This window comes from Chitinivibrionales bacterium, from assembly GCA_035516255.1.
In the GTDB taxonomy this organism is placed as follows: Bacteria; Fibrobacterota; Chitinivibrionia; order Chitinivibrionales; family FEN-1185; genus FEN-1185.
On the sequence record DATJAL010000025.1, the window covers coordinates 1 to 57671 of the forward strand.

At 55.0% G+C, this 57671-nt stretch carries 48 protein-coding genes (1 of these 48 running past the window's edge); 16 read left to right on the forward strand and 32 right to left on the reverse strand.

Translation table 11 applies throughout. The features are described 5' to 3' along the window. Positions 1-212: 212 nt before the first annotated feature. Complete coding sequence (locus VLX68_07220) at positions 213-1550, reverse strand: hypothetical protein (GenBank protein HUI92019.1); 1338 nt, start codon at positions 1548-1550, stop codon at positions 213-215. Between the two features lie 267 nt (positions 1551-1817). Here VLX68_07220 and VLX68_07225 point away from each other — a divergent pair, with 267 nt between their 5' ends. The 3 genes from VLX68_07225 to VLX68_07235 all read left to right on the forward strand — a co-directional run bounded on the left by VLX68_07225 (position 1818) and on the right by VLX68_07235 (position 6101). Beyond that, positions 1818-2888, forward strand: a complete 1071-nt coding sequence (locus tag VLX68_07225) for an ATP-binding protein (protein ID HUI92020.1) — start codon at positions 1818-1820, stop codon at positions 2886-2888. Positions 2889-3227: 339 nt separating this feature from the next. After that, on the forward strand, positions 3228-5453 hold the full coding sequence (locus VLX68_07230) for an AAA family ATPase (GenBank protein ID HUI92021.1): 2226 nt from the start codon (positions 3228-3230) through the stop codon (positions 5451-5453). 81 nt (positions 5454-5534) lie between these two features. Next, the gene (locus VLX68_07235) at positions 5535-6101 is read left to right on the forward strand and encodes a hypothetical protein (GenBank protein HUI92022.1); all 567 of its coding nucleotides are present in this window, start codon (positions 5535-5537) and stop codon (positions 6099-6101) included. Between the two features lie 250 nt (positions 6102-6351). Here VLX68_07235 and VLX68_07240 read toward each other — a convergent pair whose 3' ends face one another. From VLX68_07240 to groES, 7 genes are all read right to left on the reverse strand, one after another. Further along, positions 6352-6879 (reverse strand): DUF3795 domain-containing protein, encoded by a 528-nt coding sequence (locus VLX68_07240; GenBank protein ID HUI92023.1) that lies wholly within the window; start codon positions 6877-6879, stop codon positions 6352-6354. Between the two features lie 717 nt (positions 6880-7596). Beyond that, entirely contained in the window at positions 7597-8766 is a 1170-nt protein-coding gene (gene dnaJ, locus VLX68_07245) for a molecular chaperone DnaJ (protein HUI92024.1), read from the reverse strand. A 413-nt stretch (positions 8767-9179) separates the two neighbouring features. After that, the gene (dnaK, locus tag VLX68_07250; GenBank protein ID HUI92025.1) at positions 9180-11129 is read right to left on the reverse strand and encodes a molecular chaperone DnaK; all 1950 of its coding nucleotides are present in this window, start codon (positions 11127-11129) and stop codon (positions 9180-9182) included. A 63-nt stretch (positions 11130-11192) separates the two neighbouring features. Continuing rightward, positions 11193-11975 carry a nucleotide exchange factor GrpE gene (locus VLX68_07255; protein HUI92026.1) on the reverse strand — a complete coding sequence of 261 codons (783 nt, stop codon included), beginning with the start codon at positions 11973-11975 and terminating at the stop codon, positions 11193-11195. Positions 11976-12015: 40 nt separating this feature from the next. Continuing rightward, positions 12016-13053: a heat-inducible transcriptional repressor HrcA gene (gene hrcA / locus VLX68_07260; protein ID HUI92027.1), complete on the reverse strand. Its 1038-nt coding sequence runs from the start codon at positions 13051-13053 to the stop codon at positions 12016-12018. A 60-nt stretch (positions 13054-13113) separates the two neighbouring features. Next, entirely contained in the window at positions 13114-14766 is a 1653-nt protein-coding gene (groL, locus tag VLX68_07265; GenBank protein ID HUI92028.1) for a chaperonin GroEL, read from the reverse strand. Between the two features lie 72 nt (positions 14767-14838). Then, a complete protein-coding gene (gene groES / locus VLX68_07270) occupies positions 14839-15123 on the reverse strand; it encodes a co-chaperone GroES (protein HUI92029.1) in 285 nt (94 codons plus the stop codon). A 615-nt stretch (positions 15124-15738) separates the two neighbouring features. On the opposite strand from groES, the gene VLX68_07275 reads away from it, so the two are divergent. Next, positions 15739-16074 carry an HU family DNA-binding protein gene (locus VLX68_07275; protein ID HUI92030.1) on the forward strand — a complete coding sequence of 112 codons (336 nt, stop codon included), beginning with the start codon at positions 15739-15741 and terminating at the stop codon, positions 16072-16074. A 121-nt stretch (positions 16075-16195) separates the two neighbouring features. Here VLX68_07275 and VLX68_07280 read toward each other — a convergent pair whose 3' ends face one another. The 13 genes from VLX68_07280 to VLX68_07340 all read right to left on the reverse strand — a co-directional run bounded on the left by VLX68_07280 (position 16196) and on the right by VLX68_07340 (position 29370). Further along, positions 16196-17023 (reverse strand): FHA domain-containing protein, encoded by an 828-nt coding sequence (locus VLX68_07280; GenBank protein HUI92031.1) that lies wholly within the window; start codon positions 17021-17023, stop codon positions 16196-16198. Between the two features lie 39 nt (positions 17024-17062). Next, on the reverse strand, positions 17063-17899 hold the full coding sequence (locus tag VLX68_07285) for a TlpA disulfide reductase family protein (GenBank protein ID HUI92032.1): 837 nt from the start codon (positions 17897-17899) through the stop codon (positions 17063-17065). 24 nt (positions 17900-17923) lie between these two features. After that, positions 17924-18730, reverse strand: a complete 807-nt coding sequence (gene proC, locus VLX68_07290) for a pyrroline-5-carboxylate reductase (protein HUI92033.1) — start codon at positions 18728-18730, stop codon at positions 17924-17926. Positions 18731-18819: 89 nt separating this feature from the next. After that, complete coding sequence (gene rho, locus VLX68_07295; GenBank protein ID HUI92034.1) at positions 18820-20067, reverse strand: transcription termination factor Rho; 1248 nt, start codon at positions 20065-20067, stop codon at positions 18820-18822. A 470-nt stretch (positions 20068-20537) separates the two neighbouring features. Beyond that, positions 20538-21608, reverse strand: coding sequence for a polysaccharide lyase (locus VLX68_07300; protein HUI92035.1), 1071 nt, complete (start codon positions 21606-21608; stop codon positions 20538-20540). Positions 21609-22127: 519 nt separating this feature from the next. Continuing rightward, on the reverse strand, positions 22128-23297 hold the full coding sequence (locus VLX68_07305) for a class I SAM-dependent rRNA methyltransferase (GenBank protein ID HUI92036.1): 1170 nt from the start codon (positions 23295-23297) through the stop codon (positions 22128-22130). 197 nt (positions 23298-23494) lie between these two features. Next, entirely contained in the window at positions 23495-24889 is a 1395-nt protein-coding gene (locus tag VLX68_07310; protein ID HUI92037.1) for a radical SAM protein, read from the reverse strand. A 139-nt stretch (positions 24890-25028) separates the two neighbouring features. Then, complete coding sequence (gene lpdA / locus VLX68_07315) at positions 25029-26381, reverse strand: dihydrolipoyl dehydrogenase (GenBank protein HUI92038.1); 1353 nt, start codon at positions 26379-26381, stop codon at positions 25029-25031. A 168-nt stretch (positions 26382-26549) separates the two neighbouring features. After that, positions 26550-27281 (reverse strand): hypothetical protein, encoded by a 732-nt coding sequence (locus VLX68_07320; GenBank protein ID HUI92039.1) that lies wholly within the window; start codon positions 27279-27281, stop codon positions 26550-26552. A gap of 202 nt (positions 27282-27483) precedes the next feature. Further along, positions 27484-27987: a GNAT family N-acetyltransferase gene (locus tag VLX68_07325; GenBank protein ID HUI92040.1), complete on the reverse strand. Its 504-nt coding sequence runs from the start codon at positions 27985-27987 to the stop codon at positions 27484-27486. 18 nt (positions 27988-28005) lie between these two features. Beyond that, positions 28006-28485: a hypothetical protein gene (locus VLX68_07330; protein ID HUI92041.1), complete on the reverse strand. Its 480-nt coding sequence runs from the start codon at positions 28483-28485 to the stop codon at positions 28006-28008. Positions 28486-28494: 9 nt separating this feature from the next. Beyond that, a complete protein-coding gene (locus VLX68_07335) occupies positions 28495-28983 on the reverse strand; it encodes a DUF3592 domain-containing protein (GenBank protein HUI92042.1) in 489 nt (162 codons plus the stop codon). Between the two features lie 78 nt (positions 28984-29061). Continuing rightward, the gene (locus VLX68_07340) at positions 29062-29370 is read right to left on the reverse strand and encodes a nitrous oxide-stimulated promoter family protein (GenBank protein HUI92043.1); all 309 of its coding nucleotides are present in this window, start codon (positions 29368-29370) and stop codon (positions 29062-29064) included. A 177-nt stretch (positions 29371-29547) separates the two neighbouring features. Here VLX68_07340 and VLX68_07345 point away from each other — a divergent pair, with 177 nt between their 5' ends. Further along, a complete protein-coding gene (locus tag VLX68_07345) occupies positions 29548-29904 on the forward strand; it encodes a GlpM family protein (GenBank protein ID HUI92044.1) in 357 nt (118 codons plus the stop codon). A gap of 69 nt (positions 29905-29973) precedes the next feature. Here the strand turns inward: VLX68_07345 and VLX68_07350 are convergent, their stop codons facing one another. Beyond that, positions 29974-32388, reverse strand: a complete 2415-nt coding sequence (locus VLX68_07350) for a glycoside hydrolase family 3 N-terminal domain-containing protein (protein HUI92045.1) — start codon at positions 32386-32388, stop codon at positions 29974-29976. A gap of 306 nt (positions 32389-32694) precedes the next feature. Here VLX68_07350 and VLX68_07355 point away from each other — a divergent pair, with 306 nt between their 5' ends. Both VLX68_07355 and VLX68_07360 read left to right on the forward strand, forming a co-directional pair. Continuing rightward, positions 32695-33438, forward strand: a complete 744-nt coding sequence (locus tag VLX68_07355) for a polysaccharide deacetylase family protein (GenBank protein ID HUI92046.1) — start codon at positions 32695-32697, stop codon at positions 33436-33438. Positions 33439-33540: 102 nt separating this feature from the next. Beyond that, positions 33541-34362 (forward strand): hypothetical protein, encoded by an 822-nt coding sequence (locus VLX68_07360; protein ID HUI92047.1) that lies wholly within the window; start codon positions 33541-33543, stop codon positions 34360-34362. A 79-nt stretch (positions 34363-34441) separates the two neighbouring features. Here the strand turns inward: VLX68_07360 and VLX68_07365 are convergent, their stop codons facing one another. Both VLX68_07365 and VLX68_07370 read right to left on the reverse strand, forming a co-directional pair. Then, complete coding sequence (locus VLX68_07365; GenBank protein ID HUI92048.1) at positions 34442-34786, reverse strand: hypothetical protein; 345 nt, start codon at positions 34784-34786, stop codon at positions 34442-34444. 267 nt (positions 34787-35053) lie between these two features. After that, positions 35054-35788 (reverse strand): class I SAM-dependent methyltransferase, encoded by a 735-nt coding sequence (locus tag VLX68_07370; GenBank protein ID HUI92049.1) that lies wholly within the window; start codon positions 35786-35788, stop codon positions 35054-35056. Between the two features lie 195 nt (positions 35789-35983). Here VLX68_07370 and VLX68_07375 point away from each other — a divergent pair, with 195 nt between their 5' ends. Further along, entirely contained in the window at positions 35984-36754 is a 771-nt protein-coding gene (locus VLX68_07375) for an exodeoxyribonuclease III (protein HUI92050.1), read from the forward strand. 70 nt (positions 36755-36824) lie between these two features. Here VLX68_07375 and VLX68_07380 read toward each other — a convergent pair whose 3' ends face one another. The 6 genes from VLX68_07380 to VLX68_07405 all read right to left on the reverse strand — a co-directional run bounded on the left by VLX68_07380 (position 36825) and on the right by VLX68_07405 (position 45871). Beyond that, positions 36825-38234, reverse strand: coding sequence for a hypothetical protein (locus VLX68_07380; protein ID HUI92051.1), 1410 nt, complete (start codon positions 38232-38234; stop codon positions 36825-36827). Positions 38235-38442: 208 nt separating this feature from the next. Next, positions 38443-40830 carry a glycoside hydrolase family 3 C-terminal domain-containing protein gene (locus VLX68_07385; GenBank protein HUI92052.1) on the reverse strand — a complete coding sequence of 796 codons (2388 nt, stop codon included), beginning with the start codon at positions 40828-40830 and terminating at the stop codon, positions 38443-38445. A 12-nt stretch (positions 40831-40842) separates the two neighbouring features. Next, positions 40843-41202 carry a T9SS type A sorting domain-containing protein gene (locus tag VLX68_07390; protein ID HUI92053.1) on the reverse strand — a complete coding sequence of 120 codons (360 nt, stop codon included), beginning with the start codon at positions 41200-41202 and terminating at the stop codon, positions 40843-40845. A gap of 372 nt (positions 41203-41574) precedes the next feature. Next, positions 41575-42690 carry a 23S rRNA (cytidine(2498)-2'-O)-methyltransferase RlmM gene (gene rlmM / locus VLX68_07395; protein HUI92054.1) on the reverse strand — a complete coding sequence of 372 codons (1116 nt, stop codon included), beginning with the start codon at positions 42688-42690 and terminating at the stop codon, positions 41575-41577. Between the two features lie 146 nt (positions 42691-42836). After that, positions 42837-44822 (reverse strand): NAD-dependent DNA ligase LigA, encoded by a 1986-nt coding sequence (gene ligA, locus VLX68_07400; GenBank protein ID HUI92055.1) that lies wholly within the window; start codon positions 44820-44822, stop codon positions 42837-42839. Between the two features lie 44 nt (positions 44823-44866). Further along, positions 44867-45871, reverse strand: a complete 1005-nt coding sequence (locus tag VLX68_07405) for an ROK family protein (GenBank protein HUI92056.1) — start codon at positions 45869-45871, stop codon at positions 44867-44869. 275 nt (positions 45872-46146) lie between these two features. On the opposite strand from VLX68_07405, the gene VLX68_07410 reads away from it, so the two are divergent. From VLX68_07410 to VLX68_07430, 5 genes are all read left to right on the forward strand, one after another. Beyond that, positions 46147-47790, forward strand: coding sequence for a nucleotide sugar dehydrogenase (locus tag VLX68_07410; GenBank protein ID HUI92057.1), 1644 nt, complete (start codon positions 46147-46149; stop codon positions 47788-47790). 389 nt (positions 47791-48179) lie between these two features. Continuing rightward, on the forward strand, positions 48180-48593 hold the full coding sequence (locus tag VLX68_07415; GenBank protein ID HUI92058.1) for a transcriptional repressor: 414 nt from the start codon (positions 48180-48182) through the stop codon (positions 48591-48593). Continuing rightward, on the forward strand, positions 48594-49169 hold the full coding sequence (locus tag VLX68_07420) for a rubrerythrin family protein (GenBank protein ID HUI92059.1): 576 nt from the start codon (positions 48594-48596) through the stop codon (positions 49167-49169). It begins immediately after the preceding gene. 34 nt (positions 49170-49203) lie between these two features. Next, the gene (gene katG / locus VLX68_07425) at positions 49204-51399 is read left to right on the forward strand and encodes a catalase/peroxidase HPI (protein HUI92060.1); all 2196 of its coding nucleotides are present in this window, start codon (positions 49204-49206) and stop codon (positions 51397-51399) included. Between the two features lie 373 nt (positions 51400-51772). Beyond that, positions 51773-52168, forward strand: coding sequence for an MAPEG family protein (locus VLX68_07430; GenBank protein ID HUI92061.1), 396 nt, complete (start codon positions 51773-51775; stop codon positions 52166-52168). A gap of 184 nt (positions 52169-52352) precedes the next feature. Here VLX68_07430 and VLX68_07435 read toward each other — a convergent pair whose 3' ends face one another. Further along, a complete protein-coding gene (locus tag VLX68_07435; GenBank protein HUI92062.1) occupies positions 52353-54353 on the reverse strand; it encodes a carboxypeptidase regulatory-like domain-containing protein in 2001 nt (666 codons plus the stop codon). A 103-nt stretch (positions 54354-54456) separates the two neighbouring features. Beyond that, a complete protein-coding gene (locus tag VLX68_07440; protein ID HUI92063.1) occupies positions 54457-56124 on the reverse strand; it encodes a carboxypeptidase regulatory-like domain-containing protein in 1668 nt (555 codons plus the stop codon). 215 nt (positions 56125-56339) lie between these two features. Between VLX68_07440 and VLX68_07445 the strand changes: the two genes are divergently transcribed. The 3 genes from VLX68_07445 to VLX68_07455 form a co-directional block, all read left to right on the forward strand. Then, complete coding sequence (locus VLX68_07445) at positions 56340-56534, forward strand: hypothetical protein (protein HUI92064.1); 195 nt, start codon at positions 56340-56342, stop codon at positions 56532-56534. A 144-nt stretch (positions 56535-56678) separates the two neighbouring features. Continuing rightward, on the forward strand, positions 56679-57434 hold the full coding sequence (locus VLX68_07450; GenBank protein ID HUI92065.1) for a hypothetical protein: 756 nt from the start codon (positions 56679-56681) through the stop codon (positions 57432-57434). Positions 57435-57546: 112 nt separating this feature from the next. Continuing rightward, positions 57547-57671 carry the 5' end (the start) of an ABC transporter substrate-binding protein gene (locus VLX68_07455; GenBank protein ID HUI92066.1) on the forward strand. It continues 1669 nt past the right edge of the window, so the window shows 125 of its 1794 coding nt (coding positions 1-125); its start codon is at positions 57547-57549; its stop codon lies beyond the right edge, outside the window.

Here is a 57671-nt window from a genome sequence, read left to right on the forward strand (position 1 = left end):
TTCTTTCCTGAGGTTGCCAACAACTGGACTGCTTCCCGTTTGAACGCATCGTCATACTTCTTACGTGACGTAGACATACACACCTCCAAGAACAAAGATAAATTTGGTTCTCGGAGTGTCCAAATTCAGGAGTACACCTCAGAGATAGAAATGTGCGTTCCCCTCGCCCGCGGTTTACCGAGGGCGAGGGGAACGCACAGATTTTTATATTCTTATTCTTCTTTTAATTCCACCCTGCACGGGGCATGCAGTTTGAAAAGACCGCGTCCGGCGCGGACGAGGCGGACTTCGGGCACTTTTTCGGCGAGCACGTTTGAAAGCCTTTGCAGGCGAAGCGAAAAATTTTCCGCAATCTCAACGTGGCGGCCGCGGGAATCCGTGGTGAAATCGCTGTTGGCAAACTCGGTCTTGCCGCCTATGACATGTTCGCGCAGGATCCGCCTGAGGATGCCCGCGGGCGCCGATTTCACGAGCCGCCTGCCGTTGACGGAAACCGTCTCGCTGGCGGACTGGTAGACAAACACGATTTTCCGCTCCAGGTCGGCCACGAGCCTGGCGTGCCGGTCGTGCACCTGCTGCCACGCCTCGCTTTTTTCCGAAAGGCCCTCGTGGATGAGCGGCGACATGAATTGCTCCGACGGCCTGACATTGGAACGGTATTTAATCCGGTACAGGTGCACCGGTGCACCGTAGACAGTTCCCCTGTGGAGCACCACCCTTTTCCGGATCGGGCATTTATAGTCGCAGGTTACCTCGACGACTGGCCTGTTTGGAATGTGATGACCGTTTAACGATATCCTATTTCTCGTGCAGAACCCTGAAAATGTTGTTGCCGTCCCGCACAAGTTTCCCTTTATGTAGACCTTGTCGCTTCTCCTGACAATATGATGGGGATCCACCACCGCTTCCAGCGGCCGAGGGTCGCTTATCATGGCAACGCTCTCAAACGCAGGCAGGCCCAGCCGCGTGGGAGAGTATTGCAACGGCCTGGCGATGAAAAGGTCGGCGTCGTGATAAGGAATTTTTTTCTGAAACGTACGGTCCAGGCAGAGCATGAATACTGTTGTGTTCTGGTTGGATTTTTTTTCGTGCTTCACCACGGCGGCGAGCATCGACGGCATCATTTTTTGGCAGACATAGGGGATGACGTTTTTAAGGCCGAAATAACGCAAATCGTCCGAATTGAACAAAAATTTCAAAAACGGCGCCAAAATACCAAGCAATGCGGAAACGCTGACGACGGCGCCCTTGTTGAGACCATTGATGAATGAATTGACAAATGCATCTGTGCTCTCGCCGCTTTCAATGAGAAACGGCTCCACCGCATTGAACACGCCGAGCACGTAGGAAATATCCGAAGATTTGTTTTCCTGCCAGACATGCTTGAGCAGATCGGCGTCCTTCAGCACGACACCGCCGTCGCTGATGGGATGGCCGCACCAGAATTTCTTTACCGATTCGAGGGGCAGTTCCCGCAGCATGGTGGCATACAAAAGCCGGAGCGCGTCGTTGCGGATTTTTGTATCGCTATTTGTCGGTGAGGTTTTCATGGAGGATTGCGCGCCTGCCACGGGACAAGGGCTGCCGGAAGCGCCAAGAAAATATAAATAATTGCAGACGCAAGAACAGAAATGTGAAATTTATTGCACGGAGGCGTTTTAAAATATGCATGCCTTATCTTGGAAACGAGTTTTTTTACTTCGACTAATTTGCATGAAAATGCAAAAAAGTCTTGACTTTTTTGCAGAGGAATGATAAATTGTCATTATATGGAAAGAGCACAGACTTCTTATATACTCAATGATCTAAAGAAAAAAATGGTTTTTCTCATTGGCCCGCGCCAGGTGGGAAAAACATGGCTGGCAAAAAGGGTCTCGGAACAGTATAAAAACCCGATGTACCTTAATTATGACAGGTTCGAAGACAGAGACCTGATAAAGAAAGAAGCCTGGCCTGAAACCACGGACCTTCTTATTTTTGACGAAATACATAAAATGCCAGAATGGAAGAATTTTGTAAAAGGCATTTTCGATACAAAGCCGCAATCGCTTCATTTGCTGGTGACCGGAAGCGCACGGCTTGAAACGTTCAGGCAGAGCGGCGATTCCATGGCAGGAAGGTTTTTCAGACACCGTCTTTTCCCGCTCTCTTACAAGGAATTACCGGATAAAAAACCGGACGCCATAGACCGTCTTATTATCCGCGGTGGCTTTCCCGAACCCTTTATTGCAAAAAACGACGTCGACGCCGACCGCTGGAGACAGCAGTACGTTGATGGCCTTATACGGACAGACGTGCTCGATTTTGAGCGTGTTCACGATCTGCGCACCATGCAGACCATTATGGAACTGCTGCGAAGACGCATCGGATCGCCGGTGTCATTCAATTCCATTGCGGAAGACATCCAGGTATCGCCGAACACAATCGGACGGTATATCGAAATACTGGAAGCGCTTTTTATTGTTTTCAGGATAACACCCTACTCGCGGAATATAGCGCGGTCATTGCTCAAAGAACCTAAAATTTATTTCTACGACACGGGCATGGTGATCGGCGACGAAGGCGCCCGTTTTGAAAATATGGTCGCCTTAAGCCTGCACAAACACGTATGCGGCGTTTCTGATTATCTCGGTAAACAGGCGGATCTCAAATATATTCGCACAAAAGACGGCGAAGAGGTTGATTTCTGCATTATCGAAAAAGACAAGCCTCTTCAAATCGTTGAAGTAAAAGCAGGCGGGAGGGATTTCGGGAGCTCCCTAAAAAAAATCCACACAAAATACGGGCTGCCCGCAATTGCCGTGATAAAAAACTTAAAAAGGGAATATAAAGAAGAAGGCATTCCCGTTATGCCAGCGGCGCAGTATTTGAAGGGGTTGTTTTTGTAAACTGATAGGGAATTTGATTTTTCATGAGCGTCCGGGCTGTCCCCCTGAAAAATTTTAACACCCCACATGCACTCCGGCCCCAGGCCTCGCTCACGAGTTCTTTTTACGGTCCACCCCCAATTGAGAATATAAGGGTATTCCGACCTTTTGTCAACTATGACAATGGGGTTTCCGGGGCTTCTAATCAAGCGGGGTGAAATAAGGGAGTTTTCCAGGCGCAGGTCCGTTTTTTAATATTGTTTTATCCCAATCCCCCAAAGAATCCTTCAAGCCATTTCCCATCCAAATGTATTTTAAAAACAAGAATCCAGACAATACAATCAACGATTACTAATAATCATGGATCTTTTCGAACAGCGCAGCCAGGACATCCTCAGCACAACCGCGCCGCTCGCCGACCGCATGCGGCCGCGCACGCTCGACGAGTTTTTCGGCCAAAGCCACATCGTGGGGCCGGGAAGGCTGCTGCGGCGCGCCATCCAGATCGACCAGCTGTCGAGCCTCATCTTCTACGGCCCGCCCGGCACGGGCAAGACCACGCTGGCGCGCATCATCGCCCACACCACCAAGGCGCAGTTCCTGTCTATCAACGCCGTGCTCGCGGGGGTGCAGGACATCCGCGACGCCATCGACAGCGCGAAGAAGACCCTGTCGCTGTACGGCAAGCGCACCATCCTGTTCATCGACGAGGTGCACCGGTTCAACAAGGCGCAGCAGGACGCGCTGCTCCCCCACGTCGAAAACGGCGTGCTCATCCTCATCGGCGCGACCACCGAAAACCCCTACTTCGAGGTGAACAAGGCCCTTGTGTCGCGCTCGAGAATTTTCCAACTTAAAACCCTCACCGCGAGCGACCTGGCCGCCATCGCGCACGCCGCCCTCGGCGACAAGGAGCGCGGTTACGGCGGCCGCAAAGTCTCCATTGACAAGGACGCACTCGACCACATCGTCGCGGTGGCCAACGGCGACGCGCGCGGCGTGCTCAACGCGCTGGAGCTCGCCGTGGAGACCACCAAACCGGACAAAAGCGGCGCGATCCGCATCATTCGCGAAGTCGCCGAGGACTCCATCCAGCAGAAGGCCGTGCTCTACGACAAGGACGGCGACGCGCATTACGACACGATCTCGGCGTTCATCAAGTCGCTGCGCGGCTCCGATCCCGACGCCGCGCTCTACTGGATGGCGAAAATGGTGTACGCCGGGGAAGACCCGCGCTTCATCTTCCGCCGCATGCTGATTCTCGCATGTGAAGACATCGGCCTCGCGGATCCCCGCGCTCTTTCGGTGGTGGTGGACGCGGCGCGCGCGTTCGACTACGTGGGCCTCCCCGAGGGCAGGTTCCATCTCGCGCACGCGTGCCTGTACCTGGCCACGGCGCCCAAAAGCAATTCGTCCATGGCGTTCTTCGACGCGCTCTCCACGGTTTCGCACGAGACCAAGGACGACGTGCCCGCGCACCTGCAGGATTCCTCCCGCGACAAGGAGGGGTTCGGCCACGGCGAGGGGTACCTGTACCCGCACGCGTTCCGCGACCACTGGGTGGCGCAGCAGTATCTCCCGTCGTCGCTGCAGGGAAAATTCTTCTACCAGCCTTCGGACATCGGGTATGAAAAGGAGATCGGCCTTCGCGTGACGAGGCTGCGCGAGGCGATGGTGGAGGCCATGGCGATTGACGATGAGGATATTTTCGAGGGCGATGCGCAGGACACGCCCGGCCCGCGCCGTTTGTGGGTTAAGCGCACGCGCGGCGGCGATACGCTCTCGGCGGCACGCGAAAAGATTTTCGAGGCCGCCGCGCCCGGCCGCGACAGCCTGGTGCTCGACCTGCACGCCCGCACCGGACTCCTCACCTTCGAGGCACTGCGCCTTTCGCCTGAAGGCAGCGTGTGGGCGCTCGCGCATGACGAAAAGGAATTCGACACCGTGGTGAAGATGGCGGCCCAGTACGAGCTGTTAAAACGCCCGACGGTACTGCTTACCTCCATGGATAAGTTCGACGCGGACATAAAAAAATCTGCCGGGCAGAACGTGGCGTTCGACGCGATCATCGGCAGGAACATCATCGCGGCCGAGCGGGACAAGCCGGCGCTTGTCAAAAGAATGCTTGCGCTTCTGGCAAAAGACGGGTGTATCGCGCTTGCAGAGACCGTACATTCGCAGGGCCAGCGCCTGAGCAGCCTCCTGACGTTCAGAAACTTGCCGCAGAACGCCATATCCCGATTTGCGAAAGCTGAGGAACGGCTCTTTGCTGACAAAGGCGACGCGCTTGTCAACTGGGACCCGGCGTCGCTCGAAAAGCAGTGCGCGGCGCAGTTCCCCTGCGTGTTTACCGTCCAGACCATCGCACCGGCGGGCCGCAGGCGGATTACACCCGGCATGGTGGACCACTGGTTCAGGCCGCGCACCGAAGGCGGCCGCACGCCGCTCGGCGCCCGCCTTGAGGAGGAATTCGGTAAAAAGGCCGCCGCCGAGATCAAAAAGCAAATCCACGGCCAGCTTGACAATACAGACATACCCTGGAAGACCTCCATCGCCATCATGCGAATATTTGCCGCCCGCGCCTGATTTTGCGCATCGCGCAACATGAGTTATATTGTTAGCCGAGCATTTCAATAAAATTCGTTGGGGGGATTAAAGGAGACGTTCATGACACAGGCCAACGCTCGTCAGCCGTTCCGGAATTTCTTCATCAAACGGTCGATGCAGCTGAACCTCATTTTCAAGATTCTTCTCGTCGTGCTTATCGGCGCGGTGCTCGCCACCGCGGCCCTCACCGTGCTCTACAACTTCAAGGCGCACGGCGGCAGCTTTTACTACATGAGCAACGACATGCGCCAGGACCTCGAGCTCAAGAGCGTTCTCGAGTTCGTGCTGCCCAGCGTGATCGGCGCGCAGGTGTTCAGCATCCTCATCGGCCTCGGCATCGGGCTTTTCTCCTCGCGCAAGATGGCGGTGCCCATTTACAAATTCGAAAAATGGGTGTCGCAGCTTCGCACCGGGAACCTGAACACGAAAATCTCGTTCCGGGAGACCGAAGCCGAAATGGAAGACCTCACGTCGGAGTGCAACGCCATGGCCGGATTCTACCAGAAACTGTTCAAGGAAATGAGCGCCTCGGCCGAGGCGATTGAAAAGAACGTGGGGGGAAACGCCGCGGCAATGGAGCAGGTGAACCAGATGAAGAAGACGCTGGGGAAGGTGAATTTCGGATAATATTGATTTTAAAATGATATTTGATTCTATTTCCCCTCTTCATCTGTGGAGAGGGTTGGCCGCTCCGGCGGCCGGGGTGAGGCGTAAATAAAAAGAGCATTTACTTCGCCGGCATGCAGTCCAGTTCCTTCTCGATCCGCACAAGCACAGCATTCATATCATTCATAACTTCACCATTCGTAAACCTCCGCCTCGTCCCCTGCTTCTTCTCCACAGTGTGGAGAAGGGAGCAAGAAAATCAAGCTTTCCATTACCCCTTCCTTTTCGCCACAAACTCCTCCACTACTTTCCCATGCCTCTTCGCGTACCCGCTGCCCGGCGCCTTCCCGCACTTCCTGCAGCTTATGTTATATGCCGAATTCATTGCTCCACATTCGGGACAGCTGAAAAGTTCCCTCGTCTCCTCGAACCAGGTTTCCCAGCCCGCGTCGCGGATCCTGTCCTGCCATTCCCATAGTTCGAGGCGGTGCGGCGCTTCTGCCTGGAACCGTTTGAGTTCCTCACACGGATATTCTGCGCATTGCCCGCAAAAGTCAATTCCCTTTTTGGCAACGCAGGCAATCATCTTGCAGCTGTTGCAATAAACATAGCGGTTAGCGGACCTGCACCCGTCACACACGAGCGTCTCCGCCGGCACCCCGAGCCCCGCCGCGATCCTTGCGCGGTGTTCCGGCGTTTCGCGCGCCCCGATGTAAATGAGGCACGACGGGCAGAACAGTCCGCACGCCCCGGCAAGGGATTTATCCGCCTTTGGGGATTTTTGCTGTGATGGTTTCATGATGATTTCCTTTCGATGTTATTCCGGATTTGCAAAGGTGATGTCTGATGGAATTCTCATGAAAGAAAATAAGGTTTCGTGATGTTCTTGTCAATCCAATCAAAACCTTTCCAAAACAATCCGGGCGTTCCCCTGCTTCGCAGGGTCGGCCGTCCTTCCGGTCTCGGGCAAGCCCTCGGGCTGCCACGGCCCCGATATGCCTGACGGCGAGGGCCGGGCAGCACCGCGCTCCAGCGCGGCCTCCAGTCCTGCCTAACGCTTAGCATAAGTCAACTATAATTTTTGTTTTTCCATCAGTGACGCAACAGCGCTCATCTCAGCCAAGAAATTTCTCCAGATGTAAGAACTGATAACAGTCTGGCCATACTTTTTGACTGAGGTGAAGTCTTTGGGAGCTTTCACGAAATGTAGTTGCTTGAGGAGAAAAGTCAAACTAGAGGATATAGTGCGGCACTGAAAAATCGTAGATCAACTTCCGCCGATATAATAATTTCTTCTTCCGCCGTGTAAACTACTTGCTGCAACTGGGGGATCGCCAGCCACCCGGGGTTTCCGTGTACCACAGAAGTATCGGCGCCAAAGAGGGGGTGTGGGTGCGGATCGCCGGCGCGCCTTCGGCTTTTTTTATTCTTGGGGCGCGCCGGAAGCCGCACCCCAGGGGGAGACTTCCCCCTCAATAATTTCTTGCTTTATGGGAAAATATGGAAACAAAAGGATTTAGGAGAAAAATTCCTTAAACTTCTCAAAGCTCCCCTTCTCCTGCGTCTCGGTCTGCGCGAGCTTTTCAAAAAGCTCCTTTGCTTCCTTCGACAGCCTTTCGGGCGTGTGCACGTGCACGCGCACGAGCTGGTCGCCGTGTTCCGGGCTGTGGAGCTCGGGCAGGCCCTTGCCGCGAAGGCGGAAGATTTTCTCAGACTGCGTTCCGGGCGGAATTTTGAGGCTTACCTTTCCGTCAAGCGTGGGCACGGTCTTGGACGCACCGAGCGCGGCTTCGGAAAAGGTGATGTCAATGGAGCACACCACGTCGATGCCGTGGCGCTCGAAGAAATTGTCCGGCTCCTCCTGGATCACCACGATGAGATCGCCCGAAGGCCCTCCGTTCTGGCCCGCGTCTCCCTTGCCGTCCACCGTGATGTAGTTGCCTTCGGAAACGCCGGCCGGGATGTCGACCGACACGGTCGTCTCGGCCGCCTGTCTGCCGCTGCCCGAACACTTCGGGCACGGATCGGTCACGATCTGTCCTTCGCCGCGGCACACCGGACACACCGATTCCTGCACGAGCTGGCCGAAAAAAGAATTCGACACATGCTGCACGCGGCCCGACCCGCCGCAATGTTGGCAGGTTGCGCGCTTGCCGCTCCTCGAGCCACTTCCGCGGCACTCGGTGCACAAATCCTTGCGCTTCACTTTGAGCGTCTTGGTGACGCCGGTTGCTATTTCGGAAAGCTTGAGGTGCAGATGCACCTGGAGATCGTTGCCGCGCGAACCGCCGCCGCGCCGGCCGCCGCCGCGCCTTCTTCCGCCGCCCATGCCGAACAAATCGGAAAAGAACGACGAGTCGCCGCCGAAATCGTTCATGAACGCGCGCAGCGCGTCGGAAAGGTCGAAGCCACCGGGACCGAAACCGCCGAACCCGCCGCCCGCCCCGCCCGCGCCCGGCCCCTCGAACGCGGCAGTGCCGAACTGGTCAAACTGCGAGCGCTTCTTGGGGTCCTTGAGCACCTCGTACGCCTGCGTGGCCTCCTTGAATTTCTCCTCGGCCTCCTTGTCGCCCGGGTTCTTGTCCGGGTGGTATTTCATGGCGAGCTTGCGGTAGGCGCGCTTGATGTCGTCTTCGGAGGCGGATTTGGGGACGCCGAGGACTTCGTAGAAGTCGCGCAAGGCCATAGATGATTTCTCTATTTGGAAAATTTTTTATCGAGTGTACTGATTATCGGAAAAATCCAAATATCGTGACTGGGCATTTTTACGCGGGCAAATGTCCGGAGGTAAATATGAAACCAGTTTATAAATGAATCAATCAAGAAAACTTTTTATAATGGATAAAACTCATCTTTGCCTATCTTTATGGCCTTTAACAACCCTCCGATGAAAGCCTCCCTTTGGCGGATACAATAAGCATTTTGTCATTTCATTCCGCAAGGGCAAGGTAATGGTGCTTCGCACCTTTTATTATAACATTTGCCCTTTCCTTGCCGGTTCTAAGCTCAATCCGAGCTGCGCCAGCTCGCTCTTCGGGCGAGGCCCTTCCATATCTTGAATTTTATTTTTCAAAATATCCCGTGCGTCAAGAATGCCTTTTACTTGTCATCCACCACCGTAAAATCCGCATCCACCGGCCCTTCACCGTCCTTCTTGCCGTCCTTCTTCTGCCCATCCGACGGCCCCTGCTGCGGCCCGGGTCCCGCCTGACCCTGCGGCCCTGCTCCCGGCTGGCCCTGCGGGCCCGCGTGTTTGTACAACTCCTCGGCCATCTTCTGCGATACCTTGACAAGCGCGTCCATGCTCGACTTGATCGCGGCGATGTCGTCGCCCTTGGCCTTCTTGCGCAAATCGTCGCACGCCGCCTGAATTTTGTTCTTCTCGTCGAGCGGGATCTTGTCGGCGATGTCCGCGAGCGTCTTTTCGGTGGTGTACACGAGCTGGTCGGCCTGGTTCTTCACGTCGATCCTCTCGCGCTCCTGCTTGTCGCGCTCCACGTTGGCCTCGGCCTCGCGCACCATCTTCTTGATTTCCGATTCCGAAAGCCCGCTCGACGATTCGATGCGGATCTGCTGTTCCTTGCCGGTGCCCAGGTCCTTGGCGTTTACTTTGAGGATGCCGTTGGCGTCGATGTCGAAGCTGACCTCGATCTGCGGCACGCCGCGCGGCGCCAGCGGGATGCCCACGAGGTCGAACTTGCCCAGCAGCCGGTTGTGTCCCGCGAGCTCGCGCTCGCCTTGGTACACCATGATCGAGACCGCGGGCTGGTTGTCGGACGCGGTCGAGAAGATCTGGCTTTTCTTCGTGGGAATCGTGGTGTTGCGCTCGATGAGCTTGGTCATCACGCCGCCCAGCGTCTCGATGCCCAAGGATAGCGGCGTCACGTCGAGCAGCAGGATGTCTTTCACGGTCTCGTCGCCGCCCAGGATCGCGCCCTGGATGGCGGCGCCCACGGCGACCACCTCGTCCGGGTTCACGCTCTTGTTCGGCACCTTGCTGAAAATTTCCTCAACTTTTTTCTGCACCGCGGGCGTGCGCGTCTGGCCGCCTACGAGGATGACCTCGTCGATGTCCTCGAGCTTTACCTTCGCGTCGGCGATGGCCTTGCGGCACGGCTCCACCGTGCGCTCCACGAGGAACGCGGTGAGCTGGTCGAACTTGGCGCGGGTGAGGTTCATGTCGAGGTGCTTGGGGCCGGATGCGTCCGCCGTGATGAACGGCAGGTTGATGTTCACCTGCATCTGGCTCGACAGCTCGCGCTTGGCCTTCTCGGCCGCCTCCTTGAGCCGCTGCAGCGCCATGCGGTCCTTGCGCAGGTCGATGCCCTGCGTCTTCTGGAACTCGTCGGCGATCCAGTCGATGAGCACCTGATCGAAGTCATCGCCGCCCAGGTGGGTGTCGCCGTTAGTCGAGCGAACCTCGAACACGCCTTCGCCGATGTCAAGAATTGAGATGTCGAAGGTGCCGCCGCCCAGGTCGTACACCGCGATGGTCTCGTTTTTCTTTTTGTCAAGACCGTAGGCAAGCGACGCGGCCGTCGGCTCGTTGATGATGCGCTTCACGTCGAGTCCCGCGATGCGGCCCGCGTCCTTGGTGGCCTGGCGCTGCGAGTCGTTGAAATACGCCGGAACGGTGATCACCGCTTCCTTCACTTCCTGGCCCAGATAGTCTTCGGCGGCCTTCTTGAGGTACTGCAGGATCATGGCCGATACTTCCGGCGGGGTGTATTCCTTGCCGCCCGCTTCCACCTTGACAAGCTCGCTGGCGCCGCCGGTCACTTTATACGGCACGCGTTTCTCCTCGTTTTCAACTTCGCTGTGGCGCCGCCCCATGAAACGCTTGATGGAAAACACCGTGTTTTCTGGATTGGTGATCGCCTGCCTGCGTGCGATGGACCCCACGAGCCGCTCGCCCGCCTTGGTGAACCCCACCATCGAGGGCGTGGTGCGCTCGCCTTCGGCGTTCGGGATCACCACCGGTTTTCCCGCCTCCATGATCGCCACGCACGAAAACGTGGTGCCCAAGTCGATTCCAATGATTTTAGCCATAAAAGCTCCTTCTTTTCTCTATCTTTTATTTTTCGTTTTTTTCGGCTCACTATTGCACGGCAATCAGGCCCCTTCAGTGCCTTCTTTCTTTTCCTTATCATTCGGTTCCGATTCGACTTCAAACACAGCCTCGTTTTCCGCCGGAGCGCATGATGCCTTTTCTTTTTTCTCCTGCGCGGGCGCGGGTTTCCCGCTCGAAACGATCACCTTTGAATGTTTGATCACCTTTCCCTTGAGCCGATATCCCTTCTCGCACACCTCGGCGATGTGGTGCTCGGGAATCGTCTCGTGCGGCGTTTTCATCATGGCGTCGTGCAGCTGCGGGTCGAATTCCTGACCCGCCTCGGTGTACACCTCGAGCCCGTGCCGGTGCAGCACGTTGTCGAGTTTCGTAAACACCATTTTCATGCCGTCGATGAAAGGCTTGGCGTCGGCGCCTTCCTTGTGGGCCTTGAACGCGCGCTCGAAATTCTCGCGCACGTCAATGATGTCCTTTATCAGTTTCTCGTTGGCCTGTTCCACGATCTGCTGGTTTTCCTTGAGCGTCCGACGCTTGTAATTGTCGAATTCCGCCATGAGCCTCAGGTATTTGTCGTTGACCGCGCCGACCTGCGATTGCAGCTCGTCGATTTTTTCAAGGTCTTTTTCATGTTCGGTCTTCGGTTTTTCCTCCTGCTTCGGCTTTTGTTCGGCAGACATTTGGGCGGCTGCGGCAGCAGCCTCCGGCGCATTGACCTGGGCGCTTTCATCAGCCTTTTTCTCAGGATGCCCGTGGGGATGACCGAAACCGTGATGATCATGGTCTTTCACCCCGTTTTTATGATTTTGTTTTTGATCTTGTTCCATGATTGTTTCTTTCCGTGCTAACCTCAGTGGTGGGGTGAGGTTACGTGGAATACATCTCCCCCAGCAATCTCGCCGTGTAATCCACCGCGCTCACCAAAAACGGGTACGGCATGCGCTTGGGGCCGATCACGCCGAGGCTGCCCTCCAAATGGCCCACCTGGTACTTGGTCTTGACAACGGAGAACGACTGGAGCTGGCCCTCGGCGTTCTCGCCGCCGATGGAGATCATGACGCCCGATTTGTTCACCTGCTCCTTTTCGAACAGATGGAGCAGGAGTTTTTTCTCCTCAAGAATCTCGATGATCGCGCTCACCTGGCCCTTGGAGAAAAATTCCGGCTGCACCACGATGTTGGTTTCGCCCTCGGTGTATACCTCGTCGGTCTGTTCCGCCTCTATCATCTTCTTGATGGACGGGACAAACAGGCGGATGAGCCCCAGCTCGTACTGCTCCACATTATTGAAAATCTTGTCCTCGTTCTTGAGCATGTCGTCGAGCGTGAGCCCGAAAAACCGCTCGTTGATGACCTGGCACGCGCGCTCGAGACGCTCGGCCGACAGGCCGGTCTTGAGCTCAAGCACCATGGTCTTTACAAATCCGGAATCGATGGTGAGGTGGAGGAGCACGCGCTGCGATTCGATGGGAAAGATGTGCACGTGCCTGAACACGCCCCGGTTGAGCTTCGGCGCGAGGATGATGCCGAGCTGGTGCGTGGCCCGCGACAGAGCCCGCGATGTGGCCTCCATGAGCAGGTGCAGGTCGGAGGGTTCCACTTTGACAAGATAGTCCTTGATCTGCTTCTTCACGTCCTGCGGAAGCTCCATGTATTTCATCATCCGGTCGACATAATAGCGGTATCCCTTGTCGGTGGGGACCCGTCCGGCCGACGTGTGCGGCTGCGAGATGAAGCCGCGTTCCTCGAGGTCGCCCATGATGTTGCGTATCGTCGCGGCCGAGGTGTCGAAATCGGGCTGCTTGGAAAGAAAGCGCGAGCCGGTCGGCGATGCGCTCAGGATGTAATTGCGCACCACGGCCTCAAGCACCTGCTGCTCGCGTTCTGTCAATAATTCTTCATTCATAATTTCCGTGATGACGCCATGGGGAGAATCGCCTCCCCATGGCGAAAACAGGTCGACGGTTTAATACATGTCGCCCATACCGCCCATGCCGCCACCCATGCCGCCGCCGCCCATGCCGGGGGCCGGTTCTTTTTCCTCTTTGGGCTTTTCGGTGACGATGCATTCGGTGGTCAGGATAAGTCCCGCGATGGACGAAGCGTTCTCGAGCGCGGACCGCACCACCTTGGTCGGATCGATGACGCCGGCCGCAAGCAGGTCTTCGTACTTGCAGGTGTAGGCGTTGAACCCGTATCCGCCCTTGTGGCTCCTCACATCGTTGGCGACAACCGAAGGCTCCATGCCGGCGTTCTGGACGATCCAGCGGAGCGGCTCCTCGATCGCCCTGCGGATGATGTCAACGCCGATCTTCTCGTCGCCCTCGGCCTTGAGCGCGTCAAGCGAGGCCGCGGCGCGGATGAGCGCGACGCCGCCGCCCGCCACGATGCCTTCCTCGACCGCGGCGCGGGTCGCGTGCAGCGCGTCTTCCACGCGCGCCTTTTTTTCCTTCATCTCGGTCTCGGTGGCAGCGCCGATGTTGATCACGGCGACGCCGCCGGCCAGCTTGGCCAGCCGCTCCTGCAGCTTCTCCTTGTCGTAGTCCGACGTGGTTTCGTCGATCTGCTTGCGGAGTTGGTTCACCCGGCCCTTGATGTCGTCCTTCTTGCCCGCGCCCTCGATGATGGTGCAGTTCTCTTTGTCAATCGTCACGCGCTTGGCCTTGCCGAGCGAATCCACGGTGGTGTTCTCGAGCTTGAAGCCGGCCTCCTCGGAGATCACGATGCCGCCGGTGAGCACGGCGATGTCCTCGAGCATGGCCTTGCGGCGGTCGCCGAATCCCGGGGCCTTCACGCCGGCCACCTTGAGGGTGCCGCGGAGCTTGTTCACCACGAGCGTGGCGAGCGCCTCGCCTTCGATCTCCTCGGCGATGAGCAGCAGGCTTTTTCCCATCTGCGCGGTTTTTTCGAGCAGAGGAAGCAGGTCCTTCATGGCGCTGATTTTTTTGTCATGGATCAGGATGAAGGGTTCCTCGAGGATGCATTCCATGGTGTCGGAGTTCGTCACGAAATACGGGGAGATGTACCCGCGGTCGAACTGCATTCCCTCCACCACCTCGAGGTTGGTGTCGATGCTCTTGGCCTCTTCGACGGTGATGACGCCGTCCTTACCGACTTTTTCCATTGCGCCGGCAATGAGCTCGCCGATTTCCTGGTCGTTGTTCGCCGATATCGCGGCAACCTGAGAAATTTCCTTCTTTCCGGAAATGGGTTTGGATTGCTTCTTGAGGTCGTCGATGATGGCCTTCACCGCCTTGTCGATGCCGCGCTTCACGGCCATGGCATTGGCGCCCGCGGTAACGGTCTTGATGCCCTGGCGGGCAATGGCCTGTGCGAGAACGGTGGCGGTGGTGGTGCCGTCGCCGGCAACGTCGGAGGTCTTTGACGCGACTTCCTTGACCATCTGCGCGCCCATGTTTTCGAATTTGTCCTCAAGCTCGATTTCCTTGGCAACGGTCACGCCGTCCTTGGTGACCGTGGGCGAGCCGAAGCTTTTATCAAGGACAACATTGCGGCCGCGAGGGCCGAGGGTCGTCTTGACCGCGTTGGCAAGCACGTCAACGCCCTTGAGCAGACGTTCCCTTGCCACAACATCAAATGCCAATTGCTTTGCTGACATAGTGCGTTCTCCTGTTTGTTGTAAGTATTATTGGTTTTTGTTTTTTTGTCTATGAGTGTCTTTGGGTGCATTTTAGATGATTGCGAGAACGTCGCTCTCTTTTACAATAAGATATTCCTGGCCGTCAACGGTGACCTCGGTTCCGGAATACTTTCCGTACAGGACCTTGTCGCCTTTCTTGAGCTCCATGGCGATTTTCTGGCCGTTGTCAGAAATTTTACCGGGGCCCACGGCAACAACCTCGCCTTTCTGGGGCTTTTCCTTGGCATTGTCCGGGATGATGATTCCGCCCTTTGTTTTTTCTTCAGCCTCAAGGGGCTTTACAAGAATCCGGTCGGCTAATGGCTTAACGTTCATAACAACTCCTCCTTGGTAGTGTTGAATTTTTGAATATAATACGGATTAAACGGGAAATTATTAGCACTCTTTGGGATTGAGTGCTAACAAATATAACACAATATGAAAAGGATGTCAAGCGATTGGCAGAAAGATTTTTTGTTTCTTTTGGAAGGATGGCTTTTTAAAAAGTCTTGGCGATAAAAATAAGAGGACGCTTTGCAAAGTAAATCATTGACAAGTGATAATTCGCTTCGTTCGACTTCCTCAATCAATCTAATAAATGTTATCATCGAAAAAAAATGGATGGGTATAACAATAACAATGATTTGTCCCCTGTGAATTGTTTCATCCCTGAGAATTATAAATTTCCATGATTTTTATCCTGGAAAGAAAATTATCCTCTAGTATGTTATAACTTCATGGCACACAATATATTGTGGATTTTCCATAATTTCAGTTCCCGTATCGACTTGTGGAAAAAGCTGAATAAAAAAAGACTTGATTTTATTGCGTTAACAAATATATTCTATTAATTGATAAAGAGATAACTCACTTGCTTAATCCTGTTGTTCATGTTAAGCCGATATCGAGGGGAAAAATAAGAAGATCAACTTCTAACAGAGAGTATGTCGCATGGGAAACGTAACAAAAAAAGATCTTGTTGAAAAGATTTCTGACAGAACCGGCCTTACCCAGGTGGATACCAAGATCGTGGTGGAAAGCCTACTGGAAGCCGTTTCAAAGGCGCTGCAGCAGGGCAGAAATATCGAAATACGCGGATTCGGCAGGTTCAAAATCAAAGAGAGAAGGGCAAGAAGCGCGCGCAATCCCCGCACTAATGAACATATTCAGGTGAAAGCCGGGTTCAAACCGGTGTTCGAGGCTTCAAAAGAACTCAGAAAACGGGTTAATGACAGCTATTGGGTAAAAAACCCTCAGCAGGAATCCCCGGCGCCACCGGCGGCCTGAAATTCTGCCCCAAATAATCAGATAAAAAAAAGCGCATTGAAATGCGCTTTTTTTTTTCGGTGAAGCCCTCTTTAACAATTGAAGAACCCCACCCCACCGGGCTGTGCCATTCGAAATAAATTTAAGAATGCATGAAATATTGGTAGCGCTTGACTTTCGTCTCCAGGCCCATTTTTTTCAGCGTCGTCTGCAATTCCGAGCGGCCGATCGATGCGCCGCCAAAATCGCTGTCTGAAAGCCGCTTGCGGATCGTCGTATCGTCCGCGAGAGGATTTTCGAATATCGCCAGGCGTATCCTGTCTTCAAGCTGAAGCCCGGCCGGATTGCTTCTGAGCAGCTCGCTGCGCTTTTTTTTCTGAGCGTCGCCGACCTGATCTGCCGACGGCGCCGCCTGCTGGGCACCCACTTCAATATTTTTTGTGTCGCTGAAAGCGGGGTGTGATTGTCCGGCGGCGGAAATCTCCTCGATTACCTCCTGCGCCTTCGGCTGCTCGGGCGGTCGCGCCGTTTCAACTGGGGGCGTCTGCTCTTTGGGAGGTGTGATGGCGGTATCGGTTGCGGGAGGCGAAGCGGCGCCTTCAACGCGCACGTCCGTGTCGGACAACGGCTCGCCGCCGGATGCCTGCACCACGGGCGATTCTTCCTGCGAGGATTCCTGCGCGGGCTCAGGTGAAAACGAGATGGTGTATGCGCCTACGGTCACCTTATCGCCCTCCGAGATAAAGGCGCTCGTGACGCGGATGTCGTTGATATAGGTGCCGTTGAGCGACCCGAGGTCCGAGATGCTCCATCCGTCACGCGCCAATTCGATGCGCACGTGGTTGCGCGAGACGGCCTTGCTCGCAATGGATATTGTGTTGGTCCGGGACCTGCCGATGGTTATCACGGTCTTCTTGACAACGTAGGTGCCCAGCACCTTGTTATTGACCGATATGGTGAAGGTTGGCATAAGGTGATTCCCCGGAACCTGATTCTTATAATATAATTATTACCGTGCGGCCGTGTCTGCCGACCACAAGGAAACGGCGGCTTTTTTCAAATCGTTGTACCAGGCGCGCAATTCGTCGGGAGAAACACGGATCGCCGCGGCGACCTTCTCTATGGGTTCGCCGCACTCCACCCGCGCAATGGCGTTCCATCGCTGCTTGGGCGTGAGCCTCTGCGCCTTTGCCGCCTCGCCCTCCCCGGCTTTCGCCTCCTGGCCCTTTCCCGCTTCAACGGCCTTCACCGGAACGGTCGCCCCTCCCTCATCAGCGGAGACAGCGATTTTCCCTCCCTCACGCACCGCCTTCAGTATCTTTTCGAGTTTCGGCCCCAGGGGATTTTTCTCATCGTAGCCGCGGGAGGAAAACCGTATGACGCCCATGGTATCGATCACAAACAGTGCGGGAAGCGATTTGACGCCGTAACGTTCCGACGTCTTGGTGTAGGGATCGAGCAACACCTGCACGGTATAGTTCTTTTCCTTGACAAAAGGCTCAACGACGGCCGATCCCTCCTTGTCGATGCTGATGCACAGGACAAGGACGTTGTCCTTCTTGTGCTTTTCGATGAACGCCTGAAGCTCCGGGATTTCCTTCTGGCACGGTTTGCAGTAGGTGGCCCAGAAGCTCAGGATAACCGTGTGCCGGATTTTGTTGAGATACGGCTTCGACAGCGTTTCGCCGGAGTAGGTGGAAAGCGAAACCCGGTCGCCCGAAAGGGACGGGAGAGAGAAACTCGGGGCGGCCGTTCCGGCCGGAAGAAGTTTTCCCTCGTCGGCGTTCTCCGCGAACGCCGAGAAGCCTACCGCTGCCGCAAAGATAATCATGAAAATCCGCTTCATACCGCACTCCCTTTCTGTGCAACCTTATTCCTGTTTTCCAATTTCCTCGGCGCGCGCCGCGGCCTCGGTGACGGCCTTGATGACGGAATACTTGAATTTGTTTTCCTCGAGCGCCATGAGCCCGCGCACCGTGGTGCCGCCGGGAGACATGACCGCAGACTTGAGCGCGGCCGGCGTCTCCTGCCGTTCCTGCACCATGCGTGCGGCGCCGACCACGGTCTGCACCGCGCAGTCCTTTGCAACCGCATAGGAAAGCCCGGCCGCAACCCCTCCTTCGATGAGCGCCTCGATGAAAAGATAAACGTACGCGGGGCCGCTCCCGGAGAGCCCGGTTACCGCGTTCATGAGCTTTTCGGGAACGGCGACCACCCTGCCGAACGCGCCGAGAATGCGCTCAGTCGTTGCTTTATCGGAATCACGGCAGCGGCCGCCGCAGCAATAGGCCGACATCGCCTCGCCCACCAGGGCGGGCGTGTTGGGCATCACCCTGCACACGCGCGCGTGCGCGGGCAAAAGTTTTTCGAGCTTCGCAATGCCGATGCCGGCGGCGATTGAAATGAAAAGCGGATCATCGGCCCCGGCCTGAAAGCCCGAAAACGCCTTGAGCGCGTCGGCCATGTCCTGCGGCTTCACCGCGATCACCACGGCGTCGGGCTTGTTTTCATCGAGGATCCACTCGTCGGGCGAAACCACGAGCGCCTCGTCGGGGAGGTGCTTGAGCACCGCATCGCTCTTGTCAAAGGCGATAATTGAAACGTCGTCGTACTTCTTGAGCAGGCCGGCGACGATCGCCCGGCCCATGTTGCCGCAACCCAAAACCGCGATTCGCATGCGTGACTCCGTTGTTGAAAAAACGTGAATGCATATATGCGCCAATGCGTTTCCGCTTCTACGGGTCCACGCATTCACGCATATGCGACTCAGCTCTTCATCGATTCCAGAAAATCCTTGTTCGTCTTTGTCCCGCTTATTTTCTCGTTGAGGAACTCCATCATCTCCACCGGCGTCATGGTGGCAAGGAACTTGCGCAGGATCCACATGCGGTTGAGTTCCTCTTTGGAAAGGAGCAGCTCCTCCTTGCGCGTGCCCGACTTCATGAGGTCGATGGCCGGGTAGATGCGCCGGTCGGCGATCTTCCGGTCGAGCACGAGCTCCATGTTGCCCGTACCCTTGAACTCCTCGAATATCACCTCATCCATGCGGCTGCCGGTCTCGATGAGCGCGGTCGCGATGATGGTGAGGCTGCCGCCGTTGTCGATGTTGCGCGCCGCGCCGAAGAACCGTTTCGGTTTGTAAAGCGCCTGCGAGTCCACACCGCCCGAAAGGATGCGCCCCGAGTGCGGCGCCACGGTGTTGTGCGCGCGCGCGAGCCGCGTGATGGAGTCGAGGAGGATCACCACGTCCTTGTTGTGCTCCACGAGGCGCTTGGCGCGCTCGATGGCCATTTCGGCCACCACCACGTGGCGCTCGGCCGGTTCGTCGAACGTGGAGCTGATCACTTCGGCCTTTACGGAGCGCGACATGTCGGTGACCTCTTCGGGCCGCTCGTCGATGAGCAGCACGATGAGCACCGCCTCCGGGTGGTTGGTGGAGATCGCGTTGGCGATGTTCTTGAGCAGCACGGTCTTTCCCGTGCGCGGCGGCGCGACGATCAGGCCGCGCTGCCCCTTGCCGATGGGCGTCGCCAGGTTCATGATGCGCGTTGAAATTTCCTTTGCGTCGTGCTCGAGGTTGAAGCGCTGGTTGGGGAACAGCGGCGTGAGGTCGTCGAAGTTGATCTTCTTCTTGCATTCCTCCGGGTCCTCGAAATTGACCATCTCCACGCGGAGCAGCGCGAAATACCGCTCGGAATCCTTGGGCGGCCTCACCTGGCCCGACACCGTGTCGCCCGTTTTAAGGTAAAACCGCTTGATCTGCGACGGCGACACGTAGATGTCGTCCGGCCCGGACAGATAGCTGTTGAGCGGCGAACGCAGGAACCCGAACCCGTCCGGCATGATTTCGAGCACGCCCTCGGCGAACATCTGCCCGTTCTGGGCCGCCTGCGCCTGGAGGATTTTAAAGATGAGTTCCTGCCTGCGGAGATTGCGGTGATCCCCGATGCTGAGACTGATGGCCAGATCGTAGAGATCGGTCATGGCCTTTGTTTTTAAATCGGCAACGTTCATCGAAACACCTCAATGAAAGAAAAAATGAATGGAATAATGACACAACGGCGCCCGCGAGGGCCGCCGAAAAAAAATCCGTATTTGTTCTGAAGAGCAGTTTTCAAATTTATAACGGCCGGTACGAATTGCGGCACGCGGGCCGGGCCATCACCAGCGCTTCTTTTTATGTCAATGAAGAACGACAACGGTGCTGGAAACAGATCCGAATTTCGTTTTGGATTTCCGCAAAAAAGAAGGCTTCACTACCCGGTATCACTTGGTAAAAATCACGCTTCTGTTATTTGAAATTCCATTTTTTGGAGATTGTATGTATCGAAAATTTTTCGAGATTGGATGTATCGGCTGATTTGGTATCGTGTGAGGCTTAAAACAGGATAAACCGATTTTTCGCACTCCGTTATAGTACAAATATGCAGTATTCCGGCTGAATTGTCAAGTGATTTTTAATTTTCCCTCTATTTTTTTTCGATTTATCGAACCTGAAAAATCTTCCCGATGATTCTATTGGAAGCAGATTGCCCGGCGATGAGATAGCATCCCGATGACTGTAAAGCGTTGCCATCCCCATTGGCCTGTTTTGCATATCGCTTGTCCCCCATCCGTTGGCCGAGGAGATTCATCATCTGGATTCGGCATCCGATATTTTCCCCGTACGCGACGGTGTACGGATGAGGAAACGGGCGCGCCGCCATGGTGCCTGCAAATGCGGCATTCACCACCGCGCCGTAGGAATCCCCTCGTGTCAGGCCGTCGAGCCAAAGAATGTTGGTGATGGTGGTCTGCTTGGAGCGGTAGAAGCCGTGCTTCCAGTAATGGTTGCCCACGCCGCCGAGGCTCGATTTGTACTGCAGCGTGGGAACATTGACAAGCGCAAGCACCTGGGAAAAATCCGCCTGGCCCTCGTCGCGGCGCCACGCCGTCACCGAGCCGGTGAAATCCTTTGCGAATTTGGTCTGCAGCACAAGGTCCACCCAATGCCCGAGATCAAGTCCGCTGCTGCTCAGGGGATACGATTTCCACCGGAGCGACTTGCCCGCGGAATCCAGGTCGCCGCTGTTCAGATCGACGCTGAACCGGTCTTGCACGCTCACCGCGACCGACGGCGACGCGGCAAGCACGTCGGGCCCGTGAAGCTGAAAAATAATGGCCCACGCGCCATCCGCATCGGCGGCCGGCGCCTGCCAGGACGTGTCGAGCCGCACGCTGAAGGCATAAAATTGCGTGCCGCTCGCCTCGGCCTCATACATGGCCGTGCCCGCCGCGTCCGACATGACCAGGACTTCGGCGCGCTCGCCTGACGAATTGATCGGGTCGTCGCCCGGCCGCACCTCAACGCGAGCGGCATACTGTCCTTGACGCACAGGACTCGTCACCCGCAGGAACCGGTCGGCGGCCATGGACTGGAGATATTTCCAGTTGCCGGCGCCGGTGATGCCGTTTTCCCAGTCGCCGGAGAAGGAGACGGTTTGGGAGAAGGTAAAAGGGACGATGCAGATAATGGTAAGTAATGACGCAAAGAAACCATGAAGAATTTTTCGCATTGATACTCCTAAAGACGATTCACTTTTTAAATTTTTCTCTTCTCGGATACCAAACAGCAATTTTTTTATATCTTTGGTAATTTCAAAAGGCTCCCAATATAATGTTTCATAGCAGCCACAGGAGATAGTACCGCAACGGCGCCCCAGGGGCCACAAGACGAATATTAGCCTGGATTTTTTAAATAAAAGTAGTTGGAAGTTGAAGGTTGGATGTAACGTTTAAGACAAAGCTTTTTTCTTTTTCAACCCCAAACTATTATTCCGGAGAGCACAAAAAACTTTACTCATGAACCTGAAACCGACCGTTCGCCCTGAGCCTCTCGAAGGGCGGAATCCTCGGAACGCTCATGGCTCGACAAGCTCACCGCGAACTGAAAGTTTAAAGTATTTCATGCTCCACGTAGTGACTATCTATCTTCTCTGAGTCTTCCGTATCTCTTTGGTGATTTTTCTTTAACTATCTTATTTTTTTTCTCTGCGCCCTCCGCGTCCCTGCGGCGAATTTATAATTAGGTCAAACTATTGCACCCTCAGCACCAGCCCCTTGAGATACTCACCCTCCCGATGCGCTATATTGAACGGATGGTCTTCCCCTGCGGAAAGCACGTGCAGCACCTGCACGAATCGGCCCGAATCGGCGGCCGCGGCGAAAACGATCTGCCGGAACAGTGTGGGATCGACCGCGTTGGAGCAGGAAAAAGTGAAAACGATTCCGCCGGCGGCGCTTTTTTTGAACGCAAGCAGGTTGATGTCCTTGTAACCGCGCGCAGCGGCGTCAACCTCGCCCTTGTGCCTTGCGAATTTCGGCGGATCGAGCACGATGCAGTCGAACGAGCGGTCGGTCTTGCGGAGCCAGTCGAACACGTCGGCTTTAACGGTTTCGTATTTTCCGTTGTCAATGTCGTTGAGGCCGCAGTTGGCCCGCGCAGCGGCGAGGGCATCATCCGATGTGTCAACGAGCACGCCGGAGCGGCCGCCGGCGCAGAGCCCGTACACCGAAAACCCTCCGCTGTAGCAGAAGCAGTCGCAGACGGTCTTCCCTGCCGCGTAAGATTTGAAAAGCCTCCGGTTGTCGCGCTGGTCAAGGAAGAAACCGGTTTTCTGGCCGGTCGTAATGTCCGCGTTGAACCTGAGGCCGTTTTCCCGCACGACAAGCGGCGAGGGGATCGTCCCGCTCAGGAGCCCGCCTGCCCCGGGCAGGCCTTCCCGCTGCCGCGCGTCCGCGTCCGAGCGCTCGCAGATGAACGCGGGCGACAGGTTCCTGGCGAGGCATTCGAGAATGGCGGGCCGCAGCCGCTCCATGCCCGCGGCCTGAATCTGGATGCAGAGCCCGGTTGCGTATTTGTCAACAATCAGTCCGGGCAGGCGGTCGCCTTCCGAATTGACAAGCCGGCACGAGTCGGTGGCACCGTCAAGGAGGGCGGCCCGCCGCGCCGCGGCCCCGGTGATGCGGCGGCACAGCTCGGTGCCGTCGAAACGGCCATTCCTGTTCGTCAGCATCCGCACGCGGATCGCTGAATACGGGTTGTAAAACCCGGTTCCCAGCGGTTCGCCGGAAGATGATTTGACGGAGCATATTTCACCCGGCTCCCCCTCGTCTTCAACGCGGGCGATGGCGCCGGAAAACACCCACGGGTGCCCCATGCGCAGCGGTTTGTCTTTTTCTTTTTTCAGATGGATTACCATCATGCAAGTTGATCCTGCTTCATTAAATAATTCACTGCGGAGAGGACGGAGAAAACATACAGTGGGAAGTTGGAGGTTGAAAGCAACGACACGAACGAAACACGTTTGGCTTTCAACTTCCGCTTTAAACTAATTGCCTTCTCTGTGTCCTCTGTGTCTCTGTGGCAAATTTTTCCTGGCGTTCTTTGCGAGAAAATGTTTTATCTCGGCGGAATAAACATGTTCCGCAGCTTGTGAAACGCCGCGCCGGGTCTGCGCAGCGCCTTCAAAATCACCTTCGGATTCAACACATTGCTCATAAACAGGGTGCGGTTGACTTTGTCCCTATAACGCTTTATGTCCGCCGCCGTCGAACGGCGGAGCTTCATGGGCATGCGGCCGAGCAGGCTGTTTTCGGCGTTGTCATACTCCTCGTAGCTTTTCACGTTAAGGAGGTCGTGCTCTTTTGCATAGGTAAAGAGGTCGTTGCCCGGAAACGGCGTCGTGGTGCACACGGTCCAGCTGCGGGGCTTGATTTTCCTGAGCAGCCTGTGGGTCAGTTCCATGTCTTGGGGCGTTTCGTCGGGCGCGCCCAGCATGATGAACGCGTGCGGCAGAATGCCGAGCTTGTGGCACCAGGCGAACACCTGCTCGGCCTGTTCCGGGTTGGCGTGCTTGCGGTAAAACTCCAGCACCGCCGGCGACCCGCTCTCAACGCCGAAGCCGAGCTGTTTGCACCCCAGCGATTTCATCATTTCGAGTTTTTCCCAGGTGACCGTGTCGACGCGGGAATTTGCCTGCCATCGCACCGACATGTTTTTTCTCGCGAGCGCGGCGCCGAATTCCCTGAACCACTCCATGGGCATGGCCGTGAACGTGTCGTCCTTGAAACTCACCTCTTTTTGCCCGACGACGCTAAACGCGTGTTCCATTTCGTCAACCACGTTGGCCGCGGAGCGTCGCCGCACCGCGGCGCCGAACAGCCCGTCGAGCATGGGCTTGCAGTACAGGCACCTGAACGGGCACCCGCGGCTGGCGATCATGCCGATGGTGGGATAACGCGAATAGTCGATGAGGTCGCGGGCCGGGAACGCCAGCGAATCCAAGTTGGCGATAAATGCCGGACGGGGATTGACTTTCGTTTCATTGTTGATTTTGCACGCGATTCCCGGGCATTCCCTCGGCCGCCCCTGCGCAAGCTGGGAAACGAATTCGCTGATGATTGCTTCGCCCTCGCCCAGAACGGCGTAATCGAATCCTGATGCCAGCGCCTCGGCCGCCGACATGGTCGCGTGCGGCCCGCCGATGACCACGGGCCTTCCCGGCGCAACGCGCTTGACATACGCAAGAATCTCCATGGCCTTTCCGAACAGCGGCGTCGTGGAGGACATTCCCACCCAGTCGGCCTTGGCAAGCGCTGCGTCCATGTGGCCGAGCCCTTTTGCAAAGCTCAGGTCAAACACCGTCACGCTGTGGCCCAGCGACCGGAGCGTCGCTGCGATGTACAGGAGGCCCAGGGGCTCTTCGAGGCCGCCGGCCATGCGGGTTTTGTAGCGGGGGTAAATGAGGACGATGTTCATGGTGCTGGCAGATATTTTCCGGATATGATCCGACACTTCATTTTATTGTCACTCCCGCGAAAGCGGGAGTCCATCTTGCCCATCTCGGAATTTTAACATGGATTCCCGCTTTTGCGGGAATGACATTGATATATCGTACTTGTCAATCTTCCACAATATATAACCAAATAAAATATTATTCGAATAGCGCCACCGTATCCTTGATCATCTCCGACACCGTGGGATGCGGAAATACGACCTTCAAAACATCCTCCACCGTCATCCCGTGCTCAATGATCATCGCCGCGCCGAAAATCAACTCTGAACAATGATCGCCCACCATGTGCATGCCGACAAGCTTTCTACTCGTTTCGTCAATCACGGCCTTGACCAGGCCGCGGCCGCCGTCGGTCTCGGCGGTGTAGCGGCTGTTGTACCCCATGGGAAGCTTGGCCTCCTTTGCCAAAATGCCCTGGCCGGCGGCCTCTTCTTTTGTCAAGCCAACGCCCGCCGCCTCGGGGTGGGTGTAGATGACGGACGGGATGGCCCGGTAATTCACCCGCGCCTCTTTTCCGAGCATGTCGCTCACGCATGCCTGCGCCTCGTGATAGGCGGTGTGCGCGAGCATGGACTTGCCGTTCACGTCGCCGGCCGCCCAAACGCCGCTCACGTTGGTCCTGCCTTTTTCGTCGGTGACGATCGCGCCTTTCTCAACCTTGACGCCCAAAGTCTCCAGACCGAAACCGGCGGTAACAGGCCTGCGGCCCACGCTGAGCAGAACGAGGTCCGCTTCTGCCGTCTGCGATGTGCCGTTGCTTTCAAATTTCACCGCGTGATTTTCTACGGAAGCCACCGTTGAACCGAGGTGGAACACGATGCCTTTTTTTTCAAGCTCCCGCTTGAGCGCCTGGCTTATGTCTTTGTCAATTGGGCCGCCAATCTGCGGCAGCATTTCAACCACCGTGACGCGGCTTCCCGCCTCGGCGAAGAACGTGGCGAATTCCAGGCCGATCGCGCCGGCGCCGATGACGACGAGCGATTTTGGCACCGAGGAAACGGTGAGGATTTCCCTGCTTGTCAAGACAAAGTCCTGATTCATGCCGGGAAGACCGAGCCTTATGGCGTCCGAGCCGGTGCAGACGAGCAGCCGCTTCGCCTCGAATTCCTTTTCGAGCACCGAGACCCTGAACCCTTCGCTCCGCTTTCCCCTGATGACGGCGGTTCCCGCAACGGTTTCCACGCTGCATTTCTTTAATGTAAAGCCGATGGCGTTGCGCTGCGATTCCACGATTTTCTGCCTGTGCGCCGTGAGCGCGGCAAGATCAAGGGCGGCCCCGTCCGCGGTCACGCCGAAATTCCGCGACGACAGCGCCGACGTGTAAAGCCCGGCGCTGTACAGCATGGTCTTGGACGGAACGCACCCCTCGTTGAGACAGACGCCGCCGATGCGGCTTTTTTCAACAAGGAGCGTTGATAGCCCGGCCTTGCCCGCCTGTTCGGCCGCGAAATATCCCGCGGGCCCGCCGCCGATGACAATAAGATCGTGCATTCTTTATCTCCGGATCATGGAAACAGGTGTTTTGTCACTCAAAAATATAGCCCACCTTGCGGGACTGAGTCAAGGTCAATTACGCTCCGTGTGCGCCTGTGTTAAAAAAAGCGGAAGGTACTCTGCCTTCCGCTTGTCCCCGGCCGGGAAAATACCAAACAGCGATCTTTATTGCTCGTCAACTTGTATCGTGACCACCGTGGACTTGTTGGTGGTCTTGTTCGTGATGGTGAGCGTCGCACCGCCGTTGCCGGTGAAATCGACGTCATAGGTGCGGTGCGGGAAATCCACCGCCACGGTGCCGCTGCGCGGGAACTGCCATTTTCCGTCTGTAAAGGCGCGCGTCACGTTGGTGATGGTGCCCGTCGCCACCTGGTCGCCGTCGTAGGTCCCGGTGATGGTGCCGTTCTTCACGTGTGTGGTGTCGGGCGTGAGGTTGATCACGGAATTCATCACCACCCTGATGTCAAGCTCGGTGCCGCCCTTGGTGTTCGTCACGTTACGGACATGGCTTATGGTCTTGCAGGTCGCCAGCGACGGAAACTGGAGCGATGCGCCGGTGGCGTCCTTGAAAATCACCGTGTCGACGCGCACGCGCTGGTAACCGTCTGAGCCGACCACCGTCGCGGTGCGGATGTACCCGCCGATGGTTGCGTCCCAGTGGTACGGGTTGATGGTCAGGTCGTAATACACTGTGTCGGCCGTTGCCGCGGTCTTGGCAAGTCCCTTGCCGAGGATCATGCCGCTCGAGTTCGAGCTCATGTTCGCCACTTCCTGCGAAGCCATGCGCGCGAACTCGTCGCTCAGCGAATTGTTCAGGCCGCACCCAGGAATCAAGAGCCCCGTACTCGCGATAAGGGCACACAGACAGACGCTGAGAGCGGTGGATGATTTTTTCATAAAACCTCCTTTGGATTGTTGGTTGCTGAATGATGAGACGGTTTTCAGGCGATCGTTGCTTCCCCTATTATACCATGAAATCAGTATTTTTTCATCAGGATTACTTCCTGAAAAAGAGAGACGGGTGTTGTACCGGATTGATCGTGGGGCGATGCACGCACGGGGGAAAAGAATCGTCGAAGAGGCCGGAATAATAAGATCTCTACGCTCGCCCGGTTTCGATCCATTGTTTGTCAGCCAATACCACCGATGTCTCTATTTGACGGTCCGGAATCGTCCAGTATTTTCTCAACAGTCTGTTTTTCGTTTCCTCATCAACGGGCGTGAACCCGTGTTTTTGGTAAAATGAGATAGCCCATGTCGCGGCCTTCCATGTTCCCATGAGCACGGGCCTGCCGGTCTTTTTTACGAGAAACGCCAGTAATTTTCCGCCGATCCCCTTCCTCTGGAACCGCGTGAGCACGTACGCGTGCCGGATGAGCGTGACGTCCTTCACGTCCTGGATTCCCATCACGCCGGCGAGCGTTCCGTTTTCAGAACAGCCGTAAAACTCCACGCCCCTGCCGATTTCCAATTTCAGGTGTTCGCGGGACATGTACGGATCATGCCAGCAGTCTTCGGGAATGGCGCCTTTGTACGCCCAGGCCGCGTCGTTGATAATGCGGAACATTGCGTCGAAATCAGCGGGGGTGCACGGGATGATCATGGGCCGGAATAAAGTCGGTTATTTGTTCACCATCGCGTTGAAATTCGCGATGATCTTTGCCGCGGTATCCTCGGGCCGCATGGTCTTGGTGGCGGAAGCCACCGCGCTCACGTCTTCCCTCCGGGGATTCCATTGCTCACCGTAAATGTCGCAGATGAGAAGGCTCGACTGCTGGCCGATGCCCTCCTGCGACCGGACGAATTTTTCTGCCGTCTCGGTAAGCTTTGCGGCGGCGACCGCGTTGAACAGGATCACCGCCCGGTAATTGCGGCGCTCCCGGTCGTTGAGCGTCCTGATGCTGATGATGGTCACCCCGTAGCCCCGGGCCGTGAGGCTGTCCTTGACAATTGCGGAAACGGCCTTTTCCATGTAGCTTTTACCCATGGCGATGAGCACTTGTTTGGGGAGCGTGTCCGGTTTCAAGGAATCGGTCTGCGCAAGGCAGGCGCCGCAGCATACCGCCGCGATAAATGCGGATAAGCGAAAAACCCGATTCATGTATCCTCCCTACTTTGATGCGCCCTTTTTGCCCGCCGGCTGTTTCTGGGACGGCACCGGCGCCGGGCCACCCTTGGCCATCCGGAGCGCGGCAAGGATCGCCCCGACGGCGCCGAGCGCGGCGATGAGCGAACTGAAGAAGATGCTTGAGTTTGATTTTTTGAAAAACCAGGCGTGCCCCGGATGCTTTTCATAATAATACACGGTGACGTACTGGGAGCTGTACCCGGCGCCCGGCATAGCGACTCTTTTCGTATACTCTTTGCCGTCCACCGTGTAACGTACTACGTCGTATTCCCGGTCTATGGTCTGCTTCCGCGACGCGAACTCTTTTTTCGTAAAGGTATCGACAATTTTCCCTGATGTCATTTTGACGGTCTTGTTCAGGTTCGCAAACGCCACGATACCCGCGCCGCCCGCAAGCATGACAACGAGGGAAATGATCAGGAGCCATAAGGCAACGGATGACTTTTTTACCGGCTGTTCCGGCTGTTTCATGGGGTGTCCTTCCGTGAAAAAGTGTGTTGGTAAAAATAAATGCCGCCATTGCAGGCGCAGGTGAACAAAAACGGTCTGTTAAAACATGAGATGGCGGATGGCGAGCACCGGATGACGCAGCAACATGCGCGGCCCGCTGTACTGCATCACCCTGCGGATCAGGTCGCGGTATTCCGGTTTGTAGCAATGCGCAGGGCATTTTCTGCAGGCGGTTTTTTTCTCGCCGTACTTGCACCGGTCGAGGCGTTCAAGGGCGTATGCCGCAAGAGCATTGCATTGATTGCAAAGGTTCGATGTTGACACATGATGATGACCTCTACAGAACATGCGTATCATGACCTTGATGGTTTTGGTTTCCCGAATGATCTTTGATTTCCTTTTTTCCATGATCATTTGTTCCCGATCGGCCTGTTATGGCAGAGAAAATACATGGCTGACTGATATGATAAAAAACAAGCGCAACAAGAGCCACGGCGCATTTGCGCTTTCAATCCGTCGGTAATGGAATTTATTTTGAAAAGTCATTTCACGCCCCTCTCACCTTTTCGATGAACGGGTATCCTTATGAAATTTTCAGAACTCGCGGTCCGTTTTATCGCGGGCGGATCGCTCGTGGTCGCCGTCTCTCTGTTTGCAAAAGCGAAAAATCCCGTGCTCGCCGGCCTTTTCATGCTCTTCCCGGTTATCACCCTGGTAGGATTTTATTTCATCGGCTCGGCCGCCGATAGCGCCGGCCTCAGGAAAATCGCCCTGTTTTCCATGGCCGCGCTGCCCGCGACGCTTGTTTTTCTGGCGTCTTTCTATGTGCTGATCGGTTCGATGGCGCTGAGGCCGTGTTTGCTCTTGTCAACACTCGCCTGGTGTGCGGCGGCGGCGGTGGTGCTGCTCATCAACCATTTCATTCTCCGGATCGGATTTTAAAAGATAAAAAGCAAAAGGACCCGGAAATCCGGGTCCTTTTTGGGTCCGCAGGAAATCATACTGCCGCCGTCACTCCCGCAGCGAATCCACGCTCACCTGGGTGTACAGCCCGTCTTCCGCGTGCAGCGTGTCTCCTTCGTAATTCAACCCGAAGCCGAACGGCCATTGCGGCACTTTGGTGCCGTACGCCGCCTTTCCATTGTAGGGATATCCCCAGTTGATCGGCTCCTGGCTTAGGTTGGCGGGCCAGGTGTAGGAAAGCTTGCCGGTGAAATCATTCTTGCCGTAGATGAGGTCGGCAAGGCCCTCGCCCTCCGATCCCGGCCACATCGCGATGATGATCGCGTCACACTTGCTGATCACGCTCGAAAAATCGACGGGCCGTCCGCTCACGACCACCAGCACGACCTTCTTCGCCCCGGTAACGGCATTGACAGGCGAGACATCAATATTGATATCCGGGAAAGCGGTTTCGGCGTAGGGGTTTTCTCCGATGGCGACGATGGCAATATCCGCGCCGCTTCCGTTGCCGGAAAGCGTCACGTTGTTGCCGCCGACCTGCTGCAATCCCTGATAAAATGAGGTGCCGCCCGGCACGCTCACATGGCTCTGCCAGGAGAGCGTCCATCCGCCGCATTGCAGACCGACGTCGTTCATGAACGCCCCGACGCACGCGATTTTCGAAGAAACTGTGGCCGGGAGGGCGCCGTTGTTCTTGACAAGGACGCAGGATTTCCGCACCGCCTCGCGGCCGATGTCCCGGTGATCGGCGCAGCCGATGAGGGTGGCCATCCGGTCGTCAATCGGTTTGTTGTAGAATCCCCAATCGCCGAACATCCACATCTTGGGCGTGAGCACGCCCTTGATGCCCTGGTCTCCCCGCACCGAGGTGGGAGTGCTTGTGAAAAAGGTCTTGGCGTTACCTAGACATCCAGCGGCGTTGTCGCTCGGCATGGCGACGTCAAGCCCGTATTGGAAGTTGCTGAATTGAGTTCCCCAGTCGCCGTTGACAAACCCCTGGAAATGCTGCTCCCCCCTGAGCCAGTCGATGTTCATTGCCGAATTCTGGGAGCAGGTCGTGCCCATCCACGATCCGAACTGATCCATGATCGAAATGGCACACACCTTGAAGCATTCCTCATAGGTAAGCAGATGGATGTATTTGAGCTGTTCATAGGTAACATGTTCGTACGACGTGTCGCAGGGACCGGCCATGGTTCCGTTGGTGCTTCCGCCGTCTCCGCAAAAATGCTTGCAGCATACGCCGACCGCGTTCGGATGTCCCAGGTCGCCCGTTGACAGACCGAGCACCGCCGACTTTGCGATTGCCGCCGCCAGATCCGGATTTTCGCTGTAGCCTTCGTACAACCTGCCGTAGCGGTCGTCGCGGCACACGGCCACGCAGGGAGCGAGCATCCAGTCCTCGCCGGTGCCCCGTATTTCGCAGCCGACCATTCTATATGCCTTTTCAACGAATTGCGGGTCCCACGTGCAGCCCATGGCGCAGTTGTGCGGGAGAATGACCGCGGTTTCGACCGCGCTTGCTCCATGAACGTTGTCGACCCCGCAGAGAATAGGAATGTGCAGCCTGGTCGCCCTTATCCCGGCATTAAGGGCCTTTGTAAATGTCGTCCAATTGCTGATGCTGTGACCGCCCGGGCCGTCATCCCCGCCGGCAAAAGCGAATCCGCAGAGATTCTGTGCGTAATAGGCCGCGTTTGCGTTATCAAAATTAGGCTCGTTAATGGCACCGGCTTTTTCGGCGGGGGTCATCAGGGCGAAAACTGAGTCGACCTTTTTGGCAACGTCCATTTTCACGATCTTGACCGTGCCGACGGGGTCGGTGTAGCTCGCGATGGGGACAATTGCAGAATAATACCCGGTCTTACCCACCCTGAGCGTGTCGATGAACGCGGCGATTTTGCCGAGCCGGTTTGCCATGGCAGGTCCTGAAGAGAAACCGGCTCGCACGGAACCGGCGCGGAATTGGTTCATGATTTTCACGCATTCGGATTTTCCGTTAACCGTAACTTTTGCCAGATACATGGCATAGGCCCAGTTTTTCGTTGAGCTTGCGAAAGGCGAAAAGGCAAAAAAGCCGGTATTATCCATGATCTTGTTAAGGACAATGCCAAGGCTGCGGCCTTGCATGTCGAACAGTTCGACCGTCGCACCGTCTCCCCGTGAAACATGGAATAAAAGCTCTTTTCCCCGCACCATCAACTGGAGCCCGCTCGCGGCGTTCGAAGACAAGGCCGGATTCCTCACCCCGACGGGCCCGCCAAACGATCCGTCGTTTAGGCTGTAGGACCAAGTAAAGCGCTTGTCAAGAGTAACGTATGAGATGTAGGCGTTCCGCACGGGCTTGCCGCTTGAGTCAACAACAATACCCGTGTTGGTGACATAGCCGCGCGGGACATCGGCTTGAGCGGTTAAGAAAAACGTTAACACCAATGCAAGACTGAAAAACGACAGATGCTTCATCCAGTCCCCCTTTTTTAAGATGAAAACTACCTGTTATACCGTTTGTAATCTATCTCAATCACAATTATCATATAGGAAGGAAGGCTATTAAACGAATAATATACAATTAGAATAGTAACAAAATTGGGATTTTTTTAGTTATTGAAAACAGGGCTATTTTATACTTATTGACAATACCGTCGCCGGCCTGAACGGAATATAAATAAACGGTGTGCGAGTAAACGGGTGGTGGGAATTTATTTTAATTATTTGACGTTCGATTGTTTATAACCGCATTCTTGATGTGGAAAAGATTACACCTGACTTATGAAACCATATTTTTTTGTCATTTTATCCAGTTTCCTGGCGGCGTGGGACGGAGCAAATCCGTCGGGGGATACCCTGGATGCACCAAAAAACGTGGTTGCCCTGACTTTCGACGACGGCCCCTCCGCCCTTTACACGCCGCAGATCCTCGACATCCTCAAAAAAAACGGCGTGCGCGCCACGTTCTTTGTCATAGGAGAAAACGTGGAAAAATATCCGTTCCTTGTAAAAAGGGAAGTTGACGAAGGACATTGCGTGGGCAACCACACCTGGTCGCATCCGTTAAACGCGCCGCTTGAATCGCGGAAAACCCTGGATGGGCAGATCCTCCGCACCGATTCCGCGGTCTTCAAAGCCGCGGGGGTGCACACGCGTCTGCTGCGGCCGCCGCACGGATGGGAGTCGCCGTGGATGGTCAGAAACGCCGAGTCATTGGGGTATGACGTGGTCACCTGGACCGTCAATCCCGGCGATTGGAAGCATCCCGCAGCGAACGTGATCATAAAACGGGTCGAGCGGGCGAACGGAAAAAGCGCCATCGTATTGCTCCACGACGGATTGGAATTGAAACCCGACCCCCACCAGGAAAACACCCTCAAGGCGCTTCAGGAAATCATCGATGATTTCAGGTCCACCGGCTACGCCTTCGTAACCATAGAGCAAATGATTGACAATGAGGATTTTTTAAAAGCGCATCGCGATCTGCTTACGGCCATCAAAAGGCCGCGGGCGGGGTACCGATAAGCCCTGCGCCGGGATGCGGCCTGTAACAACCGCAGGACGGATGCTGTCTAATTTGTTCGTATTTTCCCTTAACCTCTTTTCCTTCTATGGCATGGGATCACCATGAAAATTTTATTTCCGGTTGTTTCCGCGCTTCTTTTTATGCTTTTGTCAACATGCAATCCGCCCGTTGTTGTTGAAAGCAAATGGGCCCCGTCCCCTCCGCCCTTTGACGGAAACCCCGCGCCGTGGAAGGATGTCATGCAGTACCCCGACGATCCTCAATTCGGGATCGGCGTCAGGAATGACGGTACTTTTTTATACCTCGACATGACTTCGTGGAAACGCGACGTCAACACGCAGATCCTGCGCTTCGGATTCACCACCTGGTTCACCAGCCCGTCTAAAAAGGGGAAACGGTTCGGTATTCATTTTCCGCTCGGCATGAAAAACGCTCCGCCGCTGCACTCGACCGCGGAGAGGGCGCGCGATCCGCAGGCAATGAGGGAAAGGATGGAGCAGACGCTCCAGGAAATGGAACTGCTCGGGCCGGGAAAAGAAGACAGCATTCCGGTAAAAACAGGCGTTGCCGAATCCTTCGGCATTATCGTCCGTTTATTCCCGTCGGATGAAAACCTTGTTTACCAAATAAAAGTTCCCCTCAGGTCAGACTCCCTATGCAAATATGCCGTCGATATCGGAAACGACACACTGCTGAACGTGACTTTCGAGTCATCCGTGCCCGATATCGACCCGCACGGCCAGGGTGAAAGCGGCTCTGAAATGCAGCCCACGGGCGGCGGCGGCATGCACGGTGAAGGGAGCGGCGGGGGTATGCACGGCGGCGGACATGGACACGGCGGCTACTCCGGAACTTCCGCGGAAGCAATGCCGTCCGCGTTCACCGCCAGTTTTTCCATTGGCCTGTCAAGGAATCCAAAGTAACCAATCAACCCGCATTTCGGAAAAAAAAACAGCGCCTTTTTTAAAGGGCGCTGCAGGAAAAAGACCTTAATTGCACCTGTCATTTTGGTCCCTGAGCCTCGGGCTTTTCCGCAGGCGCCGGGAACTGCTGGCCCCGTTCCGGAGGGATGAATCTCTTACCCATCCAATGCTGAGGAACGCTCCCCATCATGGGTGGACGCCCCTGCATGCCCATTCCCCCCGTGAAATGCCGGCCGTGAAAATGCCTCATTGCAACCGGAGAAAAGAGAACAACCCCTGCAATGACAAACAGGATTATTGACAGGATCCGTCCGAATGACGAAATGCTTTTCGGCGTGGTTGCCTGGGCTGAGCTCCACAGGGCAAAGTATCCGAAAAACACCAATGCCGAAGCCGCAATCAAAGGAAAAATAATCAGCATCATTTTTCACCTCCCTCCACAGTTTTTTAAAAGCTCTTCGCGAATATTTCTTCATGCACGTGGGACACATTTCCAAAAATGCGCCCACTGCAAAATCTCATGATTCTTAACTATGGTTTGACACTTACAATGGGATAAACGTTACCGGTTTTTTACGAATCCTGAAGGAAAAGCTATAGCGTCGGTCAAGGTACCGGCGGCGGTGCAAGGCAAAAAGGGCTCGACGAATCCGGGGGCGCACGTCTTAGATGATAAGCGGTTATGGCCGCCTTACCATTTACGGACAAGAAACGTCCGGATCGTCTCCCCTTCGCCGCTGATCACCGCTGCCGCGCGCACCGAAAGCACCTCCTCGACACCGGGGACGCAGAATGGCGGTTTGTCAAGCACAACCGCCGACCGCTCGTGCACCCTCGTGTCGAACCCGTGCGGTTTGTCCCGGTTCGGCCGCAGGCGCACGGTATCGGCGGGAAAATGCTCGGTCACCAAGGTGTACTCGTATACCCGCAGTCTTTGGACGATGGAGGCGATCTCCGCGTTGGAAAGATGCTGCAGCACCTGCCTCACGAGACAGAGCTGGCCCGGCGGCAGATCGTCATCGATGATGTTGCGGCATTCAAACGAAACGTTGCGCAAATACGCGTATTTTTTCCGGTTCGCCTCGATTACTTTTTCCACAATATCAACGGCAATCCACGAGCCGCCGGCCCGAGCGATCCGGGCGCCAACCCTGAAATCGCCGCAGCCGAGGTCGACAATGCCGGCAATGCGGTTCTTCGCGATAAACGACCCCACGAACACGCAGTACGGCCCGGTGACCGCGTCGTCTGAACCGGTGCCTGAATAAGGGTCCGGCCCTCCCCCCCATTCGCGGTTATCATAGATCCTGGCAAAAACCTGCTTCGCGGACAGCGAGGTGTTTTCCTTTCTTCTTGTGTTGATGAGCCGTGCGAGCGCCCGCTTTGCGCGCCACTGTCTCATCCACGCCGGGGCGTATGAGGCCACAAAGGATCTTATTTTCTGTATTTGTACCTGCATTATCGTCACCCACTGAACGGTTCATGTGGAACAACATGCCTTCCCCATACGAAAATAGCTGGTATCAAAGCGCGTGGCAACGGCTGCCGTTAAATATCCAAGTAAAAAATGTGGCCTTTGCGCTTTTGCGCAGCGTATCTTAATGGCAGGAGAACAACCATAATGAGAATACTCAGCTGGAACGTCAACGGAATCCGGGCGGTCGCGAAAAAAGGCATGCTCGACCGGCTCGTGAAGGACGGGGCGGACATCATTTGCCTGCAGGAAACAAAGGTGTTCGACCCGCAGGAACTCGACGAGTCCATCCTGTCGCCGCAAGGATATTCTTCGCATTGGAACTCGGCGCAGGACAAAAAAGGATACAGCGGGGTCGCCGTCTATACCAAGCGGCAGCCCAAGAAGATTGAAAAGGGCTTCGGCGTCAAGAAGTTCGACACCGAAGGCCGCACGCTCGTGGCGCATTACGACGGCTTCACGCTCCTCAATATCTACTTTCCCAACGGCAAGCAGAATGAAGAGCGCCTGAAATATAAAATGGACTTTTACGACGCGTTCCTTGCCTTCTGCGACGGCCTGAGGAAAAAGAAAATCCCGCTTATCATGTGCGGGGACTACAATACCGCGCACAAGGAGATCGACCTGGCGCGGCCCAAGGAGAACGCGGGGGTCTCGGGCTTTCTCCCCGAAGAACGCGCGTGGATCGACAAGTATTTAACACACGGATACATCGACACGCTCAGGATGTTCCACCAAGAGCCCGGACTGTACACGTGGTGGGACCTCAAAAGCGGCGCCCGCGCGAGGAACGTGGGCTGGCGCATCGATTATTTCTTCGTGAGCGACGATATCAAGGGCAGGGTGAAGGACGGATTCATCCTAAAGGACGTGATGGGATCCGACCATTGTCCGATAGGAATTGACATCTCGCGATAAAAAAAGGGCGCCATATTTTCGACAGCGCCCCTTCTTGCTCTCAACTTCCAACTTTCAACTTCAACCTTTTTTAGAACATCCAGCTTGTCTTGAGAATCCACCACCAGTCATTCGCGGTTACCAGAAGCTCGTTCCAGTACTCGTAGCTGTATGCCGCGCACGGAAGCGTCATGTGGTCGCGGCCGATTTGGCCCGTAATCGCGAAATGGCCGTCGAAAAAGCTCTTCTTCGCATATACCGACCATTTAATCTGGCTCTTGACCGGCGCGTTAGGATCCGTGAGCTGTACCTGTACGCTGTACGGAAGTGGCTCACTTCCCTTGCCGAACTGGTTTGACGCGTCGTTGTAATATTTCGCGCCGAACCATTCGATCTCGCCGTCGAGCGCATCAAGGACCTTGAAGGTCGGGAAATAAAACCCGATTGCGATAGGCATTTTTTCCTGCCACTTGTTATATGAAGGCGCTACCAGTGTAAGCGTTGGACTGCCCTGGGGTAGGCCGGAATCGGGATAATTTTCAACGCCGATCAGGTCGGCTTCGGCATACAGTTTTAGGTCATTTTCGCCGAAGATCTTGGAGTGGAAAAACGCCTTGGGATCAATAGTAATACGGCCCATGACTTTGGTGCCCTTAAACGTGTACCACAGGGTGTCACCATTTTGAATGTACTGCGCGTTGTAATTCCCGCTTTTGGGCTGTGTCGGGTCACCTGTACCTGATCCGAAATAACGATCGGTATAAACATCAAAAAGGTGCTCAAAATCAACGCCCGCCCCAATATTGATGAAATGAAGCGCAGCAATATCGTAATTGGCAAGTGCGGCAAGAGCCCAGTTCATGGTGGGCCATACCGTGGCGCTGGTGAGCAATAGATCGATTTTAAGGCTCTTGAAAAAATTGTCCTGCACGTGAAATCCCAGGAGCCGCTGCCATGGTGTGTCGAAACCCATATTGAACCATATAGGATACGTTCCCGTGCGGAACATGTATTCACCGAGGTTGACAACTTCCGGATTGTATTTGAATTTAAAATAGCCTACCTGTGCGAGGAAGAGCGGCATGGCCGCGTCTCCCAAATGATATTGAGCGTATGCCTGATCGAAATAAATGTCCTGCCTGAGGTACTTTGTGTATTGATCGTGACCGAGGAAAACAGGATATGAGAAATAAAGTTTTGCTCCGAGGCTGAATTCCATCTTGAGCCGATCTTTGTAAATCGCGGTAAATCCGCCTTCAAGGTCCGCATCCTCGGTCCAAACATGATCGATCCCGTAATTGCCGTTATTCGTTGCGATATCATCATTCTTCAGACTGCCCTGCTCGATCTCACCCGCCTCCATGTGAGCGTATGCGTGCGGAATGAGGCTGAGTCCCTCGGGAAGAACAACTTTCCCGCCCTTGTCACTGCTCTGATCCTGCGCAAAAGAAAAAACCGCTGCCAACAAAAGTACACACAACATTGAATTGGTTTTTGACATTCCTTCCTCCCCTCATTGTTTATTATGGTTCACTTTATATCTTGCGGATGAGCGTCGTTTCCTTTTCGTCATCCCTCATTGCCGAGCAAATAAAAAAATAGGATATTCCATGACGACGCAAAAGTCAATTTTTGCCGTTATAAATTCTAGTTGGAAATACAGAGTCCGGCGGGCGGGCGGCCCGCCGGACCCGATTGAGAGATTTGTATTATTGCACCGTAAAACTGCCGCTCATCGTCGGCTGCAAATCAACCTGTGACGACGTTCCAACGCGCACGCCGTAGGTTCCCGGATTGATCTGCCAGGTCCCCGTGCCGTTGTAATCCGCGCCGTTGGGATTGAACACCCGCATGTCTTCTGGAGCCAGAATGAAATCTACGGTCTGGCTTGCACCTGAAGCGAGCGTCTGCGTCGGATCCAGCGGTACCTTCTGGAATCCCCTCAGATCCTGAACGTGTACCGGCAGGCCGGCGGCGGCAGGCATTGACAAATACAACTCGGCCGTCTCCTTTCCCGCCACGTCGCCCGTATTCTTCACGGTGACCCTAACATGAACCCGGTCTCCCGCGGAGATGGTCGTCGGGAAAACCTGCAGGTTGGAATACTCAAAGGTCGTGTAGCTCAGGCCATGGCCGAAGTGGAACAGCGGCGTCCATTTGTTTTTATCCATCCTGAAATACCCGTGCGCCGTGTCCGACGCAGGATAGTTCAGCTCGATGTTGTTCACCAGATTGAAGTTGGGCAGCTGTGTAGCATCCACGGGGAACGTAACGGGCAGTTTGCCGCTCGGATTGTAATTGCCGAACAGCACGTCAGCGATACAGTAACCCTGTTCCTGTCCCGGATAAAATGCGAAAACAATTGCCGGCGCGGTTGACCAGTATCCGGCGCTCGCTGCGCTGCCGCCGGTAAACACAACGATTGTTTTAGTGGTGCCGTTTGTGGCGGCAAGGGCAGTCTGCACCGCGGCATCACCGTCACCCGGCTGTACTGCAAGGTTCGGCCTGTCGGCGCCCTCTGTCTCGCCCGTGACCCCGACGAAAACCAAAATATAGTCGGCGGCATTGAGATCCGTCGTAATGGTGGATGCGCCCGGGATTGTCGGGTATCCGCCGGTACCGCCAAGCAACTGAGTAATGCCGGTCTTGGGATCAACACGGAACGCAGGGTTTACTGAACTGCTTCCACCCGGGCCTGTACGGCATGTTGACAGCATTGAGGCGGGACCCGTAAGGGCGATTGTCTTGCCCGTCTTTGGGATGGGCAGTATGTTGCCATCATTTTTGGCAAGCACGATTGCCGCAGTACCTACCTGTCTCGCCACTGCTCTGTGCGTCGTGCCTTTAAAAGTGCTTGTGAATGCCGTGGCATTATAACCGGCAACCAAATCGCCCACCATCTCGTGCTCGTAAATGATCCTGCGAGCATGCATATTGACAAGGCTGTCAGGTTGACCCGAGACCGAACCGAGGTTATAGGTGTCGGGGTTCGGCATATCAATATCGGTGCCATAACGGATCGCCTGCGTAAAGTCCATGTTTGCGCCCCAGTCGGTCATCACCATGAACTTATATCCCCACTCGTTCCGCAGAACATCGGTCATAAGGTATTTGTTCTGGTTGCAATATCCTTGGTTAGCCACGAGATGGTTGACCTGGTTGTAAGCGCCCATGATCCCCCAGCAGCCATCGTTACCCCTCACGATACACGGCTTCCAGTTCATGAGGTAAATCTCGCGCAGAGAGCGCTCGCTCATGTTCGCGCTCAAAGTTCCTCTATTGTTTTCCTTGTTATTGCAGGCATAATGCTTGATTGTTGCCGCAACGCCTTTTGACTGCAGACCCATGCAGTCCTCGCCGGCCATATGGCCGGATTCATAGGGGTCTTCGCCGTAGTATTCGGACGCCCGTCCGCCCTGCGGATGATAGACAAGATCAAGGGCGGGTCCAAGCGAACAGTTTTTGCCGAGCGCTCTGAATTCCTCGCCTTTCGAGGCTCCCTGTATAAAAGCTAGCGCCGTGTCCCATGTGCTGGCCTCGCCTGAACAGCAAGGATATAGCGTTGCCTGCGCGCCGCTCTGCGGCCTCACGCCGTGGGGGCCATCTGACATATAGATCTCGGGAATTGGCCCGGCCCCAAGCCCTTCGAACCCATCGCCGCCTCCGCCCATCAGGGTAGCTTTATTAACCTTGCTCATGGTGGCAATGTAATTCTCCACCGCCTTCTTGGAGGCAGAAGAGTCGGCAACCGCCGTGATCCGTGCGATATATTGCGTGTTAGCCGGGGCGGAACATTGGAAAAAGATTACATGGTTGTCAGGCGCATTGGGGTTTACAATTCGTACCGGTCCCACGTCGCCTGATACCTCGGTAAGCGTCAGCGGAGTACCGCCGCCAGAAGGCAGGATGGAAAGCGTCACGAAAATCGTGTCGTAGCCGCCGGCGGTGAGGGTATATTCCACCTTCCCGGAAAATCCGAGCTGCGTGCCCGCGTCCGGCGGGTGAAGCATTGTGCCCGGCACCGTGACCGAATTAATATCGGCATACAGCGCGCAGGCGGCGATCAAGAGAATTCCACATACTGTTTTTATATTCATGGCTCAGCCTCCTTACTTTACAATGGATATTTTGGTTTTTTCTTCATTCGTTCCGTACCGCATGGCGGCCAGATACACGCCGGTCACGACCCTATGCGACGAAACGCCCCAGCGGACGGCATTGCTTCCCGGTGTAAGGTCAAAGGTCTGGATCCTCGCGCCGAAAAGATTGTAAATGGTGAGTGTTGCGCCACGAACATTTTGAGGAAGGCTGTACTGGATGGTGACGAAACCGTTGTTCACTACCGGCCTGCACAGATGCGCCGTAAGCATGGCGTTTGATTGTGCGGGATTTTTCACCGACTCCGCAGGAAAGCCAAATGGACTGCTGTCCATCTGCCACGTTACAGCACCAGCAATGATGGGTGCCATAAAGGCAATCCCAATAAATAGGTTAAAAATTTTTTTCATCAGACTCTCTCCTTTTTTGAGTTAGTTACATAGACTACATCTTTAATAAGCATTAATCGTTTAACCCCCCCTTTCAAACCCTTTCTGTTAATCTCGTTAATAAAAAAAGATGTAATGTTTCTGAAATTAAACCTTTTCCATATATATAATTTAATTAAAAATGCCGTAGTTTGGCGATATTTATTGATAATAATTGTAATTTTTGGACGACCCGGTTGCATGATTTTCTCCTCCTTCTCCATAGTACACCATGACCGGCCGTCGGTAAAGGATAATCTGCAATGCCAGGAAAAAAATGTTTTCTGGCAGGAAACATTTTACGGAAAATCCCTTTTAAAAATCCACGCACTGCAGGTATGCCGTCACTTCTTCTCTATCATGATAGAGTTGTTTTATCCATATCTCATGACGGCCGCCGCTCCTCTTCAACTCCGCAGTTATAATTTCTCTGCATCGCGTTACCTCTTCAAATCTTTTTTTCATCGGCAGCTTGAGATTAAAAATAACCCGACGGCACCATTTATTTCCGATCCACCGGGCGGCAAGTTTCGCGATGCGCGACGGCTGCTCGACGATATCGCATACCATCCACTCTACCGGATGCTTCGGCGCAAAGGCGAACCCGTCGCCGCGAATGTGCTGCACAAGTCCCGAAGCGAGCACGCGGCCGTCCATGCGGCCGTTGTCCACCGCGGTGACCCGGAGGCCTCGGCTGACCAGCTGCCATGTCCAGCCGCCGGGCGACGCGCCGAGGTCAACGGCGCTCATCCCGGGTTTGAGCAGGCGGGCCATGTCCTCCCTTGACAAAAAAGTACAAAACGCCTCTTCGAGTTTGAGGGTTGACCGGCTGGGCGCTCCGGCGGGGAATTTGAAGCGCGGTATCCCCATGGGCCAGGAAGATGAATTATTTACTGATGAATACCCGACGCGTGCGTGATCCGTTGATGTAAAAAAGATATGGAGCCGAATCGGATCAGCACTGTTTTCCAAAGAATTATCAATAAGAATGTTTTCCTTCTTAAGGGCCGATGCAAATGGCGCCAGCAGTTTCCTGCACAACGGGCTCAATTGTTTCGCGTCATTCGTATCGGCGGTTTCAATAAAAATATCGGAGTATTTCTGGTTTGTCCTTCTGATGACTTCCAGCAACGGATTGATCCTGTTGCCGGCAAATAGCGGTCCGATGAGGTCAGAGGCCGCGATCATCTGGCGGCTGAAAACGAACGAGGAAAACGGGAGGGATTGGAGACAGGTAATTGCCGATGATGCACTGGAGAACCGGAATATCACGTAGCCGCTGTCCTTGGCAGCAATTGCAATCGCTCCAAAACCGAATTTTTTTGATGCGTTTAAAAATTCCTGAGAGCATTCTTGTTCAAAGCCGGAGCGGCAATAAAGCAATATCGAATGAAATATTTGTTGATGAGGATTTTCGGCAGCATCATTCATGCTAAAACACTTTCGGATGAATCGTGCTTTGGTTGAAAGCCTCCCGGCGGGGGAGGTTTGGAGGGCGGACTACAAAAAGCATTTTCCCTACGGGGTCTTAGGGGCAGAGCCCCTACCATATCTTGAATTTTATTTGCATTTATCTCTTATTTTTCCTTCAGCATCCTCACAAATTCCTCTTCAGTCACTATCTTCACGCCCAGCGACTTCGCCTTCTCATATTTTGATCCCGGTTCTCCCCCCGCGACAACGTAATCCGTTTTCTTGCTCACGCTCCCCGAAGCATGTCCGCCGCGCTCCTCGATGAGCCGTTGCGCCTCCTCGCGGGTGAACTTTGCAAGCCCGCCCGTGAGCACAAAGGTCTTTCCCGCAAATGCGGCGTCGGCCTTTGGTTTTTCCATTCCTTTACAATTGACACCGAGCGACCTGAGCCGCTGCACGAGCCTTTGGTTCTGTTCGCGGTCGAAAAAACTGCGCACGCTCTGCGCCACCTGCGGCCCGATGTTCGGCAGCGCCTCGAGCTTTTCGACCGGCATGTCGAACAGGTCCCCGATGTCGCGAACCTCCTGGGCCAGAACGCGCGCGGTCTGGGCGCCCACCATGCGGATGCCGATACCGTGCAGCAGCCGGTCGAGCGTGTTTTTCTTGGATGCTTCGAGCGCGGCGACGATGTTGGCTGCGGATTTTTCTCCCATGCCTTCCAATTCGGCGAGCCGGTCTTTTTCAAGGGTAAAAAGGTCCGCGACGTTTTTAATTTGGCTGGCGTCAAGCAGTTTGGTGATGAGCGCCGGGCCCAGTCCCTCGATATTCATGGCGCCGCGCGAGACAAAGTGAGTGAGCGACGCAAAAAGCTGTGCCGGACAGGAATTGTTGACGCAGCGCAGCGCCACCTCCTCCTTGAGCCGCACGAGCTTTGCCCCGCATGACGGGCAGGACGACGGCTCCTCGTACGGTTTGCTGTGGGACGGCCGCTTTTCCCTGACCACGGCCGTGATCTTCGGGATGATTTCCCCGCCCTTTTCGATGGAAACATAGTCGTTGACGCGCACGTCGAGCCGCCGTATCTCGTCGTAATTGTGAAGCGTGGCGTTGCGGATGGTGGTGCCGGCAAGCAGCACTGGCTCGAGCTTGGCAACCGGCGTCACCACACCGGTCCTGCCCACATTCGGCTCTATTTCTATAAGCCGGGTGATTGCGGTCTCGGGCTGATATTTGTAGGCTATCACCCACCGGGGGCTCTTTGCGGTGTTACCGAGCTGTTCCTGTTGCGCAATGCTATCAACTTTCACGACCACGCCGTCGACGGGGAAATCCAGGTCGTGACGCTTTTTGTTCCATCCTTCCAGAAATTCCACCACTTCGTCGGCCGAAACCAGCCGTTTTGAATGGATGACCACGGGAAACCCGAGCGTTTCGAGAAAGGCAAGGTTCTCCAGGTGGCTTTTTGTATGGGTTTTTGAAAGCAGAAAATACGCCGCGAAGCTGAGGTTGCGGCGCGCGACTTCCCTGGGGTCGAGCAGCTTGAGCGTGCCCGAGGTGGTGTTACGCGGGTTCTGCATGGGTTTTTGGCCGTTTTCAACGAGCGCGTCGTTGAGCCTGCGGAAATCCTCGAAGGTCATGTACACTTCGCCGCGCACCTCGAGGCTTTCCCGAGCGTCAAGCAACAGGGGGACCGACCTCACGGTGCGCACGTTGGCGGTCACGTCGTCGCCGGTGACGCCGTCGCCGCGCGTGACGCCCGATGCCAGCCGTCCCTTTTCGTACACGAGCGACGACGCGACGCCGTCCACCTTGAGCTCGCCCACGAACGAGACCTTCTGGCCGGAAAGAAGCTTCTGCACCCGTTCGATCCACTCGCGCACCTCGGGCTCGGCGTAAGTGTTCTCGATGCTCATCATGGGAACGGAGTGCTTTACCTTGGCGAATTCCCTGGTGAGGTCGCTCGCGACGCGCTGCGTGGGGGAATCAGGCGTTATAAGGCCGGGATGCTGCTGCTCGAGCTTGACAAGTCGCGCATAGAGCTCGTCATATTCCCGGTCTGACACAAGCGATTCGCCGCGGCCGTAATACGCGGCATCGTAAGCGCGGATTTTTTCCCGAAGGTGAGAGAGCGTGGAGGAAACATCGTCCATGGTCACTCCCGGCGCGGGTGCAGCAGCAATCGGACGCCGGGCGGTTATGCCGGCGCCGAATGTTCTGCGGGATTTGCGTCGGTGAAGTCTTCGAACACGAGTCCGGCCGCGCCCAGGACGCCCGCGTTCTCGCCCAACTGCGCGATGGCGAGGTCGCAGCGTTTCCATATTTCGGGCCAGCAGAACATGGGAACGTACCGCGACACGGTGTCGATGATCACCTGTCCCGCCATCATGACCCCGCCGCCGAGGATGATGCGGTCGGGCGACAGCGCGTTGACGATAATGCCCACCGCGCGCGCGAGCTTCTCGCACACCATCTCGTTGACGCGGCACGCGACGGTGTCGTTTTTCTTGACATACTCATACACGATCTTGGAGGTGAGGCTTTGCGGTTTGCGCAGCACCTCGTGGGCGAACGGCGTCTGCTGCCTGGAATCAAGCCCTTCGCACAAGCGTAGCGCCATGTCGACGATGCCGGTGGCCGACGCGTACCGCTCGACGCAGCCCTTTTGACCGCAGTTGCACTGCAGGCCGTTGGTCTCCACGCAGATGTGGCCAAGCTCACCGGCCATGCCGTGCGTGCCCTTGTAAAGCTGGCCGTTCACCACGATGCCGCCGCCGATACCGGTACCGAGCGCGAGGCACACCATGTTCTTGACGCCCCTGCCCGCACCGAAGCGTGATTCGGCGAGCGCGGTGACCGTGACGTCGTTGCTGCCGGTGGCGGGAAGGCCGAACTGTTGCTGGATGGGCTCGTAGATCTGGGTTCCCTTCCATCCCGGCAGGTTTTCGGCACCACCGATAATGGTGCCGTCGCGGTCGACGAATCCGGGCGTGCCGATGCCCACGCCGATGATATGGTCCTTGGCGCCTTCCTTCTGCAGCAATTTATCGATAAGCGTGAGAATGTTCTCGAGAACCTTCTGCCCGCCCTTTTTCGCCTCTGTCGGAACTCGCGTAAGATTGCGGCCTTCCCCATCCTTATTCATCACGATGCCTTTAAGGTTGGTCCCCCCCAGATCAATGCCGATCGCAAACTGCTCCATCCTCTGCCTTTCTATATCCTTTGGCCCACCGCTTGCTGTTTACAACATCATGCCTCCGGCCCTTCCTCCGGAGACATGGAGGTATAAAATAAAACTATGGCACATGGTAAAGAAAGAGCGAAATGGAGCAAATTGATTGTGATTTTTTTCAATTATCTAATTGCAAAATCATCGAACTTCATTTTGAATTGAAGTAAAAAAGATTGTATTTTGAAGAATCCATTTTCTTCAGTAATTCCAATCACCTATCACAAATCACAGGAAAGGGCAATTCAATGGCCGATACCTTCTCTATTAGTCCTGAAGGCGAAAAGTTTCCGATCCCCAAAAAAGAAGACTATTCCGCGGAGTTTGACCGCATTAAAAAACTCGCGGACGCCGAACGTAAAAAAGGAAAGGAAATCGTCGTGGTGGTGGGCGTGGGCTTCGTGGGCGCGGTCATGGCGGCGATCGTCGCCGACACCGTTGACACAAGGGGAAAACCTTCAAAGTTCGTGATCGGCGTGCAGCGTCCGAGCACCAGGAGCTTCTGGAAGATACGGCTGCTCAACCGCGGGCTTTCGCCGGTCAAGGCGGAAGACCCCGAGGTGGACCCCATGATCAAGCGCTGCGTGCTTGACAAGAAAACACTGATCGCCACCTACAACGAGGACGCGCTCTCGCTCGCCGACGTGGTGGTGGTGGACGTGCAGTGCGATTACCTCAAGGAATCGCTGGGCAACCTGGCCACCGGCCGCGCCGACATGGCCGCGCTTGAAAAATCCATGTATACCATTGCCGAGCGCGTGCAGCCAAACGCCCTCGTGCTCATCGAGACCACGGTGGCTCCCGGCACCACCGAGCAGGTGGCGTATCCGATCATGAAAAAGGTTTTCGAGCACCGCGGCATCAAGAGCGAGCCGGTGCTCGCCCACAGCTACGAGCGCGTCATGCCCGGCAAAAATTACGTGGCGAGCATCCGCGATTTCTGGCGCGTGTGCAGCGGCGTCAACAAGGAATCGCGCCGCCGCGTGGTGAAGTTTCTCACCGAGGTGCTCAACACCAAGGCCTTTCCCCTCACCGTGCTTGACAAACCAATAGAGTCCGAAACGGCAAAGATCGTGGAAAACAGCTACCGCGCCACGATCCTCGCCTTCCTCGACGAATGGAGCCTGTTCGCGGAACAGAACGGCGTTGACCTGGTCAAGGTCATCAAGGCGATCAAGGTGCGACCCACGCACAGCAACATCATTTTCCCGGGCCCGGGCATCGGCGGGTACTGCCTGCCCAAGGACGGCGGCCTGGGCATGTGGGCCTACAAGCACATCCTCGGATGGGACGAGAACATCTTCAAGATCACGCCCGCGGCGATCAACATCAACGATACGCGCGCCCTGCGCGTGGGCCAGCTCACACGCGACGCCCTGCGCAACATGGACAAGCCCATCGCGGCGGCGGAGGTGCTGCTGCTCGGCGCATCGTACCGCGAGGACGTGGGCGACACCCGCTACAGCGGCTCGGAGATCATCGTGCGCAAACTCACTGAAATGGGCGCCGAAATGCGCGTGCACGATCCGTACGTGGCGCACTGGTGGGAGTTCGAGTCACAGGACTCTTATCCGTCAACAGGCTACAGCTGGGCGCGCTTCTTCCGCAACCAGGAAAAACTCACCAACCTGTGCGTGTCGAAGGACATGAACGCCTCGCTCAAGGGCGCGGACGCAGTGGTCCTCGCCGTGCGCCACAAGCAGTACCTCGACCTCGACCCGGACACAGTGGTGAAAAAAATCGGAAAGCCCGCCGCCATCATCGACTGTTTCGCCATCCTCGACGACGAAAAAATCCAGCGCTATTTCGAGCTGGGTTGCGAGGTGAAGGGATTGGGACGGGGGCATGTGAACAGAATAAAAAAAGCTGTACTGGCGAAAAAAAGGAAATGAAGATTAAAGATTAAAGATTGCGGGGCGGAAAAAGGTATGGTTCCGCTCCGCTTCCCACATATAAAACCCCCTGAATTCCACACAGGCGTTACCTGATCGGCCATCAGTAAAATCCTGTTAAGACCTGCAGAATATTTGCCGATTTGGTATAGTGCATGAAGGTATGTTGCGTACAATACGCCGTTTTGGTATATTGGGGGAAATGCAACATGCCTGTAGTTGGTTTAAATAAACCGGAACGAATGAATTGATAGGCGGCGGCGGAAGACAAGAAGAATTGAAATGCAGCCCCCTTTAAACCGCGCCACGTCCCGGGGCGAAAAAATATTTGACACGGCCATTACCTCCGAAGCATATTAATAATAATAACGATTACTGATAAGGAACATATGCAGTACCGGCGTAGTCAGCAGAGGGAACGAATCCTTGAAATACTAAAAGGGACAAAATCTCATCCTACCGCGGATTGGATTTATAAAAAGCTGAAAGAGGAAATTCCTGAATTGAGCCTTGGCACCGTGTATCGCAATTTACATATTCTTATTTCGCAAGGTCATATTCAGAAATTGCCTTTTGGCAGCACGTTCGACCGTTTTGAAGCCAAGATTGCTCCACATTACCATCTTGTTTGTGAAAAATGCGGTGCAGTCATTGATTTCGAGATGCCGGAGTATTCTGATATTAATAAAAAGGCCGAACGGCTGAGTTCTTTTAAAATATCCCGACATCGAATAGATTTTTTTGGTCTTTGTGAAAAATGTCAAATTTATCATAAACAAACAACCAAACGAAAGGGGAAGTAAATGGCTTTCATAAAAGGAACTGAAACGGAGAAAAATCTTCTCAAGGCATTTGCCGGTGAATCACAGGCTCGCAATCGTTATACTTATTTCGCTGGTGTGGCGCGCAAAGAAGGATATGTTCAAATCGCCGATGTTTTCGAGGAAACGGCAAATCAGGAGAAAGAGCACGCGAAGAGATTTTTCAGCTTTCTTGAAGGGGGTATGCCGGAAATAATAGCATGCTATCCTGCCGGAGTAATAGGAAAGACAATTGACAATTTAAAAGCATCGGCAAGTGGAGAACATGAAGAATGGACGGATGTATATCCTGCCTTTGCCGCCAAAGCGAAACAAGAAGGCTTTCCGGCAATTGCCGCGCTTTTTGAAAATGTTTCCGTCGCCGAAAAGCAGCATGAAAAGCGTTATCTTGGTTTACTGAAGAATGTCGAGGAAGGAACTGTTTTCAAGAAAGCCCAAAAAGTTGTTTGGCGCTGCCGGAATTGCGGTTATATTCATGAAGGTGAAGAAGCGCCGGGCACCTGTCCAGCCTGTGCACATCCGCAGGCACATTTTGAACTTCTTGCCGAAAACTGGTAATTCTAATTTCATATTATGAAAAGGAGAAAGAATTATGGATAAAGAGATCAAATGCCCGGTGACGGGAGAAACTAGTGCTATTCCGGCTGGCCGCGGCACTTCAAATCGTGACTGGTGGCCAAACCAATTGAATCTTGGCGTTCTTCACCAACACACTGAGCTGTCCAATCCTCTGGGTTCAGACTTCGATTATGCCAAAGAATTCAAGAAACTTGATTTGAAGGCCTTGAAAAAGGACCTTTACAAACTGATGACCGATTCACAGGAATGGTGGCCAGCCGATTGGCGTCATTATGGCGGCCTGATGATCCGCATGGCGTGGCATAGCGCCGGGACCTACCGCACATCGGACGGTCGCGGTGGCGGTGGCACAGGCAATCAGCGGTTCGCACCGCTTAATAGTTGGCCGGATAATGTGAACCTTGACAAGGCACGTCGTCTTCTCTGGCCAGTGAAACGAAAATACGGAAATAAGATTTCATGGGCCGATCTCATGATTCTTGCCGGGAACTGCGCGCTGGAATCGATGGGGTTCAAAACATTCGGGTTTGGCGGCGGCCGTGTTGATATTTGGGAACCAGAAGAGGATATTTACTGGGGCAAGGAAGATACCTGGCTCGGTGATAAACGCTACAGCGGCGACCGTGACCTTGAGAATCCTCTTGCCGCCGTCCAGATGGGACTTATTTACGTTAATCCCGAAGGGCCGAACGGCAACCCAGATCCCGTTGCGTCAGGACGTGACGTGCGCGTGACGTTCGGGCGCATGGGCATGAACGACGAGGAAACGGTTGCTCTCGTTGCCGGTGGACATTCATTCGGAAAAGCGCACGGCGCAGGCGACCCTAAACTTGTCGGCCCAGAACCCGAAGCCGCCCCTATTGAAGAACAGGGTTTGGGTTGGAAAAATTCATTCGGTACCGGAAAGGGAGAACATACGACGAGCAGCGGCATAGAAGGGGCATGGAAACCTAACCCGACAAAATGGGACAACGGTTATTTCGACATGCTCTTCGGGTATGAATGGGAACTGGTCAAAAGTCCTGCCGGGGCCAAACAATGGTATGCAAAAAACGTGAAACCGGAGCACATGATTCCCGACGCGCACAACCCAACTAAAAAGCATCCGCCCATGATGACCACTGCCGACCTGTCTTTACGGTTTGACCCTATTTACGAGCCTATTGCCCGGCGTTTCCATAAAGACCCGGAAGCCTTTGCCGACGCATTCGCCCGTGCTTGGTTCAAATTAACGCATCGCGACATGGGACCGAAAACACGCTATCTTGGACCGGAAGTTCCTCAAGAAGACTTGATCTGGCAGGACCCGATTCCGACTGTTAATCACAAATTGATTACCGCTAAGGATATTGCAGCCCTCAAGGCAAAAATCCTCGCATCCGGCCTTTCTATTTCCGAGCTGGTCTCAATTGCCTGGGCTTCGGCTTCGACTTTCCGCGGTTCAGACAAGCGTGGCGGTGCAAATGGCGCGCGCATCCGTCTTTGCCCCCAAAAGGACTGGGAGGTTAACGAGCCAGCTAAACTCAAAAAGGTCTTGGTCGCTCTTGAGAAAATTCAGGCAGTGTTCAACAGGTCGTCGAAGGGCGGAAAAAAGGTATCGCTTGCCGATCTGATCGTTCTTGGGGGATGTGCCGCCATAGAGAAATCGGCAAAGAAAGCCGGCGTTACGGTGACCGTTCCCTTCAAGCCTGGCCGGATGGATGCATCGCAGGAGCAAACCGATGTGGAATCGTTTGCGTTGCTCGAACCGATTGCAGACGGATTCCGGAACTTTCAGAAAAGGAAATATTCGGTTTCGACGGAGGAGCTTCTTATTGATCGTTCCCAACTGCTGAAATTGACCGCTCCAGAGATGACCGTTCTCTTGGGTGGGCTCCGGGTCTTGAATGTCAACTACAACCAGTCTAAGCACGGTGTTTTTACTAAACGACCCGGTACGCTGACAAACGATTTCTTCGTCAATGTGCTTGACATGGGCACAATTTGGAAGCCGGTGTCGGAACAGGGTGATATATTCGAAGGTCGAGACCGTTCATCTGATGAGCTTAAATGGACGGGTACTCGTGTAGATCTTGTCTTTGGTTCTAATTCACAACTCCGGGCACTCGCGGAAGTCTACGCACAGGACGACTCGAAGGAGAAATTCGTACAGGATTTCGTGGCGGCTTGGAATAAGGTAATGAATGCGGATCGCTTTGACCTTGTGTGATTGCAGTGTAAAAGCTTTGAGAGCGTCTGGATAGCATCAATTTCAAGAATGGAGGAAAGCGGCCTCCGCTCATCCTCCGCTCCGGCGCTGAAGAAATGGGGGATGCAATACAAAAGGCAAAGAACGCCGCCACAGAAAGACATTTACATTATGGCAGCGTTCCGGTTTACTTCCACCAACACACGCATGCCGGGCGGCCAAAGCCTCGCCCCAAATTGCCGCAGTTTACCTAGGTAAAGGCTCGTGTCCGCGCTTCGCTGGCACGAGCCTAAATTATAGGCGGCAACTTCGTCATGCGTGGAACGTTGGTTGGCCATTGCCACCCATCTTCCAACTAGGACCGCTTGCAAACATACCTGCGGGAAAGGCGATTATGACTATTGAACTTACTCTTCTTGTTTTAAGCGTTATTCTGGGAATAATTCATCTTATCATGGCATCACATTTTGCAAGCTTCCAATTCGGTTATAAATGGACCGCCGGCAATAGGGACAAAATCATGCCTCCATTGAATGGCATTGCCGGAAGAATGGAAAGAATTGCATCAAATTATTTGGAAACATTTCCATTTTTTGCATCTGTAATAATAATTGCACATCTGGCAGGACGTCACAACTCATTAATAATTTTAGGGGCATATTTTTATCTTTGTGGAAGAATCGCTTACGCAATCATATATGCGATTGGAATACCATTGTTGCGTTCCTTAATCTGGAACGTTGCGACAATTGGAATATTCTTGATAATTGTTGGAATATTTGTCAAATAAGATAAACTTTAAATTGTCCAAAGGCATTTTTTCAACGATGTTGGACGATGTCTTTTTGTTCTCTCCCATTTCCTCCAGCAGCATTACATTATAAAAAAAACCTTCACCCTTTCCTTATCGGAAAGAGTGAAGGTTAAAAAAACGCGGGCATTGGGGGGAACAGCCGCGTCTTTTTTTACATTCCCTATCGAACGGCGATCTTCTCGCGGATGACCTTGTTCCCCTGCTCCACCCTCAGGTACATGATCTGGTGCGACCATGTCCGCGGTATCATCAGCGACCCCGCGCCATTGTAAATCCGATCCCATACCATCTGGCCGTTGACGGAATAGATCGTCACATGGAGCGGCAGTTCCGCTTTTACGCCCGAAAGATAAAGGGCGTTGGCGAGGACCGTGACGCGCAACTCCGCCTGAGGACGGGCGGGCAGCGACGTCACACCTGAATTGGGCGCCAGGACGATGTCGACGGTCGTGGTGTCGTTTGCTATTGCTATGCCGGCCGAATCCTTGGTCACGTAACCCGCCTTTGTCACCGAGAGGGACGCCGCGGCATAGCCGGCGGGAATGCCGGTTATGCCGTAGGAGCCGTCCGCAGCGCATGTGTCAAGCAGCGCCAGGGTTGCGCCGCCGCCCGCGCGGGCGGTGAGCACCACGACGGCCGCGCCGATGCCTGCGCCCGAGGCGTTCTTTACCGTGCCTTTCACGGTCTTTGACGAACCGGTTGCCGCCTGGAGCGTGACGAAGATCGTGTCATCGGCGCCGGCGGCCACCTGCTGGCCGGTCCTGGTGGTGGTGTTGAAACCGGTTCTTGAAACGGTGATGTCATAGGGTCCCGCGATGACCATTGAGAAAACCGTCCAGCCGTCAACCGCGGTCGTAGCGTTGTAGGTCTGGCCAGGCGCGACTCCCCCGGCCCGTTGAATGAGGGTTACCGATGCGCCGGTAATCGCGCTGTTGGCATTGTCACGCACCATCACATGCAGCGTGCCCTTTGGAACCGGCGCCATGGCCACGACGACCGTCGCGGTGTCCGGATTTGCCGTCAGGTTGACCGCCCGGTTGAGCGGCGTGACGTAGGTGAGGTAGTCTCCCCTGCTCACCACGAGCGAATAGGTTCCGATGTCGAGGCCCGAAAAGGCAAACGAGCCGTTTGCCGCGGTCGTTGATGAATCAATCCGCACCCAAGCAAGGCCGGGCTGCTGCTTGCGGAGGACCACCTGCGCGCCCTGGATCGCGGCAAGCGAGCCGCTGTCGATGACGGTGCCCTTGATGATGCACGCGGGCACCACCACTGCGGCGAGCCTGAAGTTCTCGATGCGGGTCACCGCCGAATCGACCCTGAACAGGTTCGCCGAAGATGCGGTCACGTAGGTTGCGGCCGAAGCGGTGAGCCGGTAGCCCGCCTCGGCGGGAACGCCGGCGATGGTGTAGACGCCTGATGCATTTGTCAATACCGAATCGATCGAAACGGTCGTCACCACGCCGCCTACGGTGGTGGTTCTCGTGAGCAGCACCGTGGCGCCGGCAATGGCGACAGTCGTGTCAACCGCGGTAATCTTGCCGGTGAGCGTGCCCACACTGCTCCCGACAGGCGTGAGCTGGACATTTGCCAAGACCGAATCCGCCGTCCGCAGGTCGAGCGGGGCCGGCGACAGGTAATCCAGGTATCCGGTCTTTGTCACGGCCAGGTCGTACCTTCCCGAGGCGAGGGAATCAAAAAGATATTTGCCGTCGTTCGCGGACGCCTCCGTGTCAAGGGCGGTGGAGGCGAGCCCCGCGCGCAGAAGCAGAACGATCTGCGCGCCCGCAACGGCGTTCGCGCCGCCGACCTCGGTGACGGTGCCGAGAATTCGCTTGACGCCCGCGCCGGTGGCCGCGGGAGTAAGGAGGACGTTGACGGTGTCCACGCTCTGCAGGCCGGTCAGGAACTGGCGGTTCGTCACATATCCGGTCGCGGCCACGGCGAGCTGACCGGTGGTCTGCTCGATGGCGGGAAGCTCGTAGGTTCCGCCGGCGACCGTCGTGTCAAGATACTGGTTTACGCCGGCGGTAAATGTTACCACCGCCCCGACGACCGGCGCGTTGCTCGCGGCGCTCGTCACAATGCCGCGGAGTGTGAGCGCGTGGGACGAAAACGCCATTACCAGGGCGCACAGCCAGAGCAGACCTGTTTTTTTGACCATAGCTTCACTCCCAAGTGCCGAAGTAGAAAAATCCCTTCATTAATAATAAGAGGCCCCCCTTGACAAGGGGGACCTCTTGTTTACAAGGACAAATAAACCCGCCTTACGGCATCACCACCTGTTTGTTATACACCGTACTCTTCTGCGTAACGTTCACCAGGTACATGCCGCTCGTGATGGTTTTCGGCAGCACAACCATGGTCGTGTTCGCGGTGATTCCGGTGCGGTAAACAAGCTTGCCGCTGATGGAGAGCAGGGATACCGTTCCCGCCTCGCTGAAATTGGCAAGATGCAGCATCCCGGCCGCCAGCATGATCTGCGGCACGCGGGACTTCGCACTTGACAAAAGCGTCGTGACGCCAACACCCGGGACCATGAGGAAGTCCTCGGTCAGAGGAGTCGCAGCCACCGTCACGGTTTTCACCTTGGTCCCGTAATTGGCTTTGTTCACGGTCATCGTATAGGTGCCGGCCGGAATATCGGTCAGCGTATACGTGCCGTTTGCCGCCACAACGGCGGTGTCGACAACAGTCCCGCCCAGGCCGCCCGACAGGATCTTCACCACCGCTCCGCCAAGGGGTTGACCGGTTGTGGAATCGGCCACTTGCCCGGAAATGGTAACGCCGGGAAGCGAGGCGAGCAGGAAGCTCTGGGTAACAGGGGCTGCGGCAACCGTTATTGCCACCGTTTTTGCAGTATGACCAGTGGCTGTGGCTTCCAGCCTGTAGTTGCCTGGCTGTACGCTGTCAATAGTATATGAACCGTTTGATCCAGCCACCGCCGAATCGAGGATCGTTCCACCGCCAGCACCAGCTGCAGTGCGCAAATAAACAATGGCACCTGCAAGCGGCGTTCCGCGGATGGAATCATCCACCAAGCCGGAAACCGTGACGCCGGCAGGCAGACCGACAAGCATGAAATCTTCGGTAACAGCGGTGTTGGCAACCGCAACGCCGTTAACCGTCTTTGAGGTGTGTCCCGCAGCTGTCGCAATTACTGAATAAGTGCCGGGCTGTACGCTGTCGAGGGAATAAGAACCGTTGGTTCCAACAACCGCAGAGTCAATTATTGTCCCACCAATTATGCCGCCAGTCCTGAGATAAACTTTGCCGCCCGCAAGAGGGGTTCCGGAAACCGAATCTTTTACACTACCGGAAATCGCGACGCCGGCAGGCAGGCCGACAAGCAGGAAATCCTGGGTGATGTCCACGGCAGCAACAACAGTCCGAACTGTCTTGGCAGTATGGCCCGCAGCGCTGGCGACCAAGTTATAAGTGCCGGCCTGGACATGGGTGAGAGAATACTGGCCGTTAGTACCCACTATCACCGAATCAACCGTCGTGGCGCCGCCGCCGATCGTACGAAGGCGGACAAGCGCGCCGGCAAGCGGGTCACCGCTCACCGAATCCTTGACAGCACCGGAAATGGTGATGCCCGGCGGCAGGGGAACGAGGTTTATGTTTCTCGTCACAGTCCCATTGGCCGTCACCACAATATTTGCTCCGGCGTATGGGGTGAACCCATCCAGTGTTGCCGTTGGGGCGTAAACCCCGGCAGGAACATTCGCAATCGAATAATCGCCCGTGGCAAGGGTCGTGTCTGAATACGAAGCGCCGCCGCCGAAGGCGGGTGTGAGCGTCACAATGACGCCGGCCAGAGGCTTGTTGTTCGGGGCAGTGCCCGAGTCAACAACACCCGTAACCGTTCCCGCGTTAACCGTGAATATCGTTGCCGCGAGAATTGAAAAAACCAAACTGATTTTACGTACCATCTGTACTCCTCCTTTGTTAAACATTCATTCTGTTTTCTGGTCAATTGAAAAATAAAAAAAGGTAATATATGCCCAGTCCCCTCCTTTCCATTATAAAAATCTTGATGGAATTGATTAAATGTTAGACACCCGCAAATCTTTTAATCAAATTGTAATTACCGGTTAATATCCGCACAAAGGGTATCGGATACAGTTATAATAAGGCAGCAAACAATGTGCTGAAAATTTATCTTGATGAAATTCAAGAGATTATTAATGAGGATATGCCATCGGTAATTTTTGTTTTTGTGGTTGATACACCCCGGTTTTATCATGCTTTTTTGGGCATTTTTCTTACTAACTTAAAATTCAATGAATTACAAGGAAATTTTTCTTTTGAGGTTTCGCCGCCACAAGTTTTGACCATTTAAGCGGATAAAGAAAGCTCAAGAATCAATAAAATCACGGTTGATTCATTTCCCAGACAAAACGCTTGTTTTCCATTTTATATTTTCTTTTTCATGAGCATTAGAGCGCGAATCATTAATGACTCTCCGCATTCCGCGGCCTTTAACATGGCCGCCGACCTGCATTTGCTTGCGACATGCGAAAACGGGCGGGCGGTTCTTGTCCGCATTTACACGTGGGAAAACCCTTCAATCACCCTCGGCATTGCGGAAAAACCCGATGGGACGCTTGACATGGCCGCGCTGGAAAAGCACGGCACCGAATGGATCCGCAGGCCCACGGGCGGCAGGAGCGTACTCCACGATCATGATGTCACCTATTCCTGCATTTTTTCAAGCGGAATTCCCGGCACGGGCGCGACGCTCATGGAAACCTACCGGATCATTTCGGGCTGCCTGATCGCAGGGCTCAAGTATGCGGGCATCGATTGCTCCAGCCACAACTCATCGTACGGCGGCCCGTCAAAAAGCGGCGTAAAACTCCCTTGCTTTCTCTCGCCCAACCGCCATGAAATAATGGTCAACGGAAAGAAGCTTGTCGGGTCGGCGCAGAAAAGGACGGCGCATGCGGTGCTCCAGCACGGCTCGATTCCCCTCTCGCCCGCTTTCAGGGGCCTCCCGGATTTTCTGCTCATTGACGAAAAAGAACGCGAGGCGCAGAAAAAGCTGCTCGTTCAGAAGTGCACCTGTATCAGTGAAATAGTGCCGGAAATAAAGGAACAAGAACTGCGGGAATGCCTGGTAAAGGGTTTTCGCGAAGCGTTGCCGGGCAAATCCGTTCTGTCAAACTGGACAAATGATGAAATTGGGGCAATCACGAGAATTGCAAAAAGCGATGAGTTCATCAACAAATGGCAGAAATGAGGGTTGGTACTTGAAGGAAAAAGGGAATTGAGAGAAAAATATTTAGGTGTCCGCCACCCCTTTTTCTATATATTTTTCTTTCCTGTTATTTTTTACTTCTCCGGAGAGATTCATGAAACATCTGATCGCCGCCATCCTATGCGCATTGCTTTTTATTGTTTCTCTGCAATGCTCAAAGTCCAAGCAGCCGGTGGGCCAACTCGAGGCCGTCGATTACGCCGCAATCCAGAAAAAAGC

What these genes read in the sequence shown, in the direction of transcription:
- VLX68_07275 (HUI92030.1), top strand. Translation starts at nt 15,739, where the DNA reads ATGGGAAACGTAACAAAAAAAGATCTTGTTGAAAAGATTTCTGACAGA.
- groES (HUI92029.1), bottom strand. Translation starts at nt 15,123, where the DNA reads ATGAACGTTAAGCCATTAGCCGACCGGATTCTTGTAAAGCCCCTTGAG.
- VLX68_07335 (HUI92042.1), bottom strand. Translation starts at nt 28,983, where the DNA reads ATGAAACAGCCGGAACAGCCGGTAAAAAAGTCATCCGTTGCCTTATGG.
- proC (HUI92033.1), bottom strand. Translation starts at nt 18,730, where the DNA reads ATGCGAATCGCGGTTTTGGGTTGCGGCAACATGGGCCGGGCGATCGTC.
- VLX68_07415 (HUI92058.1), top strand. Translation starts at nt 48,180, where the DNA reads ATGCAGTACCGGCGTAGTCAGCAGAGGGAACGAATCCTTGAAATACTA.
- katG (HUI92060.1), top strand. Translation starts at nt 49,204, where the DNA reads ATGGATAAAGAGATCAAATGCCCGGTGACGGGAGAAACTAGTGCTATT.
- VLX68_07285 (HUI92032.1), bottom strand. Translation starts at nt 17,899, where the DNA reads ATGAAGCGGATTTTCATGATTATCTTTGCGGCAGCGGTAGGCTTCTCG.
- VLX68_07330 (HUI92041.1), bottom strand. Translation starts at nt 28,485, where the DNA reads ATGAATCGGGTTTTTCGCTTATCCGCATTTATCGCGGCGGTATGCTGC.
- VLX68_07355 (HUI92046.1), top strand. Translation starts at nt 32,695, where the DNA reads ATGAAACCATATTTTTTTGTCATTTTATCCAGTTTCCTGGCGGCGTGG.
- rlmM (HUI92054.1), bottom strand. Translation starts at nt 42,690, where the DNA reads ATGAATGATGCTGCCGAAAATCCTCATCAACAAATATTTCATTCGATA.
- VLX68_07320 (HUI92039.1), bottom strand. Translation starts at nt 27,281, where the DNA reads ATGAAAAAATCATCCACCGCTCTCAGCGTCTGTCTGTGTGCCCTTATC.
- groL (HUI92028.1), bottom strand. Translation starts at nt 14,766, where the DNA reads ATGTCAGCAAAGCAATTGGCATTTGATGTTGTGGCAAGGGAACGTCTG.
- VLX68_07255 (HUI92026.1), bottom strand. Translation starts at nt 11,975, where the DNA reads ATGGAACAAGATCAAAAACAAAATCATAAAAACGGGGTGAAAGACCAT.
- VLX68_07350 (HUI92045.1), bottom strand. Translation starts at nt 32,388, where the DNA reads ATGAAGCATCTGTCGTTTTTCAGTCTTGCATTGGTGTTAACGTTTTTC.
- VLX68_07300 (HUI92035.1), bottom strand. Translation starts at nt 21,608, where the DNA reads ATGCGAAAAATTCTTCATGGTTTCTTTGCGTCATTACTTACCATTATC.
- VLX68_07435 (HUI92062.1), bottom strand. Translation starts at nt 54,353, where the DNA reads ATGGTCAAAAAAACAGGTCTGCTCTGGCTGTGCGCCCTGGTAATGGCG.
- VLX68_07340 (HUI92043.1), bottom strand. Translation starts at nt 29,370, where the DNA reads ATGGAAAAAAGGAAATCAAAGATCATTCGGGAAACCAAAACCATCAAG.
- ligA (HUI92055.1), bottom strand. Translation starts at nt 44,822, where the DNA reads ATGGACGATGTTTCCTCCACGCTCTCTCACCTTCGGGAAAAAATCCGC.
- hrcA (HUI92027.1), bottom strand. Translation starts at nt 13,053, where the DNA reads ATGAATGAAGAATTATTGACAGAACGCGAGCAGCAGGTGCTTGAGGCC.
- VLX68_07305 (HUI92036.1), bottom strand. Translation starts at nt 23,297, where the DNA reads ATGATGGTAATCCATCTGAAAAAAGAAAAAGACAAACCGCTGCGCATG.
- VLX68_07240 (HUI92023.1), bottom strand. Translation starts at nt 6,879, where the DNA reads ATGAAACCATCACAGCAAAAATCCCCAAAGGCGGATAAATCCCTTGCC.
- VLX68_07450 (HUI92065.1), top strand. Translation starts at nt 56,679, where the DNA reads ATGGCCGCCGACCTGCATTTGCTTGCGACATGCGAAAACGGGCGGGCG.
- VLX68_07385 (HUI92052.1), bottom strand. Translation starts at nt 40,830, where the DNA reads ATGAATATAAAAACAGTATGTGGAATTCTCTTGATCGCCGCCTGCGCG.
- VLX68_07325 (HUI92040.1), bottom strand. Translation starts at nt 27,987, where the DNA reads ATGATCATCCCGTGCACCCCCGCTGATTTCGACGCAATGTTCCGCATT.
- VLX68_07345 (HUI92044.1), top strand. Translation starts at nt 29,548, where the DNA reads ATGAAATTTTCAGAACTCGCGGTCCGTTTTATCGCGGGCGGATCGCTC.
- VLX68_07440 (HUI92063.1), bottom strand. Translation starts at nt 56,124, where the DNA reads ATGGTACGTAAAATCAGTTTGGTTTTTTCAATTCTCGCGGCAACGATA.
- VLX68_07220 (HUI92019.1), bottom strand. Translation starts at nt 1,550, where the DNA reads ATGAAAACCTCACCGACAAATAGCGATACAAAAATCCGCAACGACGCG.
- VLX68_07420 (HUI92059.1), top strand. Translation starts at nt 48,594, where the DNA reads ATGGCTTTCATAAAAGGAACTGAAACGGAGAAAAATCTTCTCAAGGCA.
- dnaJ (HUI92024.1), bottom strand. Translation starts at nt 8,766, where the DNA reads ATGGCCTTGCGCGACTTCTACGAAGTCCTCGGCGTCCCCAAATCCGCC.
- dnaK (HUI92025.1), bottom strand. Translation starts at nt 11,129, where the DNA reads ATGGCTAAAATCATTGGAATCGACTTGGGCACCACGTTTTCGTGCGTG.
- VLX68_07375 (HUI92050.1), top strand. Translation starts at nt 35,984, where the DNA reads ATGAGAATACTCAGCTGGAACGTCAACGGAATCCGGGCGGTCGCGAAA.
- VLX68_07405 (HUI92056.1), bottom strand. Translation starts at nt 45,871, where the DNA reads ATGGAGCAGTTTGCGATCGGCATTGATCTGGGGGGGACCAACCTTAAA.
- VLX68_07225 (HUI92020.1), top strand. Translation starts at nt 1,818, where the DNA reads ATGGTTTTTCTCATTGGCCCGCGCCAGGTGGGAAAAACATGGCTGGCA.
- VLX68_07390 (HUI92053.1), bottom strand. Translation starts at nt 41,202, where the DNA reads ATGGCACCCATCATTGCTGGTGCTGTAACGTGGCAGATGGACAGCAGT.
- rho (HUI92034.1), bottom strand. Translation starts at nt 20,067, where the DNA reads ATGAACGTTGCCGATTTAAAAACAAAGGCCATGACCGATCTCTACGAT.
- VLX68_07235 (HUI92022.1), top strand. Translation starts at nt 5,535, where the DNA reads ATGACACAGGCCAACGCTCGTCAGCCGTTCCGGAATTTCTTCATCAAA.
- VLX68_07360 (HUI92047.1), top strand. Translation starts at nt 33,541, where the DNA reads ATGAAAATTTTATTTCCGGTTGTTTCCGCGCTTCTTTTTATGCTTTTG.
- VLX68_07380 (HUI92051.1), bottom strand. Translation starts at nt 38,234, where the DNA reads ATGTCAAAAACCAATTCAATGTTGTGTGTACTTTTGTTGGCAGCGGTT.
- VLX68_07280 (HUI92031.1), bottom strand. Translation starts at nt 17,023, where the DNA reads ATGCCAACCTTCACCATATCGGTCAATAACAAGGTGCTGGGCACCTAC.
- VLX68_07365 (HUI92048.1), bottom strand. Translation starts at nt 34,786, where the DNA reads ATGATGCTGATTATTTTTCCTTTGATTGCGGCTTCGGCATTGGTGTTT.
- lpdA (HUI92038.1), bottom strand. Translation starts at nt 26,381, where the DNA reads ATGCACGATCTTATTGTCATCGGCGGCGGGCCCGCGGGATATTTCGCG.
- VLX68_07230 (HUI92021.1), top strand. Translation starts at nt 3,228, where the DNA reads ATGGATCTTTTCGAACAGCGCAGCCAGGACATCCTCAGCACAACCGCG.
- VLX68_07430 (HUI92061.1), top strand. Translation starts at nt 51,773, where the DNA reads ATGACTATTGAACTTACTCTTCTTGTTTTAAGCGTTATTCTGGGAATA.
- VLX68_07410 (HUI92057.1), top strand. Translation starts at nt 46,147, where the DNA reads ATGGCCGATACCTTCTCTATTAGTCCTGAAGGCGAAAAGTTTCCGATC.